Source organism: Paenibacillus sp. IHB B 3084, from assembly GCF_001447315.1.
Classification (GTDB): Bacteria; Bacillota; Bacilli; order Paenibacillales; family Paenibacillaceae; genus Paenibacillus.
Window position 1 is genome coordinate 115,343 of sequence record NZ_CP013203.1, and the last position, 57,671, is coordinate 173,013.

The 57,671-nt window shown below is 47.6% G+C and carries 53 protein-coding genes and 2 pseudogenes (1 of these 55 cut by a window edge); 9 read left to right on the plus strand and 46 right to left on the minus strand.

The genetic code is table 11. The features are described 5' to 3' along the window. Nucleotides 1-67 precede the first annotated feature (67 nt). The 5 genes and pseudogenes from ASL14_RS27605 to ASL14_RS00545 all read right to left on the minus strand — a co-directional run bounded on the left by ASL14_RS27605 (nt 68) and on the right by ASL14_RS00545 (nt 6,099). Entirely contained in the window at nt 68-244 is a 177-nt protein-coding gene (locus tag ASL14_RS27605) for a hypothetical protein (protein ID WP_223264153.1), read from the minus strand. A gap of 340 nt (nt 245-584) precedes the next feature. Then, nucleotides 585-1,136, minus strand: a complete 552-nt coding sequence (locus ASL14_RS00530; protein ID WP_189338209.1) for a DUF2062 domain-containing protein — start codon at nt 1,134-1,136, stop codon at nt 585-587. A 191-nt stretch (nt 1,137-1,327) separates the two neighbouring features. After that, a complete protein-coding gene (locus ASL14_RS00535) occupies nt 1,328-3,781 on the minus strand; it encodes a glycogen/starch/alpha-glucan phosphorylase (protein ID WP_134909903.1) in 2,454 nt (817 codons plus the stop codon). Nucleotides 3,782-3,827: 46 nt separating this feature from the next. Next, nucleotides 3,828-4,930, minus strand: a pseudogene (glgD, locus tag ASL14_RS00540) (glucose-1-phosphate adenylyltransferase subunit GlgD). A gap of 23 nt (nt 4,931-4,953) precedes the next feature. After that, nucleotides 4,954-6,099, minus strand: coding sequence for a glucose-1-phosphate adenylyltransferase (locus ASL14_RS00545; RefSeq protein WP_134909905.1), 1,146 nt, complete (start codon nt 6,097-6,099; stop codon nt 4,954-4,956). Between the two features lie 256 nt (nt 6,100-6,355). On the opposite strand from ASL14_RS00545, the gene ASL14_RS27185 reads away from it, so the two are divergent. Continuing rightward, complete coding sequence (locus ASL14_RS27185; protein WP_187644830.1) at nt 6,356-6,493, plus strand: hypothetical protein; 138 nt, start codon at nt 6,356-6,358, stop codon at nt 6,491-6,493. A gap of 116 nt (nt 6,494-6,609) precedes the next feature. Here the strand turns inward: ASL14_RS27185 and ASL14_RS00550 are convergent, their stop codons facing one another. The 6 genes from ASL14_RS00550 to ASL14_RS00575 all read right to left on the minus strand — a co-directional run bounded on the left by ASL14_RS00550 (nt 6,610) and on the right by ASL14_RS00575 (nt 13,927). Next, complete coding sequence (locus tag ASL14_RS00550; RefSeq protein ID WP_134909907.1) at nt 6,610-7,422, minus strand: DUF3891 family protein; 813 nt, start codon at nt 7,420-7,422, stop codon at nt 6,610-6,612. A 131-nt stretch (nt 7,423-7,553) separates the two neighbouring features. Beyond that, nucleotides 7,554-8,381 carry a response regulator transcription factor gene (locus tag ASL14_RS00555; RefSeq protein WP_134909909.1) on the minus strand — a complete coding sequence of 276 codons (828 nt, stop codon included), beginning with the start codon at nt 8,379-8,381 and terminating at the stop codon, nt 7,554-7,556. Further along, a complete protein-coding gene (locus ASL14_RS00560) occupies nt 8,353-10,359 on the minus strand; it encodes a sensor histidine kinase (protein ID WP_134909911.1) in 2,007 nt (668 codons plus the stop codon). The genes ASL14_RS00555 and ASL14_RS00560 overlap by 29 nt, the downstream gene beginning before the upstream one ends. A gap of 33 nt (nt 10,360-10,392) precedes the next feature. Continuing rightward, entirely contained in the window at nt 10,393-12,039 is a 1,647-nt protein-coding gene (locus tag ASL14_RS00565; protein WP_134914320.1) for a type 2 periplasmic-binding domain-containing protein, read from the minus strand. Between the two features lie 26 nt (nt 12,040-12,065). Next, on the minus strand, nt 12,066-12,953 hold the full coding sequence (locus ASL14_RS00570) for a carbohydrate ABC transporter permease (RefSeq protein ID WP_134909913.1): 888 nt from the start codon (nt 12,951-12,953) through the stop codon (nt 12,066-12,068). Nucleotides 12,954-12,967: 14 nt separating this feature from the next. Then, entirely contained in the window at nt 12,968-13,927 is a 960-nt protein-coding gene (locus ASL14_RS00575) for an ABC transporter permease (RefSeq protein WP_134909915.1), read from the minus strand. A 259-nt stretch (nt 13,928-14,186) separates the two neighbouring features. Here ASL14_RS00575 and ASL14_RS00580 point away from each other — a divergent pair, with 259 nt between their 5' ends. Further along, nucleotides 14,187-15,077 carry a hypothetical protein gene (locus ASL14_RS00580; RefSeq protein ID WP_134909917.1) on the plus strand — a complete coding sequence of 297 codons (891 nt, stop codon included), beginning with the start codon at nt 14,187-14,189 and terminating at the stop codon, nt 15,075-15,077. Between the two features lie 195 nt (nt 15,078-15,272). Here the strand turns inward: ASL14_RS00580 and ASL14_RS00585 are convergent, their stop codons facing one another. The 3 genes from ASL14_RS00585 to ASL14_RS00595 form a co-directional block, all read right to left on the minus strand. Continuing rightward, nucleotides 15,273-16,130: a DNA-binding protein gene (locus ASL14_RS00585; RefSeq protein WP_134909919.1), complete on the minus strand. Its 858-nt coding sequence runs from the start codon at nt 16,128-16,130 to the stop codon at nt 15,273-15,275. A 265-nt stretch (nt 16,131-16,395) separates the two neighbouring features. After that, on the minus strand, nt 16,396-17,895 hold the full coding sequence (locus tag ASL14_RS00590; RefSeq protein WP_134909921.1) for a UxaA family hydrolase: 1,500 nt from the start codon (nt 17,893-17,895) through the stop codon (nt 16,396-16,398). A gap of 17 nt (nt 17,896-17,912) precedes the next feature. Then, nucleotides 17,913-19,406: a tagaturonate reductase gene (locus tag ASL14_RS00595; protein WP_134909923.1), complete on the minus strand. Its 1,494-nt coding sequence runs from the start codon at nt 19,404-19,406 to the stop codon at nt 17,913-17,915. Nucleotides 19,407-19,678: 272 nt separating this feature from the next. Between ASL14_RS00595 and poxB the strand changes: the two genes are divergently transcribed. After that, nucleotides 19,679-21,403 (plus strand): ubiquinone-dependent pyruvate dehydrogenase, encoded by a 1,725-nt coding sequence (gene poxB, locus ASL14_RS00600; RefSeq protein WP_134909925.1) that lies wholly within the window; start codon nt 19,679-19,681, stop codon nt 21,401-21,403. 103 nt (nt 21,404-21,506) lie between these two features. Here poxB and ASL14_RS00605 read toward each other — a convergent pair whose 3' ends face one another. The 3 genes from ASL14_RS00605 to uxaC form a co-directional block, all read right to left on the minus strand. Beyond that, on the minus strand, nt 21,507-22,511 hold the full coding sequence (locus ASL14_RS00605) for a LacI family DNA-binding transcriptional regulator (protein ID WP_134909927.1): 1,005 nt from the start codon (nt 22,509-22,511) through the stop codon (nt 21,507-21,509). An 86-nt stretch (nt 22,512-22,597) separates the two neighbouring features. Further along, the gene (locus tag ASL14_RS00610) at nt 22,598-23,998 is read right to left on the minus strand and encodes a glycoside-pentoside-hexuronide (GPH):cation symporter (protein WP_134909929.1); all 1,401 of its coding nucleotides are present in this window, start codon (nt 23,996-23,998) and stop codon (nt 22,598-22,600) included. Between the two features lie 148 nt (nt 23,999-24,146). Continuing rightward, nucleotides 24,147-25,571, minus strand: coding sequence for a glucuronate isomerase (gene uxaC / locus ASL14_RS00615; RefSeq protein ID WP_134909931.1), 1,425 nt, complete (start codon nt 25,569-25,571; stop codon nt 24,147-24,149). Between the two features lie 616 nt (nt 25,572-26,187). Here uxaC and alsS point away from each other — a divergent pair. Both alsS and budA read left to right on the plus strand, forming a co-directional pair. Next, nucleotides 26,188-27,885 carry an acetolactate synthase AlsS gene (alsS, locus tag ASL14_RS00620; RefSeq protein ID WP_189338210.1) on the plus strand — a complete coding sequence of 566 codons (1,698 nt, stop codon included), beginning with the start codon at nt 26,188-26,190 and terminating at the stop codon, nt 27,883-27,885. Between the two features lie 162 nt (nt 27,886-28,047). Continuing rightward, nucleotides 28,048-28,794, plus strand: a complete 747-nt coding sequence (gene budA / locus ASL14_RS00625) for an acetolactate decarboxylase (protein ID WP_134909934.1) — start codon at nt 28,048-28,050, stop codon at nt 28,792-28,794. Between the two features lie 206 nt (nt 28,795-29,000). Here the strand turns inward: budA and ASL14_RS00630 are convergent, their stop codons facing one another. The 6 genes from ASL14_RS00630 to murI form a co-directional block, all read right to left on the minus strand. Further along, nucleotides 29,001-29,486 carry a tetratricopeptide repeat protein gene (locus ASL14_RS00630; protein ID WP_134909936.1) on the minus strand — a complete coding sequence of 162 codons (486 nt, stop codon included), beginning with the start codon at nt 29,484-29,486 and terminating at the stop codon, nt 29,001-29,003. Between the two features lie 150 nt (nt 29,487-29,636). Then, nucleotides 29,637-30,617 (minus strand): S8 family peptidase, encoded by a 981-nt coding sequence (locus ASL14_RS00635; RefSeq protein ID WP_134909938.1) that lies wholly within the window; start codon nt 30,615-30,617, stop codon nt 29,637-29,639. Nucleotides 30,618-30,864: 247 nt separating this feature from the next. Next, entirely contained in the window at nt 30,865-32,265 is a 1,401-nt protein-coding gene (locus tag ASL14_RS00640) for an MATE family efflux transporter (protein WP_134909939.1), read from the minus strand. A gap of 65 nt (nt 32,266-32,330) precedes the next feature. Continuing rightward, nucleotides 32,331-32,753 (minus strand): metallothiol transferase FosB, encoded by a 423-nt coding sequence (gene fosB, locus ASL14_RS00645; RefSeq protein ID WP_044645583.1) that lies wholly within the window; start codon nt 32,751-32,753, stop codon nt 32,331-32,333. Nucleotides 32,754-32,767: 14 nt separating this feature from the next. Beyond that, nucleotides 32,768-33,616, minus strand: a complete 849-nt coding sequence (locus ASL14_RS00650; RefSeq protein WP_134909941.1) for a phosphotransferase — start codon at nt 33,614-33,616, stop codon at nt 32,768-32,770. Between the two features lie 89 nt (nt 33,617-33,705). Beyond that, nucleotides 33,706-34,509, minus strand: a complete 804-nt coding sequence (gene murI, locus ASL14_RS00655; RefSeq protein ID WP_134909943.1) for a glutamate racemase — start codon at nt 34,507-34,509, stop codon at nt 33,706-33,708. 275 nt (nt 34,510-34,784) lie between these two features. Between murI and ASL14_RS00660 the strand changes: the two genes are divergently transcribed. Beyond that, complete coding sequence (locus ASL14_RS00660; protein WP_134909945.1) at nt 34,785-35,411, plus strand: FMN-dependent NADH-azoreductase; 627 nt, start codon at nt 34,785-34,787, stop codon at nt 35,409-35,411. 195 nt (nt 35,412-35,606) lie between these two features. On the opposite strand, the gene ASL14_RS00665 is transcribed toward ASL14_RS00660, so the two are convergent. The 9 genes and pseudogenes from ASL14_RS00665 to zwf all read right to left on the minus strand — a co-directional run bounded on the left by ASL14_RS00665 (nt 35,607) and on the right by zwf (nt 44,645). Continuing rightward, a complete protein-coding gene (locus tag ASL14_RS00665; RefSeq protein WP_223264154.1) occupies nt 35,607-36,065 on the minus strand; it encodes a hypothetical protein in 459 nt (152 codons plus the stop codon). Nucleotides 36,066-36,238: 173 nt separating this feature from the next. Continuing rightward, nucleotides 36,239-36,394, minus strand: coding sequence for a hypothetical protein (locus tag ASL14_RS27190; RefSeq protein WP_170970838.1), 156 nt, complete (start codon nt 36,392-36,394; stop codon nt 36,239-36,241). Between the two features lie 843 nt (nt 36,395-37,237). Beyond that, nucleotides 37,238-37,552, minus strand: a complete 315-nt coding sequence (locus ASL14_RS00670; protein ID WP_134909947.1) for a hypothetical protein — start codon at nt 37,550-37,552, stop codon at nt 37,238-37,240. A gap of 534 nt (nt 37,553-38,086) precedes the next feature. Continuing rightward, on the minus strand, nt 38,087-39,172 hold the full coding sequence (locus ASL14_RS00675) for a lactonase family protein (protein ID WP_134909948.1): 1,086 nt from the start codon (nt 39,170-39,172) through the stop codon (nt 38,087-38,089). A 67-nt stretch (nt 39,173-39,239) separates the two neighbouring features. After that, a pseudogene (locus tag ASL14_RS00680) lies at nt 39,240-39,685 on the minus strand (OsmC family protein). A 55-nt stretch (nt 39,686-39,740) separates the two neighbouring features. After that, nucleotides 39,741-40,949, minus strand: coding sequence for an MFS transporter (locus ASL14_RS00685; RefSeq protein WP_134909950.1), 1,209 nt, complete (start codon nt 40,947-40,949; stop codon nt 39,741-39,743). Nucleotides 40,950-41,368: 419 nt separating this feature from the next. Next, nucleotides 41,369-42,043: an SOS response-associated peptidase gene (locus tag ASL14_RS00690; RefSeq protein WP_134909952.1), complete on the minus strand. Its 675-nt coding sequence runs from the start codon at nt 42,041-42,043 to the stop codon at nt 41,369-41,371. 149 nt (nt 42,044-42,192) lie between these two features. Continuing rightward, nucleotides 42,193-43,086: a phosphogluconate dehydrogenase (NAD(+)-dependent, decarboxylating) gene (gene gnd / locus ASL14_RS00695; protein ID WP_134909954.1), complete on the minus strand. Its 894-nt coding sequence runs from the start codon at nt 43,084-43,086 to the stop codon at nt 42,193-42,195. Nucleotides 43,087-43,142: 56 nt separating this feature from the next. Then, nucleotides 43,143-44,645, minus strand: a complete 1,503-nt coding sequence (gene zwf, locus ASL14_RS00700) for a glucose-6-phosphate dehydrogenase (protein ID WP_134909956.1) — start codon at nt 44,643-44,645, stop codon at nt 43,143-43,145. Between the two features lie 292 nt (nt 44,646-44,937). Here zwf and ASL14_RS00705 point away from each other — a divergent pair, with 292 nt between their 5' ends. Continuing rightward, on the plus strand, nt 44,938-45,258 hold the full coding sequence (locus tag ASL14_RS00705; RefSeq protein WP_044645595.1) for a winged helix-turn-helix transcriptional regulator: 321 nt from the start codon (nt 44,938-44,940) through the stop codon (nt 45,256-45,258). A 141-nt stretch (nt 45,259-45,399) separates the two neighbouring features. Beyond that, a complete protein-coding gene (locus tag ASL14_RS00710; protein WP_134909958.1) occupies nt 45,400-45,729 on the plus strand; it encodes a hypothetical protein in 330 nt (109 codons plus the stop codon). A 10-nt stretch (nt 45,730-45,739) separates the two neighbouring features. Here the strand turns inward: ASL14_RS00710 and ASL14_RS00715 are convergent, their stop codons facing one another. The 7 genes from ASL14_RS00715 to ASL14_RS00745 form a co-directional block, all read right to left on the minus strand. Then, nucleotides 45,740-46,663: an NAD(P)/FAD-dependent oxidoreductase gene (locus ASL14_RS00715; RefSeq protein WP_134909960.1), complete on the minus strand. Its 924-nt coding sequence runs from the start codon at nt 46,661-46,663 to the stop codon at nt 45,740-45,742. 259 nt (nt 46,664-46,922) lie between these two features. Further along, the gene (locus ASL14_RS00720) at nt 46,923-47,525 is read right to left on the minus strand and encodes a nitroreductase family protein (protein ID WP_134909962.1); all 603 of its coding nucleotides are present in this window, start codon (nt 47,523-47,525) and stop codon (nt 46,923-46,925) included. Between the two features lie 105 nt (nt 47,526-47,630). After that, nucleotides 47,631-47,912 (minus strand): hypothetical protein, encoded by a 282-nt coding sequence (locus ASL14_RS00725; protein WP_134909963.1) that lies wholly within the window; start codon nt 47,910-47,912, stop codon nt 47,631-47,633. A 135-nt stretch (nt 47,913-48,047) separates the two neighbouring features. Then, nucleotides 48,048-48,371 (minus strand): (2Fe-2S) ferredoxin domain-containing protein, encoded by a 324-nt coding sequence (locus ASL14_RS00730; RefSeq protein ID WP_134909965.1) that lies wholly within the window; start codon nt 48,369-48,371, stop codon nt 48,048-48,050. 29 nt (nt 48,372-48,400) lie between these two features. Beyond that, nucleotides 48,401-48,904, minus strand: a complete 504-nt coding sequence (locus ASL14_RS00735; RefSeq protein WP_134909967.1) for a metallophosphoesterase family protein — start codon at nt 48,902-48,904, stop codon at nt 48,401-48,403. A gap of 23 nt (nt 48,905-48,927) precedes the next feature. Further along, a complete protein-coding gene (locus tag ASL14_RS00740; RefSeq protein ID WP_134909969.1) occupies nt 48,928-49,362 on the minus strand; it encodes an Rrf2 family transcriptional regulator in 435 nt (144 codons plus the stop codon). Between the two features lie 100 nt (nt 49,363-49,462). Continuing rightward, entirely contained in the window at nt 49,463-49,840 is a 378-nt protein-coding gene (locus ASL14_RS00745; RefSeq protein WP_014281231.1) for a DivIVA domain-containing protein, read from the minus strand. Nucleotides 49,841-49,994: 154 nt separating this feature from the next. Between ASL14_RS00745 and ASL14_RS00750 the strand changes: the two genes are divergently transcribed. Further along, nucleotides 49,995-50,564, plus strand: a complete 570-nt coding sequence (locus ASL14_RS00750) for a TraR/DksA C4-type zinc finger protein (protein WP_134909971.1) — start codon at nt 49,995-49,997, stop codon at nt 50,562-50,564. A 114-nt stretch (nt 50,565-50,678) separates the two neighbouring features. Here the strand turns inward: ASL14_RS00750 and ASL14_RS00755 are convergent, their stop codons facing one another. The 7 genes from ASL14_RS00755 to hrpB all read right to left on the minus strand — a co-directional run. Next, nucleotides 50,679-51,683 carry a Gfo/Idh/MocA family protein gene (locus ASL14_RS00755; protein WP_134914322.1) on the minus strand — a complete coding sequence of 335 codons (1,005 nt, stop codon included), beginning with the start codon at nt 51,681-51,683 and terminating at the stop codon, nt 50,679-50,681. 19 nt (nt 51,684-51,702) lie between these two features. Further along, the gene (locus ASL14_RS00760) at nt 51,703-52,065 is read right to left on the minus strand and encodes a replication termination protein (RefSeq protein WP_014281229.1); all 363 of its coding nucleotides are present in this window, start codon (nt 52,063-52,065) and stop codon (nt 51,703-51,705) included. A gap of 248 nt (nt 52,066-52,313) precedes the next feature. Beyond that, nucleotides 52,314-52,952 carry a CatB-related O-acetyltransferase gene (locus ASL14_RS00765; RefSeq protein WP_134909973.1) on the minus strand — a complete coding sequence of 213 codons (639 nt, stop codon included), beginning with the start codon at nt 52,950-52,952 and terminating at the stop codon, nt 52,314-52,316. A 167-nt stretch (nt 52,953-53,119) separates the two neighbouring features. After that, complete coding sequence (locus tag ASL14_RS27610) at nt 53,120-53,632, minus strand: acyltransferase family protein (RefSeq protein ID WP_223264155.1); 513 nt, start codon at nt 53,630-53,632, stop codon at nt 53,120-53,122. 14 nt (nt 53,633-53,646) lie between these two features. Beyond that, complete coding sequence (locus ASL14_RS27615; protein ID WP_223264156.1) at nt 53,647-54,291, minus strand: acyltransferase; 645 nt, start codon at nt 54,289-54,291, stop codon at nt 53,647-53,649. Nucleotides 54,292-54,482: 191 nt separating this feature from the next. Then, a complete protein-coding gene (locus ASL14_RS00775) occupies nt 54,483-55,067 on the minus strand; it encodes a general stress protein (RefSeq protein ID WP_134909975.1) in 585 nt (194 codons plus the stop codon). Nucleotides 55,068-55,219: 152 nt separating this feature from the next. Beyond that, nucleotides 55,220-57,671 carry the 3' portion of an ATP-dependent helicase HrpB gene (gene hrpB, locus ASL14_RS00780; RefSeq protein WP_134909977.1) on the minus strand. Its footprint extends 83 nt past the window's final position, so the window shows 2,452 of its 2,535 coding nt (coding positions 84-2,535); the start codon falls outside the window, past its right edge — the gene reads right to left on this strand; it ends in the stop codon at nt 55,220-55,222.

Below are 57,671 nucleotides of genomic sequence, written 5' to 3' on the forward strand. Positions count from 1 at the left end.
TTATTAATTTTCCCTACAACAGTAGCAGCGTCTTTTTGGAAGAACGTATACTCGTTAGCCTTGATTTTCACCGTGTACCCTTTAAGGTTAATTCCAAAGAGAGATTGCACTTTCGACTTAGCGGCTGAAAGCGCCTGAGTTTTGGCTTGGCGAACGCCTTGGCAAAATCCTTGTCCCCGTTCCAATCCATGCCAAGCTCATTTTTAACGGCCCATACTTTACCGGTTTTTACGCCGATCAGCACATTGTTTAACTCATTATCGTCCCGAAAGTTCCAGACGGTATCATTGCCTTACTGCTGACGAAGTACATATTCAAACGGATTGATTGTAGTAATGCCAAGTTCAAGATCAATATAGAGACTTTGGTCACTCCCCCACAGTACCCGATAGTTTTGGAGTTCTCCTTCGGAGCCCATCCCAAAAGCAGCGATATGACGGTGGCTGTTTCCAAGACAGAATTCCATTTTTTCATTGATTCACTGTTGATCACCTCTAAGCCTCCAGCCAGAAAAATCCCAATCCTAACTAAAAGAAGCCCCTCAGACCTAATTCATAGGCTCAAGGAGCTTCTTTATCGCTACGTTATCCGTTTTTTAATAATCTGGCCCCTGAAAAGGCTGCGCCGTGACGCAGTTTCCGCTTTTCCAGCCGTTTGTGCAGCGAACGGTTATACAGAAATTGAATGACAAAATACGAAATAATCCCTAGGACCACGCCAAAAATCGACATGCCGATCAGAATGTGCAGTCCTCCATGCAGCAAGTCTCTGAATACAGACCAATTGCCATGAAACAGCTCCATAAAGGAATGCTCGTGGAGCCTGCCTCCCCGTACATGTACCGGGTAATGGGACGGATAAATCCAAGCTCCCAGTTGCTTGGCGAACGGCATCAGCACAATTGGCAAAAAGGTCAGCTTACCTACAACGTTGCCCACAATTGCCGCAGGCAGCGAACCGCCGGACAACCGAACAACCGGGTAAAACACGAGATACACCAGTGAAGCCGTGGAGATGACAATCATCTCCAGAGCGAAGCCGATGGCAAAGCCCAGAGAGATTTTCTTCACTCCACCCGGCGCACGCAACAGCTTGATGAAATTCAGGCGAATTGCCCGCCATATATTTTGAAACATATTATATTTCTTCTTTGATTGGTTAGGTTTGAGCCTGTTCGGATTGAGCTTTATCAATAGGAGGACTCCTTCAACAGTACAATTCAAGTTCAGGAATGAGGTTATACAGCCTCCCATCCTTACTTATGTCTATACTGTCATTATAACCCTCAGCGTTCGAAAAGCAATGCCATTCCGCCTGTTTCGCTGTTTTAGGACAAGATTCGCTTGTTGACTTCGTTTTGGAGAGGTATAATGTCCCAAATATCGGCCGCGTACTGCTGAATTGTGCAATCACTGGAAAATTTACCGGCATGCGCCATGTTTACAATGGCACGCTGCGTCCACTCGGACGGATTCCGGTACACCTGCTCGATCTGCACCTGAGTATCTACATATGCGGCAAAGTCCTTGAGCACAAAGTATTCATCATTATGATCAATCAGGGATTGATAAATAGCCTCAAACTCCCGTTCATGCCGCGTAAAAGGAGCGTCGTTCACCAGTTGATCCAGCACTTCACGCAGTCTTTCGTCACTGTTGGCTGTTTTGCGTGCTGAATATTGTCCGTCCCGGTAATACGCCTCGATTTGATCCACCTTCAGTCCGAAAATGAACATATTGGCGTCGCCCACCATTTCATGCATTTCTACATTGGCTCCATCCAGTGTGCCTAGGGTGAGTGCACCATTCATCATAAATTTCATGTTCCCGGTGCCTGAGGCTTCCTTACCTGCTGTGGAAATCTGCTCGCTGACATCCGCCGCAGGAATAATCATCTCGGCCAATGAAACCGAATAATTTTCCAGAAAAACGACTTTCAGCTTGTCCCTAACATCCACATCCCGATTGATCGTGTCCGCCACGTTGTTAATGAGCTTAATCGTCTGCTTGGCAAGATAATAGCCGGGAGCAGCTTTAGCCCCAAAAATAAACGTACGCGGTACCACATCCAGAGAAGGATTATGCTTGAGCTGGTTGTAAACATGCATCACATGTAAAATATTAAGCAGTTGTCGCTTGTATCCATGCAATCGTTTGACCTGTACATCAAAAATTGAGGACGTATCCAGTCGCACGCCCTGTTTAGCAAAAACATGCTCGGCGAGCCTGACTTTATTACTTCGCTTAATCGCCTGTATCCGCTCCTTGAACGACTCGTCCCCGCTGTAACGAAGCAGATCGATCAGCTCGCGTGGACGGGTTCTCCAGCGTGTGCCTATCGTTTCATCATACAAGCTTGCCAGCTCGGGATTCGCGTGCATGAGCCAGCGGCGATGGGCAATTCCGTTCGTTTTATTGTTAAAACGGCCGGGGTACAGCTCGTGAAACGGCTTCATTTCCCGCTCCTTTAAAATTTGCGTGTGCAGCGCAGCCACTCCGTTAACGCTGTAGCTGCCGACAATCGCCAGATGGGCCATGCGAATTTGCTCACCATGAATAATCGCCATTTCACCAATTTTGATGTCCTGTCCCGGATAACGCTCCAGCAGCATTGCACAATAACGCTTGTTAATCTCTTCAATGATAAGAGAAACTCGCGGAAGCAGCTCCCGCACCATATTGACAGGCCATTGCTCCAGCGCCTCGCTCAATATCGTATGATTCGTATACGAAACCGTCCGCGTCGTAATATCCCACGCTTCATCCCAGCCCAAGCCCTTCACGTCCATCAAAATACGCATAAGCTCCGGTATTACGAGCGTCGGATGTGTATCGTTAATATGGAGCGCTATTTTGTCAGGCAACTGGCTGTAGGGCAACCGAAGCTTCTCAAACGTCCGCAAAATACTTTGCAAGCCGGCCGAGCAGAGGAAATACTGCTGCTTCAAGCGAAGCAGCTTGCCCTCATAATTCGAATCGTCCGGGTACAGAAACGCCGAAATGGATTCTACCGAACGATTGTAGTCAAGAAAGCGGTAGTAACCGCCTTCGCCTCGAATCGGCCCTCGGACAGGATCAAGCGCCGATTCCGCACTCCAGATCCGCAGCGTATTCACCTGCGCATGTCCATAGCCCACAAGCGGAATATCGTACGGAACTGCCCAGACCGTTTCGGCATCCTGCGTCTCGAATACAAGACGACCGTTCTCCTCCCGAGTTTCCACACGTCCCCAGAACTGAACCTCGACCTTCTTGTCGGGGCGGCGCTCCTCCCAGACGTTCCCTTTTTGCAGCCAGTAATCAGGCAGCTCCACCTGGTTTCCGTCCACAATACGCTGCTCGAACAGGCCATACTTGTAACGGATGCCGCAGCCATGTCCTGCATAGCCAAGGGATGCCAGCGAATCCATGAAGCAAGCCGCCAGACGGCCGAGACCGCCATTGCCCAGCCCCGCGTCTGCCTCCTGTTCTTCAATCTCTTCCAGATCCCAGCCCAGCTCTCCCAGTGCCTGCCGGACCATATCCAGCACGCCCAAATTCAGCAAATTGCTGCCCAGCAGACGGCCTATCAAAAATTCCAGTGAAAAGTAATAGACCTGCTTCTCTTGTCCTTCTTTATAGGCTTGGTTCGTTTCCGCCCAATTTCTGCCGACTTGTTCGCGGATCATACCGCCCAAAACCTTGTATATGTCTTCCGCCTGAGCTTCCTGCATCGTCTTGCCCAACCTTCCGACCAGTTGCTCTCGAAAAGCCTGCTTAAATGCTTCTTTATTGCTGAACAAAGGTGTGACCTCCTGTTATTTCCGTTTTAAATGCTCAATTATATTTTTAAATCACGCTATTCTTGGCAATGACATAGGGTACTCTGGTGTCTCCAATCAGAGTACGATCCGGTGAAAGCTGCACATCCTTATCCAAAATCACATTCTCCACCACTGCGCCTTTACGGATCACACATTTCTGCATAATGATCGAGTTGCTTACCCGTGCGCCCTCCTCCACCCGTACCCCGCGAAAAAGGATGCTGTTCTCCACCTTGCCCCCAATCGTGCAGCCGTTGGCGATAAGCGAATGATCCACCTCAGCAGTGTCCGTATAACGGGTTGGAGCTTCATATTTGATTTTCGTATGCACCGGCTGATTCTGGAACAGCGCTTGATACTGCTGCTGATCCAGCAGCTTCATGCTGTTTTTATAGTAACTCTCAATAGAATTAATCACGGCATGATAGCCTTCATAGGGATATGCATAAATGCGCAGACCACTAGGGTTTTCTGAATGGCATCCCGGAAAAAATGGTTATCCTGATGAGCAATGCAATGCTTCACCTGATCAAGATACAGGCTTTTGTCCATGACGAAAATTTCCAGATAAATATTATGATGATCCTGCTCCTGATGAATGCCCGTCACCCGTCCGTCCTCATCAATCTCCAGTCGAACACAAGGAGCGTGCTCAGATTCGAGCTGATCTATTGCTTTGTACACAAGGGTGACGTCCGCGTTCTTCTCCCGATGGTAACGGTATACATCCTCAATATCAACCTTGTTGACATGCTGCGTTCCGGCGTGAACAATGGTCTGACCCGATGAACGATGAAAAAAGTCCAGATTGTTGTGTACATGCTGCAAATCTCCAAGTGATGCATCCGTCGGATCATTCCAGTCCGGTGGTAAAATGAACAATCCGCCCCGTCTGCGGTCCAGATCCCAAGGCCGTCCTTCACCCAGATGATCCAAAAGCGAACGGTATTTGCGACGGATGAACAGTGCAATATCATGCACCCCTGCATGCATCATGTTAGATAAGGTAAAATCAATGAGCCGATATCGACTGGCAAAGGGTACTGCGGCCCCGCACCGGAAATAGGTCAACTCCTTCAACTGATCCAGTTCGTGATCCAGGTTGATGACTCCAATGAGTCGGCTCATAGCGGACACCGTCCTTATCCGGGTTATATTCGTGCATGAAGCTGGCTTTCCTGATCGAACAAAACAATTTCATCCGAACTGCCCTCAGATCCGATGATCGCATTGTCTTCAATAATTATGTTTTCGCTCACGATGGCCCGGTGAATGCGAACATTGCGACCAATTTTGACGTTTGGCATTATGACAGAATCGGTAATAACACTCCCTTCTCCTACCTCAACTCCGTAAAATAGCACGGAATGCCTGACCTCTCCGTCCACCACGCAGCCTTCATTCACGATGCTGTTTTTCAGAATCGCCCGTTGGGTTATATACTGGGCCGGTTGATTGGGGCTACGGGTATAGATGCGCCAGAAAGGGTCGTTCAGATCCAGAGGCGGGTCTTGAGCCAGCAGATCCATGTTGGACTCCCACAAGCTCTGAATCGTGCCTACATCTTTCCAGTACCCGGCAAACGGATACGCATACAGCGACCGCCCATGCTGGAGCAGCAACGGAATGATATCCTTGCCAAAATCATGCGAGGATTCAGAATCACTCGCGCTCTCAAGCAGATATCGGCGCAGCACCTCCCATTTGAACAAATAAATGCCCATGGAGGCCAGCGTGCTTTTTGGCTGCTCCGGCTTTTCCTCAAAGTCGTATATTTTCAGATCATCATCGGCGTTCAGAATCCCGAAACGTTTGGCTTCCTGAATTGTGACGTCGATGACGGAAATGGTGCAGTCTGCTCCCTTTTCCTTGTGATAGTCGAGCATGCGACTGTAATCCATTTTATAAATGTGATCTCCTGACAAAATGAGTACATGCTCCGGGTCATACTGATCCAAAAAATGCAGATTCCGATAAATAGCATCCGCCGTACCTCGATACCAGTTGTTTCCATTCTCCTTCTCGTGGGGAGGCAAAACGAAAACTCCTCCGTCCAGACGGTCCAAATCCCAGTCGCTGCCGACACCGATATAGGAATGAAGCACCAGCGGTTCATATTGGGTCAGCACGCCCACGGTATCAATACCGGAATGAGTGCAATTGCTGAGGGGAAAATCAATGATGCGGTAGGTTCCTCCAAAAAATACAGCCGGTTTGGCAAGTGTACGGGTCAGTCCTTTGAGTCTTTTGCCTTGTCCGCCGGCGAGCAGCATGGCAACTACTTCCTTCTTTCTCATAACAAAGACCTCCCTGTCATGTGCATCTGAAGCAATTGCGGCAGGATACTTGATAATATCCATTAAACGTGAATGGGCAGTCGTAATCGTTTCATAGCCGAAGGAACGGGTAAGATTTGATGGAAAGGGTAAAATCATAGTTATGCGGAACGAGTGCAAGGAATCACTAAATCGTAAAATCCCGTTCATCTTTTCACATTTTGGATGCTTTTAAAGCATTTGTGTATGACAACATGATCATAAGGAGGCGTTATTCATGAAGAATAAAAAATGGGTGGTAGCAGTATTAGGAATGGGTGTTACGTATCTGATGAAAAATAAAGGGGCACGCGATAAGGTACTGAATAAGGTACAGACTATTGTCAACCGTGCAAAAACATCTGCAAAATCGTAAAATGTTAAAGCAAGAAAAAAGCGAGCCTCTCTGAATCATTGTTCAGGGAGGCTCTGCTCTGACTTTTCTCTGCATCCACGAACAATATATCTGTTCGAGGCTGTATCAGTAGACGGTCAGGCATTCTCCTTGTGTTCTTCTATTTCCATGATATGTTCAATGGTAAAGGTTCGATGCTTCCATTCGGAGGAACGGTAGGCTTCTAGGAGACCAAAGGTACGAATTTTCTCTTTGTCCACCTTCTTAAAGGTATGAGTAATCTCTACCTTGCCCTTGAAAGGAAAAAAGGAAAGACCTACAGTCTGATCCGATAACCACTCTGCCCGAACTCGCCCGCTTTCATGGCGAACCGCCGGAAAGCTCAATCCGTCAGCAAACCATTCATAATCTGCAGCAGGTGTACCCGGCTCACGGCTGCACAGAAACAGACTCAATTCGTCGCAAAACAACATTCTCCGTACATCCGTCCGCACTTGATGTTCGAAAGTTACGCCACATGCCAGCTCCTGTTTGAGCCTCTGCCGACGCTGTTCCTCTGCCTCCTGATAAACATGCGTAATCTGCTTGTCCTGAGCGTTTTGATGCTCGGTCCGTCCGACTAGCTCCTTGTACATCAAGCTGCACAGCAACGCCGCATACGTATTTCCTTGTTCGACTTCATCAATCCCAAGATGATAGAAAACAAAACGTGGACTGAGCGGAAAATCAATAAACGTATAAGGTGCAGACACATGATCATTCCAGAAAGGAGCAGCGTCTAACTGTATCCAACCCCGATCATGCTCCCTTGCTGCATATACAAAATCCTGCTTATGACGTCTATTCTTAAAGGCGCTCTCTTCCCATTGTGAAGCCAACTCACCTGAAATATGGGCATGGTCATGCTGCGTCGTCATGATATAAGCTTGGTCCGTTTCATAAATAACCATATGCTCTCCCCTTCCGTTCGGCGATTCGTGTGATTGTGTACAAACTCTCTGATCGAAGGCCATGGTTATGCTTACGTTTATTATATCAGGATAAGGGTAAAAAGGCAGTGAAGTTTTCTGCCTCCTTATGTCTAATTACCCCTTTGATTCTTCACTCGAAACTGCTGCGGGGTCATCCCCTCCAGCTCACGAAACACCTTGTTAAAATGCTTTGCATTGTCAAAGCCCACGTTAGCAGCAATTTCATAAATCTTGCCCCCTTGACACCCCAGCAGCTTTTTGGCTTCTGCAATGCGCAACCTTTTTACATATTGAACAAAGCTCATGCCTGTATAGGCTTTGAACGCCTGACTAAAATACGTGTAATTCAACGATACCGAATTGGATACTACCGCCATATTCAAATCCTCGCTGTAATGAGCATGGATGTATTGGATAGCTCGCGACATACTACCGCTTGTATCGGCGATGACACTAACACTATCCATGCTTCCGGTCCGTCTATCCTTCTCCACTCCGACAATATTATCGTTTATGATAGGGTTCCTCTGTTCCAGTCTGTCCTGACCTGCGTGCTGCTCCAATTCCTCGTTCAAGGTTGCCAGCGCACCGAACAGCTCCTCCCTGACAATCGGCTTGAGCAAATACTCCCGTGCTCCGCAGCGAATCGCTTCTCTTGCATACTGGAACTCGTCATATCCACTGAGAATGATCACCATAGGCCTGCGTCCCGGCTCCAGCTCGCGGATATGCTGCATCAGCATAATGCCATCCATGACAGGCATACGGATATCCGTAATGACCAGCTCAGGTGAATAGTGCTGTACATGCTGCCAAGCCTCTCTTCCGTCCTTGACTAGTGCACATTCATATAAGCCGGAAAATTCCCGTTCAATCATGGACTGAAGGCCCATTCGAATGTTCTTTTCGTCATCCGCAATCAATAGTCTGGTCGCCATTGTCCACCCCTCTCATCATGTGACGTCTGGGCAAAATCAGGGTCACTGTCGTCGATTGTCCAAGGATGCTGTCCAGTCGGATGCCGTACCCGACGCCATAATGCATACTCAGGCGACGATGCACATTGCGCAAACCGATCCCTCTATTCACTCCCGGCTCACGAGAATCCATATCTTTTTGTGCCAGACCTGACATAATGTCTTGTCTTCTCTCTTCAAGTATCCCTGCTCCATTATCCCGAATGCGCAGCTCAAATCGTTCCTGCATCATGCAGGCTTCTATGGTAATGCTGAATGTCCGTTCAGGCTGTTCCCATCCATCCATTTCATTGTGTAATGCACTCCAGCCGTGCTTGATGGCATTTTCCACCACAGGCTGTAGCGACATTTTCAGCACTTCCTGCTCCATATACGCTGGCGGCAGATGAACCTCCAGACCAATTTGGTTGTCATGGCGAATGTTCATAATAGCCACATAATGCTGAATATGGCGGATTTCGTCCCGCAGCGCAACATATGGCCCGGACCATTGAAGGTTGTAACGCATCATCGAGCCAAGAGAGGTCAAGGCATCCGACAACGGATACTGACGCTCCAGCTCTGCCATCATTTTTAAATTTTCTAGCGTATTATAAAGAAAATGGGAATCAATTTGATGCTTGAGTGCTTGCAATTCAGCCTCCTGAGCAGCAGCCTGCTTGTGTACTGCCTCGGCAATAAGCCCGTTAATCTGACTCAGCAGACTGCGGAAATACAGGGCCAGCTCCGCCACCTCTCCCTGTCCATACACGGGAATCCGAAGCTGAAAGTCTCCGTCCTGCTGTACCTTCTTCATGGATTCCCGCAGTGTATGAAGCTGTTTGAGGATAAAAGCGTGCAAGGTGTAGGAAATAAGTGACATCAACAAAATCAGTACACAAATAATAAGCAGCATAGCATTGCGCTTCTGACGGAGATCACCCAGCGAACCGTCCAGCGCTACCACGTTTAGCAGATAAGCGTCCAGCCCTTCTATAGAACGGTACAGACCGAGATAAGGCTTATTTTCATAAGTAAAATCAAAAGCACCACCCGGTCCCTGAACGCGGGACTGAAACAGATGGCGCAAATCGGACTCAGGTATGGGAATCGCATCGAATGGAGAGGAGGCTGTTGCTATATCGTTAAAAGACATGGGCTTGCCGCTGTTCCATGGGCTGGAATCGCTGCCGCCCCATATGAGCATTTGTGACGATGCACGGTCATCTTGCGGAGTATCAAATACTCTGGGCGAAAATAACTCCAGCCTCATGTTCGTTTCCACCAAGCCCGTGTGTCTTTCTCCAGCACTTTTTGCAGCCTGAATTTCACGCAGCAAAGCCATATACTGCACCGTTTCGCCTTCCTGTCGTGCTTGCCCTCGAAGCAAGCTTTTTGGTCCCTGATACATTTCCCACCAGATTTTCCCTTGCTGATGTTGAGCCATTTTCAGCCAGGAAGCCACAGGCAATCGTGACTCGTTGAAAATCATCGGCCATATTTCGCGTACGTGTGGATTGCTCGTATACAGCCGAATATTCGCCACATTGGGATTGCTGTACAGCAAATGCTGCAAATTCGGAAACACGTTCATGTTGAACTGCACCAGCTCATCGCTGCTCATTTCACGTTCCTCAGTCAAATAACGGAGTACGTTGCGATCTGAAATCGCAAGCTGTGCGGTTCGCTCCATAATTTCCATATTGCTGTGAATATGGGCCAGCTCTGTATCCAGCACATACTGATTTTGGGCGGTAATCTCTTGCATGGTGTTCTCGTATAGCTGGTGAAAGGTATATAGCGAGAATAATACAACCGGGATTAATATAACGGCGATATATGCGACAATGAGCTTGACTTGAAGGGAGCAGCCACCAAGCCGATCCGCCGTATCCGTCAGCCACCGCCATACTTCGCGGAGCAGCGGTCTTTTTATTCGTGAACGTCTACGGCTTGGCATCAAATCACATCCTTATCGGTTCAATAAATCAGATCATTTGTCGAACTTTTCGATTTTCTTGAGGTTTTCTTCATAGGCCTTTTGCTGATAGGCCATAACCTTGTCATATCCGGCTTTTCTGCGATCTTCCAAAAAGCGGGCAAACAATTGGTCGAATTCCTCATCCGAGGAAGCCAGCAGCAGCTTTGGCAATGCCTTGCCCCAGATTTGGTCTATCCGCCCTGACGCAATACCTTCTGCCGATGTTCCGGTCGGTTTGATGTTGTCGTATTGGGAGAAGCCTTTCGTCTTGCCCTTCGTCCAATCCTCCGGCTGCTTGTATGGCTCCACACTGGGCGGTGCCCACAGCAAATTCATATTCGTGTCCATCAGCATCCAGAAGGTGAAGGCAGCACCATACTTTTTATCAAAAGCAGCACGGTCCTTGTTCAGCAGCTCCAGCACCTCCGGCTTGAAGGCTGGCTTACCGTTAATCGTATCCCACAGCTTCCCCTGCTCCCCGAGGTACAGGTCACGGTTCCCTTCCTCGCTAATCAGGTAGGTCAGGAATTCAATAGCCCGCTCCTTGTCTTTGACATCCTTGGAAATGAGCGTCACCGTCCAGCCAGAAATACCCGGTCCAGCCAGCGTCGGCGGGTCCAGCTTGCTATTCGAGGGCCCATCGACCGCGATATAGACGGAGTTCGGGTCCTTCGCATACAATGTAGCCTGTTGTCCAGCAAAGTCGGAGCGCTGATACAGCATGGCAAAATACCGTCCCTGTGCTACCTTTTCCTCCATTTGCGGACGCTTGTCGATAAATACATCCTTGGCGATCAGCCCCTGCTCATTCGCTTGACGGAAGGTTTTGAGCCACCGAATATATTCTTCGTCTGAACGGCGGTCGTACAGCTTTCCGTCCTTTTCATGAGGAATGGCTAGAAAATTGAGTAAATAGTCTTCAAAAGAGTAATTCCCGTTGTCCGTAAATTCGTGAAACCCTATCGGGATCAGCGGCTGACCGTTCACATCAGGAAATTTCTCTTTCGCTTTTTGAAGCGCTTTCAAAAATCCTTCCGGTGTTCTCATATCCGGCTTACCAATCGCCTCATACATGTCCTTCCGCACCATAAACGTCTGGTTAGAAACAAAATTTTGCCCGTATTTTTGATAATCCTGCGGTGAAGAGGAAGCGTTGGGATAGCCGTATACATTTCCGTCCGGTTGCTGATACCAGGACATTTTCGCCGGGTCAGCCATTTTAATCAAATACGGATCGTATTTCTCAGCCAGCTTGTTGAGTGGAAGCACCATTTTGCCCTCGATCATTTTTTTGACTGCATCCTCTCCCCAACCGAGCGTCACAAAATCAGGCAGCTTGCCCGAGGCCAGCATGGTATTAAGCTTCTCATTTTCATTCCCTGCAGGTACGATAAAATTGACGCTGACCCCGGTTTTCTGCGTAACATACTTCGAGGTCTCATCCGTGCCCCACTTGTTCGGGAACCAGGAAAAGTTCAAATACCAGTCAAACGTAATCGGCTCGGTATCCGCCCTCCATCCCGGCGCATCTGCCGTAGCCTTTGTCTTCTCGTCCTTCAATTCCGTGACAGCTCCGCCTCCTCCGGACGTACATGCCGCAAGCGAACCCGCCAGCAGAACGGCAGCCAGCAGCCCCTTCTGCCATTTGCGAATGTTCATCATAAATCTCCCCCTTGGATGATGTGCTATCCTTTGATCGAGCCGATCATCAGACCCTTGACGAAATATCTTTGCAGAAAAGGATATACCAGTACAATCGGTAGTGTCGTCACGACCATCGTCGCCAGCTTGATCGACTGCGAAGTGACGGACTGGGCAACAATCCCCGGTGCAGCAGACATCATCTGATTAGAGCTGGATTGAGCAACAACCCGGTACAAATACGTCTGAATCGGCTGAAGGTCCGTATTATTGATATAGATCATTCCGGTAAAATAATCGTTCCACTGGTACACCCCATGAAAAAGCGCAATCGTCGCTACCACGGGCATGGATACGGGAAGCACAATCCGGCAAAAGATACTGAAATCGTTCGCCCCGTCTATTTTCGCCGCTTCCTCCAATGCATCCGGCAGCTCCCGGAAAAAAGCCATAAAAATTATAAGATCAAAAAAGCTGAACATCGCCGGAATAATATACACCCAAAAGCTGTCCAACAGCCCGAGATCACGTATCAGCAAATACGTCGGAATCAATCCCCCGCCAAAAAACAGGGTTATCGTACCGATCAGCATATACAGCTTGCGCCCAATCAGCTCCCTACGGGAATATGCATATGCAATCATGGCGGTAAAAAACACATGTACAATCGTGCCGATTACCGTCTTGGCGATGGTCACCCCCATTGCAGTCATAATACCGTTGTTCGCAAACACGGCCTGATAGCTGCCCAGACTAAATGCTCTCGGCCACCAGTAAATACCGCCCCGCATGGCGTCTGCTCCTTCGTTAAAGGAGTTCACCAGCACGTACCACACCGGATACAACGTTACAAAACAAATGATCAGCATGAAGACGCTGTTCACGACATCGAATATCGCTTCGCCTGTCGTTTTGCGTTGCAATAGCTGCATGCAGCCGTCCTCCTTCAGAATAGGGATGTATTATTAATCCGCTTGGTGACCGAATTGGCGATCAGCAGCAACACAAGAGCAAGAACCGATTTCAGCAACCCCACTGCGGTCGAGTATGAGAAGCGCCCCTGCTGTATGCCCACCTGATATACATAAATATCCACAACATTACTTGCGCTTTCATTCAGTGAGTTACGTAATACGAGAATCTGGTCAAAGTTAGAGTTCAATATCCCGCTGACCGCCAAAATAAACAAAATGGATATCGTGCCTTTGATCGCAGGAAGTGTGACGTACCACATTTTCTGAAACCGTCCAGCTCCGTCAATGGTCGCCGCTTCATACATATCCGTCGATACACCCGCCATGGCTGCCAAATAAATAATGGCTGACCATCCAAGCTCCTTCCAGATATCCGAGCTGACGACAATGGCCCAAAAGTAACTCGGCTCCGCCAAATAACTGATCGGCTGGTCGATCCAGCCCCAAGCCAGCAACAGATGATTGATCATCCCGGTATCTGCCAGCCACGTCGTTAAGATCCCGCCAAGAATAACCCATGATAAAAAATGAGGAAGATACGAAATGGTCTGAATGGACTTTTTAAACCGCGTAGACCGGATTTCATTCAGGAACAGAGCAAATAAAATGGGCAACGGGAACCCGATTGCCAGCTTGAGCAGACTGATGCCCAGCGTATTTTTGACAACATACCAAAAGTTATCATCCTCCAGAAAGGCCCGAAAATGCTCCAATCCCGCCCAAGGTGCGCTTGATATGGTGCCAATGATGTCAAAATGCTTGAAGGCAATCAGAATGCCGTACATCGGAATGTAATGAAAAATAATCATCCATACCACACCTAACAGCGCCATGGTCTGCAAATGTCTTTGTTGCACCCATTTACGAGCCAGTGCTCTCCCTTTTCCGGGTTGGCTCGGCGGCTGTTGTCGAGGCCTCCATTCTGTACTCATACGACAAACCTCCTTTCTCTGTAATGTAAGCACTTACATTTCTTATTTTAGAGGCTTCTGCTGTTCATGAGAAGTACCGATTTTTTTGATTTTGGTGTCTAAAGTTCAGGTAGCAGCATTCCGAGTCGCAGAATATTTTTGGCCTGTTGCGAATTTTTTACAATCTATTGATTTACGAAGAAGACTATCCAATGGTACGATATGCCTATATATTATTCCAATCATTACCTATACATCTAGATCAGGAGGATTAAGAAGAATGGAAGAATTGGTTCGTTCGATTCAAAAACAGATACGGATTAAAAAGGTAGCCTGCTGGGCGGGAATCATTTTGTTTGGCCTGTGTACTTTAGTCGGCGTTGCGGCTCAAGAATGGCTTTTGACGATTCTTTCCCTGGGAATAACGGTTTTATCCGCTTATGCTTTAAGGCTGTTGCGCGGTATGACCCGGTTTACTTCGGAATATCAGCCAGGAAAGGGCCACTGGTACTATCGCCTTACGGTTCAACAAAAGCTGCGTTATCTCACCTGGGCACAATGGGTAGTAGGCATTTCTATCGCCCTGATGTTTTTCGTGTTTCATGCCCGACTGACTTCTTTTGTCATAACTATTTTGTGTATCCTCACTATTCAATTTAGTATCAAGAAACGGATTAAAAATCATCAGGAGCCTGATGCTGCCGAGTTAGTAGAGTTTGTGCGTTTGGGGATCATCTCTCCCGATGAGCAGGCAATTGGAGTGTATAAAGATTTTGTGCATCTTACCCATACGTTTCGGGGGACCCAAATTATTATCGTGACGGATAAACGCCTGATTTCCGTGTTTATAGAGGAACAGGGTCGTGCGTTGAAAACGGAAATGCTGCTTTCGGGCATAAACAAGGTACGAGCGATCGGCACTGGTTTCCAGGGTCGTGGATTGCTTTTGTCAGTGAGCAACCGTGACCATAACGAGCTTCACGTTCATATGGTCGGACAAAGTATTTTCTTTTCTCCAGAGCAATTCGTCAGCTCCTTGCTACAAGCATTGGATGGGGCCTTAAAGAGCAGTCCATACCAAATGAAAGAAACATTCCCGACCTACCAGCAGTTGAAAATTTCATTGCATCCATCAGATCAGGGTGTTCTGCATAAGCCTACTACGGCTTAGTATTCATGAAACACCAAATAGCAAGCAAGCCCGGTTCCTAATGAGCTTGCTTGCTATTTGGCATGATTTAGCATACTTTACATCATTTATCTAGTTGTCGGAGAGCTTCTTTTCTACTTACTTCTGTCCAATTAATGATTTGCTCCATGATAAAACACGGAAATGAGGTCATGACTTGTAACAAACACCAGCAAGCTAAACAGACTGAGCGACAGAGGCTGTGAAATCAATTTTTTCATCCTTTAACACTCCTTTTAAAATAGTTATATATTGGTCTTGCTGTGTTGCCGTAGCTTGAGATCTGAAAATCTCAAATATCGCGGTACACTTCCTGAACTCATGCTCATGTTCCATACCCAGGGTATCTGACAGCATGAGGGATTGCAGAATATAGTTCAGCGCAACCGTAAACCGCTGCTGCTTGATGTAGTAGAGAGACAATTGATAGCAAAAGCGAAAATAATAAGACACATTCACAGGCTCTTCGAGATATTTGAAATCGTCAATTTGTTCAGCAAAGGGTTCAAGCACAGCCTCTAAAGGATAGTCGTGCCTGGATGCCCCCTCCACGATGGAAAGAAGCCCCGGTAACAGTTCTTCCGGATTGTCCTGAAGAAATTGAACGTATTCCTGCAACACTTCAAAACGGCCTGACAAAATATCAAGGGCGTACAGATTGGCTTTGGCGGCATGGCGATAATATTCGACTTCCGCTTCCCCGTGAGGATCAAGACCATTAAACCAGCCCAATTCCGCATACTTTTCAATGCAATCTCGGGCTTCATCATATTTGCCCTGTTTCTGGAAGGCCATTCCTTTCATCAGATGACTGTATCCATAGTAATATACTAGTGGACGTTTGGTATGTATGGGTTGTACGGATTTCTTGTGCGCTTTGTAGAACTGTAACTCCTGATACTTCTGGCTGGCACGGTCGTACAAATGATCACATAAAGCAATCATATTGGCTCCGTCGTTAAACGAAAATGACAGCTTAATCATGTTAACAAGTGTGTCTAAATCTGTGATGTCGGAGTGAACAAGATCATCCACCCTCCCCACCTCCTTGTCCGACTTTTCATATCCACCAAATAAAAATTTCGCCAAACAAAAGAATGACCTGAATACCGTTAATGATATGATTAATGATGTGATAACTTAATTACGTAATTATTACTTAATTAAGTTATATCATAAAATCAAATATGCCGCAAGCTTTTTATGATAATAAATTCCAATTATGCATTATGCCGAAGCAGGTCACGCCAACACAAAAAAGGAAGCGGAATCCTTCCGCCTCCCCATTCGTTGTAATCCTTTACAACGTAACACCGTTTTTAAAAATAGCCAGCTCTCTGAAATTGTTCTTCTCGTTGTTCACCCAGGTTCCACTGGCTACATCGACAATGTAATCCACAAAGCTGCGGAGCGCATCCTCCATACTAACATCCTCCACCAGTGAACCGGCGTTGTAGTCGATCCAATGGGGTTTGGCCTTATACAGCGGCGAGTTGGTCGAAACCTTCATCGTCGGAACGAAGGAACCGAAAGGCGTACCGCGTCCAGTTGTGAAAATAACGAGCTGGCAGCCCGCTGCTGCAAGCGCCGAAGAAGCAACCAGATCGTTCCCCGGTGCGCTGAGCAGGTTGAGTCCCTTGGTTTTGAGACGCTCCCCGTACTGAATGACATCGGTGACCGTAGAAGAGCCGGACTTTTGCGTACAGCCCAACGATTTATCTTCCAGTGTCGTGATGCCTCCTGCTTTGTTGCCCGGCGACGGATTTTCGTATACCGGCTGCTTGTAATCCAGAAAATATTGCTTGAAATCGTTAATCAGATGCACGATTTTGCCGAATACTTCCTCGTCTGCCGCACGTTCCATAAGAATCGTCTCCGCACCGAACATTTCCGGTACCTCAGTCAGTACCGTCGTTCCGCCCTGCGCGGCCATATAATCCGACAGCCGACCGAGCAGCGGGTTGGCGGTAATACCGGATAGGCCGTCAGAGCCGCCGCATTTCAATCCGATATTCAGCTCAGATAAAGGTACAGGCTCTCGCCGATCTTCCTGTACTGCTGCATAAATTTCATGAAGCAGTCGTACCCCTTCCTCCACTTCATCCGATACTTCCTGGGAAAGTAAAAACTTCACCCGTTCCGGGTCATGTTCCCCGATGGCTTCCTTAAACTCCTTCATTTCATTGTTCTCGCAACCTAAGCCAAGAACCAGCACGCCACCCGCATTGGAATGCTTGACTGCATCAATCAAAATCGTGCGGGTATGTGCATGATCGTCTCCCAACTGGGAACAGCCGTAGTTATGCTTGAGCACAAGTGCATTTTCAAAAGGCGAAATATCGCCCGCTTCCTGCTTGAAACGATTTAAAATAAGTTCGGCAATCCCGTTCACACAACCGACCGTTGGTACAATCCACAACTCATTGCGAATCCCAACGCGGCCGTCCTTTCGTCGATAACCCTGAAACGTACGACTCTCCTGTTCATATAAATGAGGCGCTGGTTTAGGCTTATAAGTGTACTCCTCTACGCCCGTCAGATTCGTCTTCGTATTATGCGTATGCACATGCTGCCCTGCCTGAATGGGCTGAATGGCATGACCGATCGGATATCCGTATTTCAGCACGTTCCCGCCTTCAGGAATGTCCTGCAACGCAATTTTGTGCCCACGCGCCACATCCTCAGCCAGCTCCACGCGCTGTTCTGCTTGCGCTCCCCACGCCAGCGTCTCGCCCTGCTTGTAATCACGCAAAGCGACAGCCACGTTATCTTGATCATGAATTTGAATGAATTCCAGCATTCCAGTCTCCTCCTTGCTTATGCTCTGGGCACGCTGTTCCCGGTTAGAGAGTCCAGCGTCTCCTTCATTCCCCTGCTTGTAATCTCATACACATACTGTGCCGTCTGTTCAGCCAATCCTGCAATCTGGTTCAGGTCTTGCCCCCACCAGGTCTGCTTGCCCAGTATCTGTGCCGTTAATTGCTTGGCTCCGGCAAGTGTTCCATCATATCCGCTCCACAGCTCGCCAAACGCGGTCAACACTTCCGCTTCGTCTGCCAAAGCAATCGGCTCGCCGTCTCTCTTTCCACGGTAAAATACGAATAAAGACGCCAGCGAAAATACCGTTTTGGCAGGTAATGCCTTATGCTGCTCCACATATTGAAGCAGAGAAGGCAAATTACGTGTCTTAAACTTGGATATCGAATTCAGTGCAATGCTCATGACATAATGACTTACATACGGATTATGAAACCGTTCAATGACATCATCGGCGTATACATTCAATTCCGCTGCTGGCGAATCCAGCGTTGGAATGACTTCTTCTCGAATGAGTGACTGGATAAAAGCACCCACGACATCATGCTCGACCGCCTGCCCTACCGTATCCAAACCATATAAATAAGCGACAGGCGTAAGCGCTGTATGAGCCCCGTTCAAAATGCGTACCTTGCGTGTACGGTATGGGGCCATATCGTCGACGATCAGTACGTTCAGTCCAGCCAGATGAGCAGGTAATTCTTCTTTGAGCCATTGTGGTCCTTCGATGACCCACAGGTGATACTGTTCACCGACAACGACCAGGCTGTCCTTGTAACCCAGCTCTGCTTGAATCTCTGTGATCCGGTCTTTGGGATAACCTGGCACAATCCGATCCACAAGGCTGTTGCAGAACGTATTCGCTTCCTCCAGCCAAGCTGTAAACTCAGCCCCAAGTTTCCACTGATCTGCATATTTCAACACAATTTCCTTGAGCGCATCTCCATTGCGGTCGATCAGCTCGCATGGGATGATAACCAGGCCCTTGCCTGGATCTCCATTGAAAAATTGAAAGCGCTTATACAGCAAAGCAGCCAGCTTACCTGGAAAGCTATTTTGCGGGCGATCTTCCAGCCGATCCTCCGGTCCGTAAGCGATTCCTGCCTCCGTTGTGTTCGATACGACAAAGCGCAGCTCCGGTTTTTGGGACAACGCCTCATATTCTGACCAATCTGAGCCGTACGGGTTAAGCCCGCGGGTGACGCATTCCACAACGGTGTGCTCCTTCACGGCCTGCCCATCTTTCATCCCTTCGAGAATAACCGTGTACAGGCCATCCTGCTCATTAAGCTTCTCTACGAGACCTCCTGCCTGCGGCTGTACAATGACAACACCCGTATTCCAATCGGCCAGCTTATTCATTTTGTCAAATTGCCAATCTACAAAAGCACGCAGGAAATTCCCTTCCCCGAATTGCAGCACTCTTTCAGGATACGGTTCTGTCACGATAAAGCTTTTTCTGTTTAATTGGTCCAATTCATCTACTTGTTTCATCCGGAGTAACCTCCCATTATTACCTTAATGATTTCAACAACATTTTATCACAATGCACACGTTAACAAAATAGTTTTCTCAATATTTTTGGTTTTATAAATTATTAATGACAATAATATGAACACGTTAACATATAAACTATGCAACCTTTCGCGGATCTATGATTATCTTCCCGCTGTTTCGCACCTGAACCAAGACGGTTAAGGCTAATTAGAATAGATGCAAGATAGCACGGGCAGGATAACGTTACTTACTAGGCAGGAGGAACATCTATGAAGACAATCGCAGATACTATTGTAGAAGTTTTAGTCAATGCAGGGGTCAAGCGAATTTATGGTATCGTTGGAGATTCTTTAAATAATATGGTCGATTCCATTCGAAGCAACGGTCAAATTGAATGGATTCATGTGCGGCACGAAGAAGTGGCTGCCTTTGCGGCCGGGGCAGATGCTGATCTTACCGGCAGCATTGCAGTGTGCGCTGGCAGCAGTGGTCCCGGAAATCTACATCTTATTAACGGATTATATGATTGTCATCGCAATCGGGTACCAGTACTCGCTATTGCGGCCCATATTCCAAGCGACGAAATTGGAAGCGAATATTTCCAGGCTACGCATCCCGAGCATCTTTTCGGGGAATGCAGCCACTTCTGTGAAGTCATTACGACTCCACGACAAATTCCAAGAACCGTGACGATGGCTATACAACAGGCCGTTTCACGTTCAGGTGTCTCCGTCATTGTTCTTCCTGGGGATGTGGCAGCTTTAGCAGCGGAAAAGGCGCCTATTCCCGAACATGTCTACCATCCCACTGCACCCGTGGTGCATCCGTCAGCTTCGGAAATTTCCCGGCTGGCCGAGTACCTGAATGAAGGTAAGCGAATCACTTTGTTATGCGGCTCCGGCTGTGCTAAATCCCACGAATTGCTCATGCAACTGTGCGACAAGCTGAAATCCCCTATGGTTGCTGCCCTTCGGGGCAAGGAATATCTGGAGTATAACAATTCTTATTATGCAGGCTTGACAGGTCTGATCGGATATTCTTCCGGATACCATGCGATGATGGATTGTGACGTCCTGCTTATGCTCGGAACAGACTTTCCTTACAGACAGTTTTATCCCGAAAATGCAGTTGTGCTGCAAGTGGATATAGAGCCTGCCCACCTCGGCAGACGCACTCCTTTAACGTATGGGCTGTGCGGGGATGTAAAAGCAACACTCGAAATGCTGCTTCCTCTTTTAACAACAAAACATGATACCAAGCATTTGGAAAAAACCGTCTCCCACTATACCAAGGTGCGTCAGGAACTGGATGAACTGGCGGTTGGTAAACCCGGTCATACACCGATCCATCCGCAATATCTCACCAAGGTCGTCAGTGATGCCGCACATGAAAATGCCATTTTCACCTGTGATGTGGGTACGCCTACCGTGTGGGCAGCACGTTATTTACAAATGAACGGCCAGCGCCGACTGATCGGCTCCTTCAATCACGGAACGATGGCAAGTGCATTGCCGCAAGCGATTGGGGCACAAGCCACTGAGCCTGACCGACAAGTGATTGCTCTCTCTGGCGATGGCGGATTGACGATGCTGATGGGCGATCTCCTCACCCTGAAACAGCATCAGTTACCTGTAAAAGTCATTGTTTTCAATAACGGCGCCCTCGGTTTTGTTGAGCTGGAAATGAAAGCAGCCGGTTTTCTGGAAAACGGCACCACGCTGATGAATCCTGATTTTGGTGCAGTGGCGGAAGCTATGGGTCTCAAGGGAATTCGAGTCGAAGATCCGGCGATGCTGGAGGACGCGATTCAACAGGCATTGGCTCACGATGGTCCTGTGGTGGTGGATGTGGTGGTAAACCGTCAGGAGCTATCCATGCCACCCAAGATTAATCTCAAACAGGCTGAAGGTTTTACGCTGTGGATGATGAAAGCTGTGCTGAACGGGCGCGGTGACGAAATTATTGAACTGGCGAAAACCAATCTTTTAAGATAGAAAGCCGCCGCACTCGCACAGATTTGAATACCAAAGGGCAGGAACAGCGCGTCATGCACTGAACCTGCCCTTTTTGGCCTGCCTTTTTCCAATAAAATCAAGCTTAACGTTGCCTGTCTGCCGTCGATTTCCGCTTCATGAGCGCGGTTTCCATAAATATAAGCTCGCCCTCGTTCGATGGTGACTGGATTCGTTCCATAATGCAGGCGGCTCCACGCGCGCTAATCTGCTCAATCGGTCTTTTGACCGTCGTTAACGGCGGGGTCGTATACATCGAAAAGCCGATATCGTCAAAGCCAATGACCGAGACATCTTCCGGTACCTTTAAGCCGTGCTCGAATACCGCGTTTATCGCCCCGATAGCCATGTCATCGTTAGAACAAAACACCGCCGTCGGCGGTTCCTCCAGGGAAAGCAACTGCTTCATCGCCTGGCTTCCGCTTTCGGTGTCATAATGACCATGCACGATGTATTCGTGCCGAATCGGCTTGCCGCTGTCAATCAGCGCATTCATAAAACCTTCGCGCCGTTGCTGGGTGGACTTAAAGCCTTCTACCCCTTCAATGATCGCGATGCGTTCATGTCCGCTTTCAATGAGAAAGGAAACGGCCGCGTAAGACCCTTCCTTATCGTTGGAAATGACATTCACTATACCTGCCCCGGACACCTGTCGATTCAGTACCACAAGCGGAATACCCTGACCGAGCACATGATAAATAAACGGGTTGTCTGCCTCGCTCTGACTCATCAGGATAATGCCGTCAAAACGCTTGCGGTGAATGGCCGAAAAATCGGCGTAATCGTCAATCCCTCGCACAAACAGATTGTAATCCACCCCGATGACATGATTAACCCCGCGGATAGTATCCGCAAAAAAGCTGGAGCTAGTGCCTTCCGAAATACTGGTGAAAAACAGGCCAATTGTATGCGAGCGCTGGAGAACAAGGCTTTTGGCGTTAAAATTCGGAATGTAATTGAGTTGCTCCGCCAGCTCTATAATTTTGCGTTTAGTATCTTCTTTGATCAGCGGGCTGTTGTTGAGCGCCCGGGAGACGGTCGTATGGGAAACATTCGCCAATTTGGCAATGTCTTTAATGGTAGCTGCCATATACGTATCCTTTCTTTACTAAGGCTCTAAAAAATTATATACCCACCATACCACAAGAGCCGCCCGGAAAAGAAGACTTTCACAAATTATACGCGGTTATCAGCATGCCGACGCTGTAGCTCTTGAACCATTTCTGCGTGTCTGCTGTCTGTCAGCTTGTACATTTTACCGATTACCAGCATGGCAATGAGCAGGGCAACAGCCGGATAGAGACACAGCAGCGCCTTGATTCCGAGCAGCGTTCCAGAGGTTTGAACTACATTCGGGACATATCCGATAAACGCTAGCCCGATACCGGACAGAAAGCCGGACAAGGATTGAGCCAATTTGCGTGAAAAGTTAAACAGCGAGTAGGTAATCCCTTCCTTCCGCTCCCCGGATGACCATTCGCCGTAGTCAATGATATCGGAGACAAAGGCCCAGGTAACCCCGTTAGGAATACTAATACCAATGAACGAAATACTGGCCAGAATGGTGAAAATATATACATTCGAAGGCATAAAGAAGTTCACGGAGTCGGCAATGACACTGACCACCATCCCAAGCATGGCTGTTTTTCGTTTACCGAAGCGCCGCACTAGCTTGGGCAGGAACAATACACCCAGCAACGATGAACCGATTATAATAAAATTCATATAAGCCATTAATTCTACATGTCCCAAATTATATTCGGCAAAATAGATCAGTAACGCGGACTTGATATTGTACGCGGATATGGTGAAAATCGTCATCAACACGAGTACCAGCAGAGGCTTATTGGTCGTAAAGGTATTCACGATCACGCCAAAAGAAAGTTTTTCCTTCGGTCCCGACTGACTGACAATACGCTCCTTCGTTCCCCGATAGCATACCATGAAAGCGATCACACCAATGAGTGACATGATTCCCATCACTACAGGATATCCAACATGATGGTTAGGAAACAGCAAAATAAGCGGCATGACAATGACACTGGTTACGAATAATGCGCCCAGTGATCCTGCCTGACGGAAAGATGACAATGAGGCACGCTGAATAGTATCCTGCGTAATAGCGGCACCCAGCGAGCCGTATGGAATGTTTACAATAGAATATCCAACACCCCAAATCATATAAGACGCATAGGCGTAAATGAGTTTGCCTGTGGGCGAAATATTCGGTGAAATAAAGGTAAGAATCGTAAGAATAGCAAGGATAACGCTTCCAACGATAAGAAAAGGTCTAAATTTTCCGCGTGTACCAATATGCTTGCGATAATCCACAAAGGACCCGACAATAGGATCACAAATGGCGGCAAACAGCTTGCTGACCAGAAAAATGCCTGCGGCTGCTCCCGCTGAAACGCCTGCTACATCCGTAAAGAATTTCAACAGGTACAACTGCCCCAAATCAAACATAAAGCCGTTTCCAAAGTCACCCATACCGTAAGAAATCTTTTCTTTCAGGCTGATATGCTCACCTGTCTTGTTGTCAGTTTGGATGCTCTCCTGAACGATAGGCACTCCCATAGCCTGCTCACTCCTCTATCTTTGTAATTATTTTCACATTCTTGTTTGATACGTATTCTGTTTTCAATCCCCCTTACCCGGAGCTTGAAAAGCCTCCCGGCAAGGGCATCTATTAAAATGTGAATTTACAAGTTCCTCTTGTACATCATCACTTGCTGTGAACAACCGTCGGGAAATTAAAATATTGCTTGGCATTATTGTAGCTAATGTTTTGTACCATTTCTCCGAGCAGCTCCAGATCCTCAGGTGCCTTGCCCTCCTGTACCCACGTTCCGATCAGATCACAAAGTATCCGCCGGAAATATTCGTGCCGTGTGTAGGACAGGAAGCTGCGGGAGTCCGTTAGCATACCAATGAAGCGAGACAGCACACCGTAGTTTGCGAGCAGCTTCAATTGCTCCAGCATGCCTTCGATATGGTCGTTATACCACCAAGCGGTACCAAACTGGATTTTTCCTGGTGTTCCGCCGGACTGGAAGCCGCCTGCAAGACTTGCCAGCACCGGATAATCAACTGAGTTGAGCGAATACAAAATTGTTCGCGGCAGACCTCCTGCCAGCTCCTGTGCGTCCAGCAATGCTGCCAGCGGACGAGCGATGGAGCCGTCATTCACTGCATCATAGCCTGTATCCGGTCCCAAGCTGCGGAACATGGCTGTGTTATTGTTACGCAGTGCGTGAATATGGTACTGCATAGCCCAGCCATGCTCTGCATACTGTTTCCCAAGGAATACCAGGACGTACGATTTGTATTTCGCCTCTTCTAATGGAGTCACATGGCCTTCCTCCAGCGCCTTGTTGTATATCGCTGCCGCTTCCTCACGTGTTGTTTCTTCATAAACGACCGTATCCAGTGCATGATCGGACACCCGCCCTCCAGCAGCATGGAAGTGACGAACCCGGCTCGCCAGCGCGTTCAAAAATCCTTCCAGACCGGAAACATCCAGTCCGCTCACTTCACCCAATCGAGCCACCCAAGGCTGGAATGTTTCACGGTTAATTTCCAGTGCTTTGTCCGGGCGGAAGCTTGGCAGTACAGCCACTGGAAAATCCGTCAGCTTGCTAATTTGCTTATGATATTCGAGATGGTCCGTCGGATCATCGGTAGTGCACACAACGGTTACCTTTGAATTCACAATCAGATCACGTGCCCCAAAGCCCTTTCCTTGCAGCTTTTGGTTCACCTTTTCCCAAATTACAGGCGCATTCTGTTCGTTCAGCAGCTCATGGACACCAAAAAAGCGCTGAAGCTCCAAATGCGTCCAATGATACAGCGGGTTGCCAATCAGTGTAGGTACGGTTTTGGCCCAAGCCAAAAATTTGTCATAGTCTTCCGCATCTCCGGTAATCAGGCGTTCCTCAACTCCATTGGCCCGCATGAGTCTCCACTTGTAATGATCTCCGTACAGCCATGCTTCTGTAATGTTTTTGAACGTTTTATTTTCGTAAATTTCCTGTGGACTTAAATGACAATGATAGTCGATAATCGGTAAATCCTTGGCATACTGATGATACAAAGTTTCAGCGGTTGGATTACTCAACAAAAAATTGTCGTCTAAAAATGCTTTGGTCATGGCTTATTCGTCCCTTCTATAATCATGTTTCTGAATAATTGTTAACGTGAACAAAATAAGAATTCGATCTTGCTGCTATTCAGTAATAGCATTCTATAACGTATAGCAGGTTACCTACTTATATCAAATGATACCGCTATAACACGATACCTGCATGTCGAATCACCCTTGATTACTTCTCCTTAAATTTAATGTTTACGTTAACAACAATTACATTGTAACCGCTATCCTTTGCAGAGGAAAGTGATTTTTATCATGTGGAGGAACAAAAAAAACAGACCTGCCACAACCTCTGCAGATCTGTTTTCTTCGTCCAGCTTTATTTCAGACTATATGAAACGTTTCAACTTACACTCCCTCTTCCCCTTCATCTTGTCATTTTCATTAAAATGACCCTCACTTATTTTTGGGCATGGAGCGTTGTTTGAAAATTCTTTATTCCCAAATCTCCGCACTTTTATTTTCCCTCTTAAACCGCGCTTTGAAAACGTTTTTATATATTTTTGCTCTTTTTCAGAAAATTTTGCTCTTGAAAGTACCAGTTATTGTATTATAATTGTCATATACAACCAATGTTTTACATTGAAAGTATTTCATAACCATATCCAAAGAAGAGGTGATCGCGTTGAGCACAAAAGTGCAAACTATCCATGCTAAAACCGGTACGAAAGGAGCTGACCTCGTTGTTGATTGCTTGATTAAACAAGGTGTAACGCATATTTTTGGTATTCCAGGTGCCAAGATTGACTCGGTTTTCGATGTCCTTCAAGAGCGCGGCCCGGAACTGATCCTATGCCGTCACGAGCAAAATGCCGCTTTTATGGCAGCCGCCGTCGGTCGCCTAACTGGTAAACCGGGCGTATGTCTCGTCACCTCCGGTCCCGGTGCGTCGAATTTGGCTACAGGACTTGTCACCGCTAATGCGGAAAGTGATCCTGTCGTCGCTCTCGCTGGCGCAGTTCCAAGATCCGAGCGTTTGAAACGCACTCACCAATCCATGGATAACGCCGGGTTATTCGAGCCTATCACCAAATACAGTGTGGAAGTAGAGCATCCCGATAGTATACCAGAAGCCATTACCAACGCATTTCGGATTGCGACCTCAGCACAGCCTGGAGCAACCTTCGTCAGTCTACCTCAGGACGTGTTGACTTCGTCATCCGAAGTGACCGCCATTGAGAAGCTGTCCCTTCCACAGCTTGGAACTGCACCAGCCGGACTTATAAAACAAGTAGCAGACCAAATCAGCCAAGCCAAGCTGCCTGTTCTTTTGCTTGGTATGAAAGCGAGCACTCCCGAAGCTACAGCATCTATTCGCGCACTCATTCAGAACACGGATTTGCCTGTCGTCGAAACTTTCCAGGCTGCCGGAGCCATTTCCCGCGAATTGGAGGATCATTATTTTGGCCGAGTCGGTCTGTTCCACAATCAGCCGGGTGACATGCTCCTTGGAGCCGCTGATCTGGTGCTGACTATTGGCTATGACCCCATTGAATACGATCCGAAAAACTGGAACATTCCTGCAAACCGGACCCTCATTCATCTCGATGATCATCAGGCGGATATTGACCATGATTATCAACCGGATTACGAATTGATCGGCAATATAGCCCTGATCGTGCGCAGTCTCGCAGAAGAATTGCCTACAGTAAAGCTGTCTGAAGCCTCATGCGCCCAATTGAATCGTCTTCGTCACGAGCTGAACGAGCAAGCCGCCGTTCCTGTTCGCAAGCACAACTATCTGATTCATCCATTACAATTCATTCGTACGCTGCGCAGCCTGATTGATGATAACGTCACGGTCACCTGCGATGTGGGTTCACACTACATTTGGATGGCCCGGTATTTCCGCTCCTATGAGCCGCGTCGCCTTCTGTTCAGTAACGGAATGCAGACGCTCGGTGTAGCTCTTCCCTGGGGCATTGCTGCCACACTAGTCAATCCCGGTCAAAAAGTCGTTTCCATTTCTGGCGACGGAGGATTTCTTTTCTCATCCATGGAGCTTGAAACTGCCGTACGTCTCAACTCCCCACTTGTGCATATTGTATGGAGAGACGGTACCTACGACATGGTCGCTTTTCAACAACAGATTAAATACGGCAGAACGTCCGGCGTAGAATTCGGAGATGTGGATGTCGTGAAATATGCCGAAAGCTTCGGGGCAACCGGATTGCGCGTGTATTCCCCTGAAGAACTGGAAAGCGTATTGCAACAGGCACTACATACCGATGGCCCCGTGGTCGTCGATATTCCGATTGATTATCAGGATAATATCCAGTTGGGACGTAAACTGCTGCCCAATCAGTTAAATTGACTTCACAGTTGCCCAATCGTGACGGCTTCGTGACAATGAATGGAGTTTAACGTTTTTTTTATGAGTTTTTTGGGTTATCCATGTTATTTACTGAAATTTTACGTTTATTATTGAAAAAGAAAGAAAATAAATGTATCCAATCACAAAAGGAAGTGTATTGCCATGACCGTTGCAGAACTGGAAACAAAGCAAGAAGCTGATCATGATATTTACCAAACGTCCACCATGCTCGCTTTATTGGATGGTCTTTATGACGGAGTCGTTTCCTTCAAGGAACTGCAAAAGCACGGGGATTTCGGGATCGGTACCTTTGATCAACTGAATGGAGAGATGATTGCGTTCGATGGTGAGTTTTATCACTTGCTTCCAGACGGTACGGCCCATCGTGTAAAACCGGAAGAGACAACTCCCTTTTCCACAGTCACCTTTTTCCGTGAAGATTTCACATATACTATTGATCGTCCCATGCATCGTGAAGAGCTGGAAGCCCTGCTGCTAAAGCTGTTTCCAAGCCGTAATCTGTTCTATGCCTTCCGTATGGACGGGACTTTTCGTGAAGTGAAGACACGCACCGTGCCTCACCAGGTGAAGCCTTACAAGCCTTTTATCGAAGCGACCAAATCACAGCCCACGTTCTCCTTTAACGACGCTTCCGGCGTGATTACCGGGTTTTGGACACCTGCGTATGCTCAAGGAATTGGAGTGGCCGGGTTTCATTTGCACTTTATTAACGACGAACGCACCGGAGGCGGGCATGTCTTTGATTTTGTTGTCGACAAGTGCACAATTCGTGTTTGTCAAAAATCCAATCTGCACCTCGTCCTACCCGAAACACCGGATTATTTGACCGCCAACCTGTCCAGAGAAAATCTGGAGAAGGAAATCGCCATTACCGAGGGTGCGCAATAAGCGCGGTGTATGATTCAACAAGATACAGTCTATATAAATTGAACTGGAAATGTACATGACGTGCCACTCCGCCAACCCCAAGTAAAAACCAAAGATCGCAGCCCGGAAGAGATACTTGATGCTCTCCGGCTACGATCTTTTTTAGTATGCACTTCCGAATAAATGCGCGATAATGATTATCTATTGTTTTTCTCATCATTTCATACTTACGTCTCAATCTGATCCAGCTTATCTGCATAATATTGAATCGCGTGTGAGTACGCTTGTGTTGGTGAGTCCGAGGTCGTTTCAGCCAGCTCCGTTAACAGGCCCTGCATGGCCTTCCCATGTTCTCCAAGATTGTATAACACCATCGCATAAAATACGCGAAACGGCCTGTAATCCGAAAACTCGTTCATGCCTGTTTCCAGCCACGCTTTCGCCTTGGCATACTCTCCCAATACACGGTACGTGCTGCTTAATCCCAGGATCGACCCTTTCCTCGATTCTGCCGATAACGCCATACCCAGACCTTTTTCGTAAAAGGGTACTGCTTCCCTCTCCAATCCTAATGCATCATGTGTCCAAGCCGTCTGATACCACAGCTCAGCATCATTCTGCTCCTGCTCCAATACCTTCAATAACAGCTTCCGCGCTTCCTCCGCCTGCCCTGTGCGCCTTAGCTCGCTGGCTTTTGCAATAATATCGTTCATATCAGTTCCTCCGCTTATAATCCATCCCATATTTTTGAGATATATCTTACCCGACATTTGAACACGCTGTAAATAAGGTTTATCTAATTCTGAAACACAAAAAAAGCAGCTCCCCCTTCAGGAGAACCGCTATATAACCGTAGTTACGGCTTATTTAACATGTAATGATCCTGTACTCAATATCCCTGCCACACGCTGAGTGTCGAAAATACGGGAAAGCTCCTCAACCGCCGTCAAGTACAACAGACCGTTCCCTTCCCGCTTAGCAGAATGGCCGAGTGGAATGGTGCGCTTGATCAGTTGGGCGTATAGCTCCGGCTCGGTGAGATTCCGTTCAAAGCTCGCGTTCGCCAACTGCTTAATCAGCGCCAAAGCCCCAGCTACATGCGGGGTAGCCATTGAAGTACCGCTGAAGGTCGCATATTTGCCGCCCGGAACAGTAGACAAAATATCTTCCCCCGGCGCAACCAAATCTACCTCATTATTGGAGTTGCTGAAATCGGAAGCATGTCTGTCAAAGTTCACAGCACCTACGCTGATCACCTCATTATAGCAGCCGGGATATCCCAGCTCCTCCGTTCTGTCGTCACCGTCTCCTTCATTACCTGCTGCGCAGATGACCAAAATTTGACTTGCCACTGCTTTCTGCACCGCTTCATGCAGCTCAGCCACATCCTCGGGACCACCAAGCGACATTGAAATGATGTCTGCCTTTTGCTCAATCGCATAATGAATGCCCTGAATGATCCAGTCGTATTGACCGGAGCCTTGCTTATTCAGCACCTTGATAATGAGCAAATCCGCCTCCGGGGCGACACCCACCACACCATCCTCATTTTCTGCTGCCGCGATTGTGCCTGCTACATGCGTACCGTGACCGTTGTAATCCGTGAAAATATTCGGATCACTGTCATCATCATCTGTGAAGTTCCGGCCACCAATAATGCGTTCCTTCAAATCAGGATGGTCCGCATCACAGCCCGTATCCAGCACAGCCACCTTCACTCCCTGGCCTCGGGTTCGATTCCACACCGCAGGGGCCTGAATCAGCTCCACCCCTCGCGGTATTTCATTCACCTGTTGCTCCTGCTTGATCACTTGGTAAGGAATGATATGCACTTTACGTTCCATCCTATTCCCTCCTTCATGGATTCAATCGGAAACCATCCGTCTTTGAAACTTTCAAAAACCAAAACTTTCAAAACCGAAACTTTGAAAACCTCTACTGAAACTCTCTTTCGAGGTTACTATATTCTAGCAATTTTTGAAAATTTTGAACATCCCCCTTTTGCTTATTTTTGTAAAAAAATAGACATCCCCCCATATCCATGGAGAATGCCTATGTATAGAGGTGCCTGAGAAACTACAACTTCAAGTGTCAGCCTGACAACGAATCCGCTTGAAGTTCAGCCTTGGACAACAGCGACTTGTGCTGCCACTTCCGACCTTTCCAGCGCAGGTAGTGGAAAATGCCTCGTACCCACTCATCGCAGGCATGCGCAATCCACACCCCAAGCACACCATATCCCAGATGAATACCCAGCACATATGCCAATGGAATTTTGATCCCCCACATCGAGATGATTGCCATCATCAACGGAAACTGTACATCCCCCGCTGCCCGCAAGGAGTTAATAACGACGTGATTGAACACACGGCCCGGCTCCAGCAATATACAGAACAGCAAAATCGCTGCTCCCAGTTGAATAATCGCCGGCTCATCCGTAAAGATCGCCATCACTTCATACCGGAAAAAGGATACCACCACGATCACCGCAATCGTAATGACCAGCGACCATTTCAGGCTGCGCAGTAGTTGGTGATAAGCCTTTTCCTTATCTCCTGCACCTATCAGGCGAGCAACAATAATTTCCGTCCCCTCACCCACTGCCATTCCGAACACCATAAAAAAGTACACAATCGTATTCGTATAAAAATGAGTAGCAATCGCCGTTGTCCCCATGAAGCTGACAAACCGGGTCACCATCATTTGGCTGAGCTGATAAGACAACCATTCCAGTCCCGCCGGAATGCCGATTTTCAGGATGGCCACCAACTTGCTCCATTGAAGCTGTACATAATACTTGATACGGATCGGCGCACTTACACGTTTGTATAACAGAATAAAAATCCAGACACAGGCTACAACACGACTAATCACCGTTGAAATTGCTGCTCCTGCCACGCCCATTTGCGGCAGACCCAACCAGCCGTAAATCAGCAGCGCATTCCCCACAATATGCAAAATGTTCATACCAATGCCCACGATCATCGTGTCTTTGGTAAAACCATGAGAACGAATAACCGGACCTGCGGTTAGCATTAGCGCTTCCAGAAACAGCGAACCCCCTGCCAGCATCATATAGATCTCGGCATTTTCCTTAATCGTCGGGGTAATATGGTAAAAAGACAGCAGCAAATCCCGACTCACGATAAACATCAAACTCAGCGCCAGACCAAATACCAGATTAAAGGTCAGGGCCGAGGCCGTAACACGGCTCGCATCCACATGCTTTTGTGCACCCAATAGTTGAGCGATGATGACACCGACTCCAAGACCAAGCAGATTGAACAAAATAATCGTAAATTCAATCAACTGTCTCGACACACCTACAGCCGACACAACCTCGTCCGACACATGACTCAGCATGAATGTATCCACACTGCCCATCAAAATATGAAACAGCATTTCTATAAAGATCGGCCAAGTGATTGCAAAAACTGTCATCGTTCTCACGACTTGTGCTTGCTTGGAGCCGCTTTCCTGCGAAAGTGACATACTTCTGTATTCCTCCTAGATGAGAACCCTGTATATACTCAGACATTATTATGGATACCGCTTACTCAATCATAAAAAGTCATGTGCTTTTTCTCATTTTTATAATATTCCAGGCGATCCTGCAATTGTCCTGTGTGGAATTCAAACTTATGTCCGTCCGGATCTGTAAAATAGACTGACCTTTTGTCCTGTTCATTCCGCTCTCGTCCGGGCAAAATTGTGACATTGAAAGCTCTCAGCTTGTTAAGCATATCCTCAAAATCCGCTTCCGCTACCGAAAATGCAATATGCGAATAGGAATGATGAATTTCATTTCTCGGGATATCCTCCTCCACATTGAGAGCCAGCCACATGCCCAGGCAGTCCAGATAAGCCAGCTTACGTCCTTTGACGAGCAGCTTTCCATCTAATACATTTTGATAAAAATGTACCGACTTCTCCAAATCTGACACCGAAAAGCAAATATGATTCCATCCTTGTATACTCATATTCCCTATTCCTTTCAGCGAACTCTGTTCAGCCAATAAGTCCACGCTTCTGTATATTGATCGAGATCTTCTGGATGATGCCGAATGCAGGTAGCTATTCGAAAATATAATCCCTGTAGCACCTCCGTGTTCAGCTCGTAACTCCCTGTCATTCCTGGCTCAAGCTTCTCTACCGCTGGCAAAATCGTATCGACAGTCAGCATGTCCGGTGAAGAGCAAAAGGCGTATATCAGATCATATAACGGTTCTCCTACCACCGGATCAGGATCAATAATGCCCGTTAAAGTGCCATTTTCGGCAAACACGAAATTATGTATCCCACAGTCGCCATGGAGCAAATATTTAAAATTCCGTTGAGGCATTCCTGCCACAAGTGCATGAACAATCCGATGATCCTCTGGAGATAAAACGTCCTGTATGATCTTTCCGGATTCCTTCGTCCTGTGCAGCAGAAAATCTCTCCAATCCACAAACGGATGGTCTGGATATCCATAATGACGTTTCTCTCCCAGAGGCTTGTATTGTGCGATCAGCTCCGTCGCCAGATTGAGCAGAAGGTAGCTCTTGTTCCCTCCATGATAGCGGGTCAGCCCTGGCTTGAACATGTACACCAAATAACGATGCAGCGGATCAACATAAACCAGACGCGTTAATTTTTCAATCTGTGAATAGGTATGTAAAAATTCCGCTTCCGCTTCTACAATAACCGGATCATTCTGTTTGATCACATATCGTGGCTTGGCTCCGTCCATGACGGCAATCACTTCGCTTGAAGTTCCTCCAGTCAAGGGCTTAAATTCTTGCATATGACCTTCAAGTACACCTACTTCATGAAGCTCCTTTAGGATCAGTTGAACGTCCATCAAAAGCCCCCTCCATGTCTTTAATCTGCTACGCGACTGACGCTGGAATTCATAGCTATGATTCAATCCGTTCGCCAGCCGCATCTACTTTAAAAAGAAATCTTCTCATGCTCCGCATAAATTTCAAGCGCACGCTCCATTTTATGGACATAGTCCGCATCCTGACTAGTACACAGGAACGTAATGTGTCCCTCCTGCGATTGACCTGCTTTTGCCGGAGATGCCAGCAAATTGCGATCAGACAACACCTGTTTTAACCGTCTGACTGTTCCCTGACTTCCGTCGATTAGCTGAATATGGGAAGGAAGCAGCCCCTTCAAGATCTCTTTATAAAAAGGATAGTGGGTACATCCCAAAACGACCGTACCGTATAAGTCCAGATCGAACGCAGCCAGCTTACAGTTAAAATATTCGGCCATTTCTGTCCGGTCAAAATTTAACTGCTCACAATAATGCACCAGCTCAGGCAAAGGCAACGAATCCACACTTCCATGATCATCAACTCTGGACACCAGTGCTGCATAACCGGATTGCTTTAACGTCAACGGCGTGGCTAACACTAGCACTCTTTTACCATTCGCTCGATTCATCTCTACCGCAGGCTTCACGGCCGGCTCCATGCCAATGATCGGAATCTGGTATTCGTTTCTCAGCTCCGCAACCGCGATACTCGTGGCTGTATTGCAGGCAATGACCAGCGCTTTAACGTCCTCTTTTAAAATAGTTTGTACCGAAGCCTTGACGTATCCGCATACCTCTTGCGGTGTTTTCGTCCCGTAAGGAACATGAAGCGTATCCGCCAAGTATACAAAATTTTCGTTTGGCAGCCGTCGTAAGGCCTCAGATAATACCGTAATTCCACCCAATCCTGAATCAAAAAAACCAATCTTCAAGCTACTCACCTTTTTTCGTTCATCTGTTGTACCTATTCTGCTGACTACATGGTAATTTCATTTTTCGCCTATTGAATCCATTCTTCTAATCGGCTCATATTTAAATTTTACCGCAAAACAGATATTTTGCAAAAGAAACACATAAATTTTACAGTGTAAAAAATAAAGTAGCTTTTTAAATTAAATTTAATATAGAAGTGTTGACAGATATTATCTTTATATTGTAATATTACGAAGTAACTTACTTACTGAACTTACTTAGGGGGAAATAAATCATGTCTAAAGTATTATTTGTCAAAGCTAATGATCGTACAGCCGAAGAATCCGCAACCGTTAAATTGTATAACGCCTTCGTGGAAAGCTACAAAGCTTCCCATCCATCTGATGAAATCACTGAACTGGATTTGTTCTCCGTCGAGCTTCCTTATTTGAACGCCAACATGATTAACGGCACGTTCAAATCCGCTAGAGGCTTGGAGTTGAACGCAGAAGAAGCTCGCTTAGCAAATATTGCTAACGGATATCTGGATCAATTCCTGGCAGCAGACAAAGTCGTATTCGCTTTCCCGCTTTGGAACATGACGATTCCAGCTGTACTGCATACGTACATTGACTACTTGAACCAAGCTGGTAAAACATTCAAATACACTGCTGAGGGCCCAGTTGGTCTCGTAACTGAAACTAAAGTAGCCCTGTTGAATGCAAGAGGCGGCGTATACTCCGAAGGCCCTGCTGCTGCTGCCGAAATGTCTTTGAACTTCATGAGCAACATCTTATCCTTCTTCGGTGTGAAAGACATCGTGAAGGTTGTACTGGAAGGACATAACCAAGCTCCAGATCAAGCACAAGCCATTGTTGAAGCTGCTGTACAAAGTGCAACAGAAGCTGCAAAATCCTTCTAAATCCATATATATGAGCAGAAGAGGATATCCGCCCCCCCTAATTGGGATGGATATCCTCTTTTTTTGTTATAATGTATGAAAAACACGTGCTTCCCTGATATGAATCAAGTGAAAAGCACGTGTTTGTTATGCAATACCTTGTATGTTAAGGAATGAACTGCTGCACGATTTTAACGACCTTACCGTCACGCAACGTCACATGGTATGGAAATTGGCTGAGATCCAATACATCTTTTTGGCAAAATCTTTTTCAAACTGTGCCAAAGGTATCGATTCATTCCATTTTACATCTGTATCTTCTATACGACCTGTATGATCATAAATTTGCACCTCTACCGAAGCATCTGGCGCAACCTGGTACACGTCATTTTGCACGGAATTATTCACGATATAGTAGCCATCCGGTGCTCCGTCCAACCCTGTGTTTCCTTCATGCTCCAAAAATGCCTTATCTGCTGCCGCACCTTCATACCATTCAATCGGGTCAGCCGACAAATAGATTTGTCCGTTACGAATCTCCATTTGGTTTATATAAACGGTCTCCTGATTTTCAGCAGGTGCTACTGGCGTGTAGCCTTTTGCTGTTGCCCCTGCCGTCGTAATCAGCATCATCATTAAAGCCAATACGGTCCATTTCGAAGCTAGTTTCATCATGTCTGATCTCTCCTTACCGTTAGGGTATGTACACGGTGTCTGTAAGCTTCATTACCCTTATGCACTTACTATAAACGTTGTAAGGTTAAAAAGTGTATCAGATACGTAAAAAGAAGTTACGATTTTTTAAGACTTGGTCTTAAAACTTGCTTACATATCCTATTTACGCCTCACTATTTGATCAATCCGACCTGACGTGCCTGTTCTTCGGTGAGAATAAACTCTTCATTTTGCCATACCTCGTCCTCTTTGGTTACAGCGAACATTCCCATGATCTCCGTCCAGATTCCTTTGTCGGCAGCTTCCTTTTGTGTAATAATAATTTTCATATGATTTCCTCCTCCTTGTGTAAAATGTGTGTAATTCATGGCTGTTGCTCTGTGTGGCTCACTGCGCGAACAGATGGTTTCTCCCTTCTAAAACTTATGTTGATCTTACAGTACTCATCGTAAATTCGCCCAAGGGATTCTTGTCCCGCTTATAACATATGTACCCTTTCCTGTCGAGATTATTCGTTTCTTATTTGTAACCTTAAAATTTTATACATATGATTTGTTATTTTCATGGAGAATTCCTTTGCTTGCTCTATTCTTTCGTTAGAGTCTCCCCTAGTCTAATTAAAATAAGAAAGGGACCCACATAAGTGAGTCCTAAACTATCAAGCTTCTATTTATCAATTAAGTTTACGTAATGATTAAGTATAGCAAAAGCAGGCATCCTAACAGCACTCCTTAACACTTGAGCAACTGCTTTCTTGCCCACTTCGTCATCATTTAAGCCTAAAGCTCCGATGACTTGACTAGAGAACTCCTGAAAGCTTAAAACAGTGGGATTCCCCCCTCTTTTGTTTTAAAAGAATCCTGGTGTTTTCTTTTAAAACAGAGTTTAAATTGTTGTACTGTTCACGGTTGAGCCCTTTAGAAATCACCCAATCCCATATTACATTTCTTCGGGATTTACAGCAATCTGTCTCAACAAATCCACATACAGTTCAAGGCGATCGACCTTTTCCTGAAGGGTTTCACTCATGATATCGACCACCTTCTCTGTTTATTTATAAGATACAAAAACCAGAATATTAGCCACTGTATTTGCTACAGAGCTACTTACCCAAGGTACTTGCATTAGCGCTTGTACAATTACGTCTTTAACCGTGTCCTCCACAGCGTCACCTAACGAAGATAAAATCTAAGCTCATTTACAACATGGTGACGACCTTCTAGTAGGGCATCCTTTGCTTTCTGACTAGGTATATAGTCAATTATATTATCTATGTAGCTAGAATCAAGTTTATCTGCTAATGCTTCAATAGCCTTAGCTGCTATCTTCGCTTTTGCCTGCGGCTCTACAACTTGTTCCCCTGTTTGAGTAGGTTCGACAACACTTATGGAAGCTTCTACAGGAGAAGCTAAAGCCGAGATAGGTGCAACTACGAATGAAGATAAAAGTATTGCAGATAAAGCACAAGTCAAAAGATTTTTTCTCATAGTCCAGTAGCCTCCTAGAATAATTAATGAGTATATTGAATGCTGGCCAGCAGTTCAACCTAAACAATTTATTCTGAAGTTCTAAGGGTGTATTGAGCGATCTAAGGATGTATGTAAGATTTTCATGATGATTATACTAGGTTTTTCTGCGCTTTTCAACATAATTCAACAAATTATGTTTATATATTACAATATATCCACATTAAATATTGTTATATATTCATATGAAATAGAAAATGACTTCTATAAAATAGCCAGCTATAAAAAGAAAAACGGCCGCAGGTTTAACCTACAGACCGTAATTCTCAAGAATTTTCTATGAACAGTTGCCCAGAAGCACAAAAGCAGCGGAGAGGTTGGAATCGTTCTGAAGAAGCGCAGCGTTCGCCTTTGTCTCCGGATTTCTACCCTTGAACATATAATCAGGAAATCCGGGGGCAACAGCGATCGGAAGAATGATCCGTCCTCGTAGCGGCCATTAACCGCATACCGTTACTCAGTCATCCAGCATCTTAATAGGACGTAACGCCCTTATTATACAGAAAAGTAAAAAGGTTGCACGCATACCGGCTTGGACACAGTTACTTGTTGTCCCGTGTAGGTCAGTCGTCCACTAGCCTTGTCCACTTTAAATGTAACGATGTTATTCGTATCGCGGTTTGCCACGAGCAGGTGCTCACCGTTTGGAGTCAGAGCAAAATGGCGCGGATGCTCGCCTTCAGTAGATACATGCTCTACCAGGCTCAGCTTGCCTGTTGCAGCGTCTACAGCGAACACTACGATGCTGTCATGCCCACGGTTAGAACCGTACACATAAGCACCATCCTCCGAAATAGCAATCTCTGCGGTTGTATTTTCGCCCGTAAAATCAGACGGCAAAGTCGGTACGCTCTCAAGCTCGGTAAGCTTGCCTGCTTCTGCGTCATACGCAAAAGAAGTAATAGAAGAATCCACCTCATTAATGACAAAAGCAAATTTACCGTTCGGGTGGAACGTCAAGTGACGTGGGCCTGCACCTGCATGGGTTTTCGTTTCGCCATGAAGCACCAGTTGTCCTTTGCTGTCATCAATGGTGTAGACACGGATCAGATCCAAACCGAGATCCTGTACGAACAGGAAACGACCGTCAGGGCTAAAGAAACTGGAGTGTGGATGCGGACGATCCTGACGCTCAGGATGCGCTCCCTTGCCCTCATGCTGTTTAACATCCAGCAACTCGCCGATACGACCATCCTCGGTTAGAGACACCAGTCCCACCATACCTCCGTGGTAGCTGACTACGATCAGGTAGCGATCGGATGGATCACGCTGAATGTGACAGGTTGTTGCGCCAACGTTTTCCGCCCGGTTAAGCAAAGTAAATGTCCCTTTGACCGGATCAATTTCAAAAGCAGCAGCTTCGCCCACCTTCGCTCCAGTAGCAGAAGTCGTTTCCCCAATGGAATACAGCTTCCGGTTCTTCACGTCTACGTTCAGGAAGGTTGGATTTTTCAATCCGGAGAACTCATCCTGTAATGTAAGAACCCCTGTCTCTTCATTAAAAGTGTACGCATAAACTCCGCTGCCTTCCAATTCGGCGTAAGAGCCTGCGAATACGAGCAATTTTTGTTGTGCTGTCATGGTTGTGTCCTCCTCGAATTAGAAAAATAATGGGCAATTGGAATGATTGCTCCTGGTTCAAATAGCGCTAAGAGGCGCGTTGCACGACGGGCTCTGTAGACAAAGCCACATTTCCCGCTACGGCACGCGAGATCATGCAAGAGCTCTCTGCCTGCTCTGCCAGCCGCAAGGCCTGTTCGATCTGCGATTCTGTCGCATCGGGGCCAAATGAACTTGCGGACGATGAATAATTCGACGATATGTAAAAATATTGTTCGTTACATCAACAATGCCTTCGGATTCCAGTGCCAGTGAAGCCACCGGAAGACCAGCGCGCTCCATCATCGCCGCCAATGTAATCAAATAGCAGGTCGCGGCAGCGCCTAGCAGCATTTCATCCGGATTGGTGCCCACACCGGGACCACCCATCTCCGCCGGGATCGAAATCGCTGTCCGCAGCTGTCCGGCCTCAATATGACCGTCGCTGTTGCGCCCCCCGTTCCAGTCTGCCTTGAGCAGAAAGGTATGCTCCATTTCAGGTCACTCCTCTCTCTTGTATTATGAATCTTTACACAGGTGAATGTAAAGGTTAGTCGATCTCCCGATTTTTCGTTTCGGTACCCAGCAACCATACCGCCGCCGCTCCAATCAGGATCGCTACGAAGAAAATCACAAAGATAGATTGTATCGCCATGCCCTGTCCGACCAGCATGCCGACCAGAAAAGGCCCGATTACGCCACCAATACGGCCAAACGCAGCCGCCATACCCACTCCGGTAGAACGGACGGCTGTCGGGTACAATTCCGGGGTATAGGCATACATGGCTCCCCACGCACCGAGATTGAAAAAGGACAAGCAGATACCAGCAGCCAGCAGCATTCCTGCCGTTTCCGAGGTACCGAACCAAATAGCGGACACCGCCGTTAGCAGTAAATAGACGATCAGCACGAATTTGCGGCCCAGCTTTTCAATCAGATATGCGGCAGTAAAATAACCCGGCAATTGTGCCAGCGTCATGATCAGGACATACTCAAAGCTTTTAACCAGCTCAAAACCCTTCATAAACATAATGCTTGGCAGCCACAGAAACATTCCGTAATAGGAAAATACAACCGTAAACCATAAAATCCACAGCATTAACGTGGACTTGCGGTTCGGCCCTGACCAAATGGAAGCCAGTCTTGCACGCAGTGGAAGCTTGACACTCTGCTGCTTGTATCGCGGTGAATCCTCTACCGCTTTGCGTAAATAAAGAGCGTACAGGGCTGGTACTGCGCCGAGAATAAAGGCCATCTGCCAGCCGTACTTTGGAATAACAAAATAGGCAATAAGCGCAGAAAGAATCCATCCCGCCGCCCAGAAGCTTTCCAACAGAACGACCGCTTTTCCCCGTTCCTGAACCGGCACCGATTCCGACACCAGCGTCGAAGCCACAGGCAGTTCCCCTCCCAAGCCTACGCCTGCAATAAAACGCAGCACCAGTAGTACACCAAGCCCGGTCGCCAAAGCCGACAAACCACTTGCAACGGAAAAGATCAACAGCGTCCACACTAATATCGCACGCCTGCCATAGCGATCAGCCAAAATCCCCGCTAAAGCGGCCCCAAACACCATCCCTATTGAATTCATCGCAGTCAGCAGACCAATCTGCTCTGAACCCAAATGCCACTCCTTAGCCAGCGCTGCGGCTATGAACGAAAGCAGCCCCACGTCCATGGCATCAAACAGCCAACTGAGTCCTGCGCTAAACAGCAGCTTTCGCTTTTTGGATGGTGGTAATGAAGTCAATTCACTCATGATTCGCTCTCCCTTAAAAATGCATCATATATAGCCGTATATTCAGGTGTCTTGTCACCTGTAGCTTAGCATCTATTGTACCGCAAGCTCCCTTCATCTGCGAGCATTTTAAAGTAAAAAAATCTCTTGTTGCCGCTCTTGAAAGGAAAACGAAAAAAAGCAGAAGATTGCCTAGGGCAATTCTCCCGCCTTCTGGAACCTGCCACTTACCGGTTTTGGACCAGACCGATGATCGTCACCATGAGCACTAGCAGTTGGATGAGTGTATCGTTGCTCATTCCAATCGCCTCCATCCCATATGAGATACTCCTTCGGCCGTTTCCCCTCTCCCCGGATCATGACGCTTGTTCCCCAATACATACCTATGCAGGCGGCGGGAAGCTTATGATCTTTAGTGAATGAAAAATCTCCATATTCATTTAAGGCTTGATCCAGGACCATTGCAAATCCATTTCCAGAATGCATTCGCGGTTATCGTGTTCATCATTGGCGACCAGCGGGGTCACCGGATAGATGCTCATATCGCCCTGTTCATACGTGCACAGCAGCGGTAGCAACTCATCGATGTTCTTAATGGACGGGTCCAGCCATGAATCCATATTCGAGGATTCCAAAATGGCGGGCATACGGCTGTCAAATTCACGAATATCCGAATTGGCCTGTACCGTCATCATCGTGCAGGTACGCAGCGGCTCCTTACGGCTATCCTGCCACACCTCATACAATCCCGCGACCGCAAACATTTTCTGTCCCGGCAACACCACCCGCACCGCACACATACGTTTACCAAGCTTTCGCCAATAATAAAAACCGTTGCAAGGAATGACACAGCGCCGGGTTTCGGCCATTTTGCGATAGCTCGGATTTACTCGGACCGTATTCAAATCAGCATTGACACAATCCTTGCCCCAGTAGGGGATAAATCCCCAGCGAAATTCGTCTAGCACCCGTTCCCCCTCCTGATGCAGCACGATGGGAACATGCTGGGTAGGGCTCATATTGTAACGCGTTTTATAATAATACATCACCCGTTGTATGCCAAAATGATCCCTTACCTCGTCCAAATCAGCCGATAACGAAAACCTTTTGCACATATGCTATTCATCCTTCCGCCTTCTTTTTCATCTATTGTGCGGTTATACAAGGAAAAATATGCATAAAGCAAAAAAGCGCATGGCAAGAACATATAGCAATATCCCCGCAATTTTGAAGCTGCGGGGATCGATGCTAAGTTATATCGTTACTATTTCTTTTCTACTGCATGACCGCCAAATTCATTGCGCAGCGCGGCAACGACTTTCCCGTTGAACGTATCTGCATCCAGAGAACGGTAACGCATTAGCAGGGACAACGCAATAACCGGAGTAGCCGCCTGAATGTCCAATGCCTCCTCAACCGTCCATTTACCTTCGCCGGAAGAGTGCATAACCCCGCGGATTTCATCCAGATTTGCATCCTTGGAAAATGCACGTTCGGTCAAGCCCATCAACCAAGAGCGAATAACCGAACCGTTGTTCCAAACGCGTGCCACATGCTCATAATCGAAGTCAAAGCTGCTTTTCTCCAGCACCTCAAAGCCTTCACCAATGGAGGCCATCATGCCATATTCCACACCGTTGTGAACCATTTTGAGAAAATGTCCGCTACCGGATTTACCTGCATAGAGATAACCATTTTCCACCGCTGTATCGCGGAAAATAGGCTCAACAAACGCCCATGCTTCCGGGTCGCCGCCGATCATGTAACAAGCGCCACTACGTGCACCTTCCATACCTCCGGAGGTTCCGGCATCCATGAAGCTGATGCCGTATTCCTTCAGACGAGCATGACGGGCAATGGACTCTTTGTAATGAGAGTTACCACCTTCAATAATAATGTCCCCTTTGGACAAAATCGGTTGAAGCTGATCCAGTACGGAATCAACAAATTGATGGGGAACCATAATCCACAGCACTCTCGGGGATTGGGTTGCCTGCACAAGCTCTTCCAGTGTGGAAGCACCTGTAGCACCGTAATCCTTCATTTCTTGAATCGCCGCTGCATTGACGTCGTAAGCGACAACTTCATGCTTGTGATCGATCAAGTTTTTTCCGAGATTCAAGCCCATTTTTCCCAAACCAATTAATCCAACTTGCATTGTAAAGGCCTCCTGCCGTAGCAAAATATATGTTCAATGTAGTGATGTGTACATATTTACGAACGAACAACCGCCTTTTCAGAACTTTCTGACTTTTGATCCAGCCACCATGTAAAGCCCTGTTCCTCCAACAATTGGTCAGAAGCCTCTGGACCGTAGGAGCCTGCCGCATACGTATGAAGCGGAACTTCGCCTTGAGCAAAAGCTTCCAGCACTGGCTGTACCCACATCCATGAAAGCTCAACTTCATTCCAGTGAGCGAAATAGGTGGAGTCGCCGCGCAGCGCATCAAAGATGAGGCGCTCATAAGCTTCCGGTACATCCTTGGCCTCTGATGTGTAATTCATCAGCACCGTCTCCAGTTGACCGTTATTCAGTGGGTCCTTACTGTTCAGACGCAGTGTTACTTTTTCATCCGGATTCACATGAATCGTAAGCAAGTTCGGCTCGGAAGGCTGTCCTTGAGCCGCATACGGGTCTGTGCTATCCTTTTTAAATTCCACGACGATACGTGTAGATTTTTCCTTCATGCGTTTGCCTGTGCGAATATAGAACGGCACACCTGACCATTGCTCATTGTCAATCCACAGACGAGCTGAAATGAAAGTATCATTTTGTGAGTCCGGTCCAATGTCCGGCTCTTCTTTATAGGAAGGAACTGCTTTTCCGTTAATCTCACCGTTCGTGTATTGGCCTCTCACCACGCTGGAAGCAATATCGGAAGGATCGAGCGCACGCAACGCCTCCATAACCTTGCTTTTTTCGTCACGCACCTGATCTGCCGTTACATGTCCCGGCTTATTCATAGCCGCCATCATCAGCACTTGCAGCATGTGATTCTGCACCATGTCCCGAATAGCTCCGGAGTGATCGTAATAGCCAGCGCGTTCCTCGACGCCTACAGTTTCAGAAGCGGTAATTTGCACATTGGCAATGTATTGATTGTTCCACACACCCTGAAGCAATGGATTAGCAAATTTCAAGGCTTCCAGGTTTTGCACCATCGGCTTACCAAGGTAATGGTCAATACGATAAATTTCATCCTCAGCAAATGTTCTGCTCAAGCGATCATTCAACTCGCGTGCCGATTCCAGATCATGTCCGAATGGTTTTTCGATAATAAGCCGTTTCCAGCCCTTCGTTTCAGCCAAACCATTTTCCCGGATGTTGAGGGCAATCACATCAAAAAATTCCGGTGCCACCGATAAGTAAAACATGCGGTTCCCCGGAATTCCCAAGTCATTTTCACGTTGCTCAGCAAGCTGTAACAGCTTTTTATAATCTTCCGGGTGATTGACGTTCAATGCACTGTAGCGGAAAGCGCTCAAGAACTGATCCATCTGTGCACGGTCATCATTCACGTGTCTGGAAAAATCTTTGATGGATTGCTCTACGTTACTTTGAAACTGTTCGTCAGCCACTTCACGACGCCCCATACCAATTACAGAAAAGGAAGCCGGAATTTTACCTTCTACAAACAAATTATACAAGGCAGGGTAGATTTTGCGTTTAGCCAAATCCCCTGTCGCTCCAAATAAGACAAATGTCATCGAATCCATGAATTATTCCTTCTTCCCATTATAAAAGATGAGGTTATTAAAAGTTACCTGAGGAATTAACGTAACCCATAATACACCCAAAATAAGGGGCAAGTCAATCAAATTTTAGCGAAATCGTGAACATTCGATATTTCCTGTAATGATAACGTTTTCTGTGGTATGATTGACGCAAGGAATGAGAAAAAACTGTTAAAAATGTCACTGTTGGCACAAACCAAGATAGTTACTATTGGTATACAGAGTTACTTTTAGTATACTGTTTAAAACAACCAATGAAATTGAGGGGATTCAGATGAGCGACGACAGGCAGCCTAAGCTTTTGTGCGGCAAGGTGGAACAGTCCTTTCAGATCATCAGCAAAAAATGGACCGCTCTCATCATTCATACTTTGATGGAACATCCCAAACGATTCAGTGAAATTCATGTTTCCATACCTGATCTTAGCAAACGTATGCTGAACGAACGCATTAAGGAGCTGGAGCATAGCGGCCTGATCCTTCGCAATGTCATTACAGAGCGGCCTGTGCGTACCGAGTATTCGCTGACACGCAAGGGTAAAGAGCTCGGTGATGCATTGAATGGCGTAGAGAGCTGGGCCGAAAGATGGCTCTAACCGCTAACAGGAGATCGTCATACACGGTCTCCTGTTATTGTGTTACCCTTTAGGAATCGTAATACAAGCTATAATGTGAAAATAATGGTACGCCTACCGGCAGATCATGATTTCGGAGCGAACCAAGAAAGGATGAGACCGATGGCATTTGGCATTACCCGGCAGGAGCTTTCAGCCTGGAAAAGAGAGGTCAGTCGCGGTGAAATTGCTTTTCTGACGCATTACTGGCTGGATGATCGCTTTCCAGGTATTACAACCGTAACCAAGGTGGGGTGTTCCAATTTGGAAAAGCTGCGTTTATGGTGCAGCAATAATGGATTGAACCCCCAATATATTCATCAGCGTCAGCCCTACCCCCATTTTGACCTGATCGGCAACAAACAAACGGAAATATTGCGCAAGTACGGCATGAGCGAGCAATTGAAACGCTTCGGCCTTCATCTTCACACGGGCACACGTCCACCATTTTAAACCGCAGCTCCTAGAGCTGCGGTACTTTTGTTTTCATACCGGATAATACTTTGTGTATCCAGATCGCTGACATCGCTCCTTCTCCCATCGCGACAGTCGCTTGCTCGGCATGGGCCCCCAAATCTCCGGCTACCCATACATTTTCTACATTTGTCATTTTGCTGCGGGGGTGAGTTTCAATATGCTTGTTATCCAGCAAATGCACGCCCAACTGCTCCGCCAGCTCTGAATGGACATCGTTGCCTCCAAAGGCCACAAAGCCCCGCTCCGCCACAACAACCTCTCCATTGGCCAGTCGGACTCCTTCAAAATGTCCCGGTTCCGCGGTCATGATTCTGGAAATGGATTCTTCCCTGTATCCAATTCCTTTCTCGCACAGCTTCACCATCAGCTCGTCCGGCACCTCTGAACGCTCATGGTTCACATAAACCAGGTGGTCAGTACGCGCTGATAATATCAGAGCCATAGAAGCTCCGGCTTTTCCCGCCCCCATCACGACCGTACTGCGATCCTGAACCTCGTATCCGTCACAGTCCGGGCAGATATACACGCTATTGCCCAAGCAGGCCAGAAGCCCGTCCAGCTTTGGTAAGCGATCGGTCAGCCCCGTTGCCAGCAGCAGCGTCTTTGAGGAATACCCCTTCCCCTCTTCCACTTGGATGTCAAAAAGCTCATCTTTTTTTGTCGCTTTTACCGCCTTACCTTGAACAAATTCAGTGCCTAGCTTCGTGGCCTCACTACGTCCAAGCCGTCGCAGCTCTTCACCTGAAATCCCGTCAGGAAAGCCCAAAATATTATGATACTGATGGCACAACGTGGACCGACCATAGCCCGAATCTATCACCAGAACCCGATGGCTGCTGTATCTTCCCAATTGAATAGCTGCTTGCAGCCCGGCAATCCCTCCGCCAACAATAATGCAATCGAATGTCATATGTTTTATCCTCCCTCATCCATACTTACCCATCCCAAACAAGCGCGTAAAGCAGTAATAACACCTATGTAACCCACTCATGCAAATTCAAACGTAGCATCACCCACTTACGCCTGAATTAACCCCTGAACCATCCCGTTCACAAAAAAGAAAAAAGCATATCCAGAAGCTCACACCTTAAAAATGGAATGAAAAAACACTGTGGATATCCACAGTGCTCTGTTCAGGCCAAACCTGAATCGTCGTTGCATTGTCTGGCTTATTTAAAAGTTTTTACGCGTTCTTCAACAGGTTGGAATTCTTTTTCACCTGGTTGGAATGTCGGTTTACCGAATGGCAATTCAGCAATCAGTTTCCAATGCTCAGGAATGTTCCATTCATTTTTCACCTTTTCGTCGATCAAAGGATTGTAATGCTGAAGGGATGCGCCCAGTCCTTCTTGCTCCAAAGCTGTCCATACAACCAATTGCAGCATTCCGTTGGATTGGTTAGACCAGATTGGGAAGTTGTCCGCATAAGCTTCAAATTGTTGTTGCAATCCAGCCACTACATTGTTGTCTTCAAAGAACAATACAGTACCGTAGCCGCTACGGAAGCCGTTCATTTTCTCAGCAGTAGATTTAAATTGCTCTTCATTGCCTACAACTTCGCGCAAAATATCTTCTGTAATATTCCACAGTTTGTCGTGATGCTCTCCGAGCAGTACAACTGCACGTGAAGTTTGAGAGTTGAAAGAGGTAGGTGTATATTTAACAGCTTCCTCTACAATCTCTTGAATCCGTTGGTCGGAAATTACTTGTTCTTTGCTAATACCGTAATAGGAGCGTCTTTCTTTCAGAGCTGTGAAGAAATCTTTAGCCATTTTTGTTACCTCCTGAGAAAAATTAATTACTTTTCGTAACTAAATATATATTGTATTTGTCTTAAAGTCAAGAGATTTATTTTTAAATATTACCAGTTCCTTGATTCACGATGGGCCGCCATTGTATTTTTTCTCACTGGAAGAGGTATGCTTAGTGACATCCTTATCTTTTTCCTCCTGACGTTCCATCTTCAAATCCTCTACGGGAATGGCGTCTACCGTCTGTTCACTTTCAAATCGGTCGAACAAGCTCTCCTGCTCCGTCGGATACTGCTCAGCGTGATCCCGATTTACGGGTTGTTCCTGATCGTCATGCGCCGTTTGTCCTTTTCCCGCTTGTCCCTTCTTCTCATCCTGATGGTGCAGGTCATCGTCAAATGAGGTCATTTCGCTTCCCTCCCTGTCGGATTGGTGTCCACAGTATACTTTTACCTTTCAGGTCAGGGATTAAACGCAAAAAAAAGAAAATCTCCGCAAAGATTTTCTCTACTCACGTCTTGTTTATAGTTTGTTGTTGAATTATTATGAACTGGATTCCCCTGTACACTCATGAAAAAGATGTGGTTTCAGCTTCTCTCCTGCAACAAGCTTCTGCACCAGTTCTGTGCCCGCAGCAGGCGTCATCTGACCATACCAGTCCCCTTGAGGGTATACGATAACAACCGCAGCATCGTGACAACGGCCATTACAACGAGTTCTGGTCGTATGAATATAAGCTTCTGCGTTTTGTTCACGGATTTCATCCCGAATTGCTTGTGTAACTTCTTCACCTTCATGCCGCATACACGTGCCTCCATTACAGATCAACACATGATGCTTCATCGGTTCCAATTCAAAAATAGCCATAGCTTCCCCTTTAATCAACGGTTGTTGGTTTATTCATGCTTATCTGGATAAAGAACAAGCTGTGCTTCCATCTGCCCGGCTTCAATCGTCAGCACGATAAATGAATATTCGTCCTCGCCGCGCTTGTCTGTCGGAGATCCGGGATTGAGGACAAGCAGGCCGTCCAACTTTTTGACAACCGGAATATGCGAATGTCCGTAAATCAGGCAATCCAGTGTTTCTCCCTTAAACGTATTCAGCGCGATATTCTCTGTCGAGCCGCGCCAGCCGTGACCGTGAACCATACCGATCCGTTTGCCCTCGACTTCAATGATTCTTTGATAGCCCAGACGCTCTACGATGTCTACTCCATCATTGTTTCCGGCAATCCCTTGCACAGGTGCAAATTCGGACAGCCTTTCATACACGAACCAGTCCGTCCAGTCTCCGGCATGGAGAATGAGGTCACTGCCTTTGAGCTCCTGTACAAGCCGACCAGGAAGCGCTTTGCCTCGGTGCGGCATATGAGTATCTGAAAGTACGATGATTTTCATTGCAATTCTCCTTACCGGCGTCTTTACACGGATGAACTCTGATGCCCAACCCGCTGCTGAAGCGCCTGCTCCAGATCCCGCAGCGTTACTGTCTCGAAAAACGCCTGTATTTTCTGCTCTGCCAAGGTATATAATCCGTCCAGCAAAGCGTCGATGTTCTTGCCTACCTCGCAATTATGATTGCTGTCACTATGGATAGCGAACAGCGGGCCGTCGTCTTTGGTCGCTTCATATATCATTTTAAGATTAATATTGGAACTGGACATGCTCAGACGAAAGCCGCGTGCTCCTGGTGAGGAATCAACCAGACCGGCTTGCTTGAGTCGGCTCATGATTCTTCTCACAACCACCGGATTCGTATTGATACTGGAAGCGACAAGTGTCGAAGTCATCCGCTCCGGCGCTCCTTCAGCCAGAAAAAGCAGACAATGGATACTAACGGAAAAATGGGTACTCATGTTAACCACCTTTATATGTGTGCCTCATTAAATGTTTGTGTACACATGCATAGTCCCATCATACCACAATGAGAGGCACCGACACAGCGCTTACTGCACCTTACTCCGGAAAATAGTCATTTTCAGGGCGTACTCGCACCTTTAGCTGGCGGACGCTATACTCCAGTTGCTTAACGATGTCCTCCAGTTGGCGTCGATCAAGTGCGTTATAATCGGCGGCAGGCTTGGGTGCGTTTTTCAAATCACGTATGGTTGCCTGCTGCTCCTGCCACTTGTCCATCAGGTCGGCTATATTCGCATAGAATCGTTCATAATCCTTTATCACTTCATCCAGAAAGGCGTCCACCTCGTCCGGATCATAGCCACGCATTTTATTTTTAAACTGTTTTTCATGAATGGAGAGCGCGTCCAGTTGAATCCCCAGTTGCTTAAACAACTGCTTTTGCTTATCCAGACGACGCTTCATATGTTCATCCATCGGTTATTCCCTCCTTAACACACTATTCTTTTTATATCACATTCTAGGCTGGGAATAAAAGTCTCTGCTGATTGCCTCCCCCGATGAACGGGTATAAAAGAGCATACGCACAGTATGTACAGATTCATTCAGACCACGAAGGGGAGATATGATCATGAGCCAATTGAGCGATTCACAGCTTGCTGAGCTGAAGCATATGTTGCTGGAGCAGAAAAAGGATTTGGAAAGACATTTTAAACAAAACGATCAGGAAAACTCCTTGTTGGGAGAAACGCTGACGGATTCCATCGGGGAGCTATCTTCGTATGATAACCATCCGGCAGATGTAGGGACAGAAACCTTTGAACGGTCCCGTGATCTGGCCATTAACGATTCGCTGGAAAGCGAGCTGGATCAGGTCAATGCCGCCCTTCAACGGATGAAGGACGGGACATACGGCATATGTGTGAAAAGCGGCGAAGAAATTCCTTTTGAACGCCTTCAGGCGATTCCGCACACGGCCTATACGGTCGAGCATACTCCCAATCGCGAGTTATCTAATGACCGCCCTGTTGAGGAGCAGGTCATGACTTCCCCGCCCAAGGGTGCTGGTGAGGTTCGCCAGCGGAATGCAGGACGGTTTGACGATGCGGGCGCGTGGGACGCGGTGGAAGAATACGGTACGTCCAACTCGCCTGCCACAGCCGCCAAACGCGATGTTGCTGACTACGATGAAAATATGTAATCGTTGAAGACTTCACGCTTCTCTGTATGTCTATGTATTCATTTCATCTAAAAAAGCAGCTTGTCCCTGTGACAGGCTGCTTTTTTATGCTTTCCGAGAACACGCTTATCCGGTTTATCCGATTTCTACCCGTTTCCGGCTGCGTGCTGACTCGATACAAGCGTCGATCACCTTCATATTGCTTACCGCATCTTCGGGTTCATACGGCAACGGAGCACCATCAAGCACCGCTTTGGCAAAAGCATCCGCTTGCAGCTCAAAGGAATTGAAGCCTTTAAGTCGTTCCTCCCGTGTAACCGAACCGACATGAACGAAAATTTGTGGTACGACAGACGATCTTTCCCAGCCAAACATTTTGGGCATCGCAATCGTGCCTTTACTACCCAGTACCTCCATATTGGAACGGTTCGCTGCCCACATGCCGCAATCGAAGGTAAGGTTCACCCCGCCAGGAAACTCCAGCAAGCCGGATGCCATCATATCAACGTTGTCGTGCTCGGGCGAATACAAGGCATGCACCGTCACGGCCTCAGGCTCCCGATCCAAATACATGCGGGCTGCCGAAATCGGGTATACGCCCACATCGTACAAGGAGCCGCCGCCCATGCTTTTATTGAAACGCACATTATCTGCCTGATCGGTATTGTTGAATGTAAATGTGCAATGCATGCCGCGAATGTCACCGATTTCTCCGCTATTGATAATTTCCTTAATACGCCGATGTTTTGGATGATAGCGATACATGATGGCTTCTGCGAAGATGACTCCTGCGCTTTTACATGCTTCAATCATGCGACTTGTCCCGGCTGAGCTAAGAGAGGATGGTTTTTCGCACAAAACGTGCTTCCCCGCTTCCGCGGCCCGGATCGTCCACTCTTCATGCAGGTGGTTCGGCAACGGGATGTACACCGCCCCGATTTCGGGATCAGCCAACAATTCCTCGTAGCTTCCATAGCTTTTCGGAATATCGAACTCCTGGGCGGCCTCAGCGGCTTTATCCGCATTGCGACTAGCAATTCCAAGTACTTCTCCGCGCTCGGATTGCTGAATCGCCGGAATTACAGCAATTTTGGCAATCTCGGCAGTGCCTAAAATTCCCCATTTCAGCTTTCTACCCATCATTCGCATCCTTTCGTGGTCAGGAATAGTTGTCTTGCTCCGCTTTGTGCAGCATACCTAAGCAACGGTCCAAATCGGTTTTGACCTGCTTCTTGTATAGTCGCGCTTTCTCCTCCCCATCATCTGTAAAATGATAGAGTACAATTTCCTGAAAATCTACGCGGGGATCTGTTCCTTTTAACCGTTTGGTACGGTAAAAAACGCCCTCCTGCACCAGCTCGTGCAGCGCCCGATAGACCTCACTCTGAGGCGGAACATATCCAAAGCCACTAAACTCATCCTTCATCGATTCGAGCATCTGATATCCATAACCGCGATGCTTCTCCACCATTGTGATCAGATAAATTTTGATAAAAGCCCGCTGGGATATCATAAACGCCATTTCACGGCCTCCTCTCCACACCATAGTCTTATATCTTACCTTCCATTATAAACCACTCAGCGCCCATACACTAATGATAGGTGGGATTTTCAATCTCTCCCTTGTGACCTGTTTGAAGTTAGGTGGAGATATAAAATGAAGCGTTGTGAGATAGTCGGCGAAGTGGTGGTCTGTAGTTTTTCTTTTACTATTATGAATTTTTCATATACTGAAATAATATAATAAAGACTAAAAAATAGAGTTACAGATTACGAAGACTTACTTAATTTCTTTAAGGCCGCCGTATCGTTACTTGTCAAAACGGGAATACATTCTGTTATTTTTTGGATATCCCAATTCCACCATTCTAGTGTTTTGAGTAGTTCAATAGTTTCCTCGTCAAACCGATAACGAATTAATTGGGCTGGATTTCCCCCTACAATAGAATAAGGCAAGACATCTTTAGTCACCACGGCATTTGACGCAATGATCGCTCCATCTCCTATATGAACTCCAGGCATAATGGTAGCATTGTAACCTATCCAAACATCGTTCCCAACCACGGTATCCCCTTTGAAACCTCCACTTAAATTGGGCAAACCAACTGCCCACTCTCCACCAAACGCCCCAAAAGGAAAAGTAGTAAACGCATTTGTATTGTGATTTGCGCCATTCATAATAAATTTGGTCTGGGTTGCAATTGCGCAAAACTTACCGATCTTTAGTTTGTCCCCTATAAAATCAAAATGGTAAAGGACGTTTTTTTCAAAATCCAGAGGATGATGTTGGTCATCATAATAGGTATAATCCCCAATTTCGATATGTGGATTAACCACTACATTTTTCAAAAAACACAGACTTCTAATATTTTTCATCGGGAAAACGCTTCCTGGATCTGGACCACTCATGTAGCAACACCCCTATAATGTTATAGATTCACCTTAAATGAAAAGGCACGTCCAAGTCTAACAGTATGCATACCATTAAACAAATGGAGAAAATAAAAGTATCCCTCGGCCTTTTTATATGGGCTTCGGGATACTTTTTGTGAAAATATGTGATTGGGATTACCAAATCAGGCTTGCTTTTGCAAGGCTGGCGGGCCTTCGGCCGGGCGGGGACGAACTCGAAGCCCGACTATCCATTTTCCCAGAGGCAAACGAGCCAGCAGCCATGTGCCGGCAACGGAAAAGGCTATACAGAGAACGAACGAAGCCAGCGTACGAAGAACGTGGCTCCAGTCTGCAAACAATGTCTCGTCAAAATAGTACGTCACACGCAGCATAAAGGCGTGCATCAGATACGCCCCATAGGACAAGGTTCCGATGGCAGTCAGCACCCCCGCCGCACGTCCGCCCTTATGAGCAATCCACGTCGCTACACGATAAGCCACAAAAATAGACGTGACACAATATACAGCCATGACTGGACGCAGCAGAGACAAATAGTTAAAGGAAAAAACCGTGCCTCTCGGCGTCTGAAACAGACCAATCATCTCATACAGCAAGTAGCCTGTAATCACAATAAATAGCGGCCAATATACGATCTGCGCCTTGGTTACCCAAGCATTCCAGCGCTTGACGTTCATCCCGGCTGCTGCCCCTAACACAAATAAAAGAAAAAATAAATCACATTCCGATCAGCGTAAATGGTGAACCAGGAAGTAACCACCGGAAGCTGAAGCCCATCCATCAATCGGTACATCGGCCCCACCGCGAACATGAGCATGATGTACAGCACGCCGACTCCAGCCAATGCAGCGGGTCGCCATGTTGACGGCAATAACGCTGACAAACGGCGGACAGCATAACGAAACACTGGAAATAGCACATAACACTGGATAATCATAACGATATACCACAGATGATAGCTGCTTTTCCCGTTCAATAGCTTCTGGAAAAAATCTAGCGGGTGAAGATGCCCTCCGCTTTGAACAAGCTGATTTCCCAATTCGTATAAAAGAGACCATATGATATAAGGAACAATGATATCCATGAACCTTTTACGTAAAAACGTTCCGTACTTTAAAGCTCCATCATAATTGTAAAATAACACCATCCCGGTGATAAACACAAACACGGGAACCGCAAATTTAGAACACAGCAGTAAAAGTGTCATTAAAACTCCGTCCTGGATGCGCGCCCCCTGCGCAACCGCATAATGTGCGACGGAATGCTGAAGAACAACGGCGGCAAACGCCAGCCCTCTCAGCAAAGCGACTTCGGAAATTCTCTCTTTTTGACTCATGTCACTCTCCTGTTATGTCTAGAAATATATAAGTCTATTATAACGACAATTCTGTAAAAATATATAGAAGGATAAACGTGCCAATGCAAGCAAAGCTTCAATGTTCTCTAGTTTATTTAACGAGTGTACATATTGAAAAGCAGCAGCCTTCCCTTTCGGGGAGACTGCTGCTGTAAGCGTAAGCTATAAAGTTACAGGTTCCTTCTGGTATCTGTGTACGCATCTGTCCGGGTATCCGCTACCGTATCATCATACGTTCTGTAACGATCCGCATTCAGAGAACGGTTGGTGCGGAAAATATCATATACATCCCTGTGATGATCAGCGGAATCCACCAGCACTAAAATCTTGCCCTGATCGACGTAGGTCTCGTATTGACGCGCATCATCTTCCGGAATGCCCAGCCCGACCAGTCCACCGACCAAGCCACCTGCTCCCGCTCCGACAGCCGCTCCGGTAAGGGTAGCCGCGATAGGTCCAGCAGCGAGAATAGGTCCGATGCCCGGAATAGCCAAGGCCCCGATGCCTGCCAGCAAACCAGCGACCCCGCCTACAACACCGCCTGTAGCCGCGCCTGTAGCCACACCCTCCGGTGCTTTGGTGCCTGTCTCTTCACTAATCGTCCTCAGTTCGTCACGGTCACGTGTGATGACAGAAATTTCACTGCTTGGAATGCCTCTGCTCTGCAATTGTCCAATCGCACGAGATGCTTCCTGTTCTGTATCAAAAACACCGACAATTTTCTTTTCGTTATAATCGTTTACGTTATTAGCCATAGTAGTTACCTCCCAATGTTTTGGTGTTGAGTGGTTCGTCCTTCATTACCCCGCTGTTCTGACGTTTAAACGATTTTACGAAAATTCAAAAAGCCGATGAACGAAAACAGAGCTTCATTTCAAACCAAAAATTCGCATAAAAAAGCTGCTGTTCAACGCTTGGGCTTCGTTCTGCTGGTCGCCACAGCTTCCAGTGGATCATCCGGCCAATAATGCTTGGGATATCTGCCCTTTAGATCCTTTTTGACTTCAAAATAAGCCTCGCTCCAGAAGCTGGACAAGTCGGAGGTCACTTGTACAGGTCGCTGCGCAGGTGACAGCAAATGCAGTACGATCGGCACACGTCCGCGTCCAATACGCGGCGTATCCCGCATGCCGAACAACTCTTGTAACCGCACCGCCAGCGCAGGCGCCTCGGGATTCGTATAATCGACAGGTATACGGGAACCGCTGGGCACACGGATATGCGTCGGTGCTTCCTGCTCAAGCTGCTGCCGCTGTTCCCAATCCAGCCTGCCCAGCAGCAATGCAGCACCGTCCAGCCGTTGCAGATCGGATACATTTTTGGCTCCAAGGGCAAAAGGCAGCAGCCACGAGTCCAGTGAATCCAGTAACGCTGGCTCGGTGCTGTCTGGCCAATCCTCGGGTGCCGAAAAGTGCATAAAAATTAAACGCGCCTGCAACTGGAGGGTTTGCCGATTCCAGGACAGCAGCTTTAGACCACGTTCACGGACACCCTGCATCAAGGCGGAGGCTATTTCCTCTGTCGGAGGACGCTCATAGGACGTTTCCTTTAAGACGAGCGAGCCCAATTGTAATACCTTACGGGCTCTTACTGCTGACGCTGAGCTGTCCCAGTATACGTTCGCTTTCTCCAGCAGCAATTCGCTGCAATGCTCGATCAGCTCTTGCAGTTCAATCGGTGCCGCCAACTGAATGGCACCGTCTGCTCCCTCGTCGTCCACTTCGGCGGCGACGAGGTAGGACGAACGCGACATCCACTCCACCTGTCGGAGTCGCGCTCCCCGGCCGCCGCTAAGCAGAAAGCGGCCATCCCCCCGGCCCTGCGCGATCCGGTCCGGATACGCAAAGGCCAGCAGCAGCCCGCAGGCCCCGGAGCCGTCAGGCTCGTCCCGCCCTGCGGCTGCTTTCGGCAGCGTGGCTAATAGCTGCCGACTCTCCTGCACGATACGGCGAATCACCGTATCATCTGCCGCCCGCAGCAGGCTGTGCGTGCTGCGGGCGTGAGCCGCCTCGCGCAGGGCGTCCAGCCGCGGGCGTAAATCCGTTCCGCCATGGGCGCGGAACGGGTCCCGCTCTTGCAGCAGCGCAGCGAGGCGGCTGGCGGTCGGCGCCAGGCCGAGGGCGGCCGCGCGCAGCAGCATATGCCCGAGGCGCGGATGCGCGCCCAGGGCTGACACCTCGCGCCCGTGCACGGTAATGCCGCCTGCCGTGCCATCGGCTGTGGCATCCAGGCAGCCGAGCTGCCGCAGCAGGCCCGTGGCCTGGCGGTACGCCGCCTCAGGCGGAGCATCCAGCCAGGCCAGCTCGGCGGGCTCGCGGACGCCCCAGGCGGCCAGCTCCAGCGCGAGCGGGGCCAGATCCGCCGCCGCGATTTCCGGGCGGCTGGCATCGGGGAGCGCGGCATGTTCCTGCGCGCTCCACAGCCGGTAGCACACGCCCGGCTGAAGGCGGCCCGCCCGACCGCGCCGCTGATCGGCGGAAGCCTTGGACACCTTAACGGTGGTCAAACGGCTCATGCCGGTTCGCGCGGAAAACACGGATTCCCGCGACAAGCCGCTATCTATCACTACCGTAATCCCGGCTATCGTCAAGCTGGACTCGGCAATAGAGGTTGCCAATACGACCTTACGGCTACCCAAAGCCGACGGTCGTATCGCCTCATCCTGCTGCTCCAGCTTCATACTGCCGTACAGCGGAATCACTTTGACGTGTGCAGGCAAATTCCTTGACGCCAGCTCACGTTCCATTCTATGAATTTCTCTGGCCCCCGGGAGAAATACCAGCAGATCGCCTTCATGAGCATGAAGGGCCTTGTCTACCGTTTCTGCCGTAAAGGATTCTAGTGGGGTCGATGAAGGCTTGGACAAATGAAACGTCTCTACCGGAAATACCGTGCCCGGACATTCCAGCAATGGAGCGTCCCCCAATAGACGGCATACAGGCTCAGCCTCCAGTGTCGCGGACATGATCAATATTTTTAAATCAGGCCGCAACAGTGCCTGACTTTGCAGGGCAAGCGCCAAGCCTAAATCTGCGTGCAGGCTACGTTCATGAAACTCATCAAAAATGATCAGGCCGATCCCCTCCAAAGCCTGATCATTTTGCAGCATCCGGGTCAGCACGCCCTCCGTAACCACTTCAATCTGCGTATTCGGCCCTACTTTTGTATCCATGCGAACCCGGTAGCCCACCGTCTGCCCGGTTTGTTCTCCTAGCGCCTTCGCCATTTGTGCCGCTGCTGCACGTGCCGCCAAGCGCCTTGGCTCCAGCATCAATATTTTTTGCCCCGCCAGCCACGGCTCGTGCAGCAGTTCCAGCGGCGTAACCGTCGTCTTGCCCGCGCCCGGCTGTGCAATCAAT

Coding starts and splice junctions, on each gene's coding strand:
- ASL14_RS00530 (WP_189338209.1), bottom strand. CDS start 1,136: ATGTTTCAAAATATATGGCGGGCAATTCGCCTGAATTTCATCAAGCTG.
- ASL14_RS00545 (WP_134909905.1), bottom strand. CDS start 6,099: ATGAGAAAGAAGGAAGTAGTTGCCATGCTGCTCGCCGGCGGACAAGGC.
- ASL14_RS27185 (WP_187644830.1), top strand. CDS start 6,356: ATGAAGAATAAAAAATGGGTGGTAGCAGTATTAGGAATGGGTGTTACG.
- ASL14_RS00550 (WP_134909907.1), bottom strand. CDS start 7,422: ATGGTTATTTATGAAACGGACCAAGCTTATATCATGACGACGCAGCAT.
- ASL14_RS00555 (WP_134909909.1), bottom strand. CDS start 8,381: ATGGCGACCAGACTATTGATTGCGGATGACGAAAAGAACATTCGAATG.
- ASL14_RS00560 (WP_134909911.1), bottom strand. CDS start 10,359: ATGCCAAGCCGTAGACGTTCACGAATAAAAAGACCGCTGCTCCGCGAA.
- ASL14_RS00565 (WP_134914320.1), bottom strand. CDS start 12,039: ATGAACATTCGCAAATGGCAGAAGGGGCTGCTGGCTGCCGTTCTGCTG.
- ASL14_RS00570 (WP_134909913.1), bottom strand. CDS start 12,953: ATGCAGCTATTGCAACGCAAAACGACAGGCGAAGCGATATTCGATGTC.
- ASL14_RS00575 (WP_134909915.1), bottom strand. CDS start 13,927: ATGAGTACAGAATGGAGGCCTCGACAACAGCCGCCGAGCCAACCCGGA.
- ASL14_RS00580 (WP_134909917.1), top strand. CDS start 14,187: ATGGAAGAATTGGTTCGTTCGATTCAAAAACAGATACGGATTAAAAAG.
- ASL14_RS00590 (WP_134909921.1), bottom strand. CDS start 17,895: ATGCTGGAATTCATTCAAATTCATGATCAAGATAACGTGGCTGTCGCT.
- ASL14_RS00595 (WP_134909923.1), bottom strand. CDS start 19,406: ATGAAACAAGTAGATGAATTGGACCAATTAAACAGAAAAAGCTTTATC.
- poxB (WP_134909925.1), top strand. CDS start 19,679: ATGAAGACAATCGCAGATACTATTGTAGAAGTTTTAGTCAATGCAGGG.
- ASL14_RS00605 (WP_134909927.1), bottom strand. CDS start 22,511: ATGGCAGCTACCATTAAAGACATTGCCAAATTGGCGAATGTTTCCCAT.
- ASL14_RS00610 (WP_134909929.1), bottom strand. CDS start 23,998: ATGGGAGTGCCTATCGTTCAGGAGAGCATCCAAACTGACAACAAGACA.
- uxaC (WP_134909931.1), bottom strand. CDS start 25,571: ATGACCAAAGCATTTTTAGACGACAATTTTTTGTTGAGTAATCCAACC.
- budA (WP_134909934.1), top strand. CDS start 28,048: ATGACCGTTGCAGAACTGGAAACAAAGCAAGAAGCTGATCATGATATT.
- ASL14_RS00630 (WP_134909936.1), bottom strand. CDS start 29,486: ATGAACGATATTATTGCAAAAGCCAGCGAGCTAAGGCGCACAGGGCAG.
- ASL14_RS00635 (WP_134909938.1), bottom strand. CDS start 30,617: ATGGAACGTAAAGTGCATATCATTCCTTACCAAGTGATCAAGCAGGAG.
- ASL14_RS00640 (WP_134909939.1), bottom strand. CDS start 32,265: ATGTCACTTTCGCAGGAAAGCGGCTCCAAGCAAGCACAAGTCGTGAGA.
- fosB (WP_044645583.1), bottom strand. CDS start 32,753: ATGAGTATACAAGGATGGAATCATATTTGCTTTTCGGTGTCAGATTTG.
- ASL14_RS00650 (WP_134909941.1), bottom strand. CDS start 33,616: ATGGACGTTCAACTGATCCTAAAGGAGCTTCATGAAGTAGGTGTACTT.
- ASL14_RS00660 (WP_134909945.1), top strand. CDS start 34,785: ATGTCTAAAGTATTATTTGTCAAAGCTAATGATCGTACAGCCGAAGAA.
- ASL14_RS00665 (WP_223264154.1), bottom strand. CDS start 36,065: ATGATGAAACTAGCTTCGAAATGGACCGTATTGGCTTTAATGATGATG.
- ASL14_RS27190 (WP_170970838.1), bottom strand. CDS start 36,394: ATGAAAATTATTATTACACAAAAGGAAGCTGCCGACAAAGGAATCTGG.
- ASL14_RS00670 (WP_134909947.1), bottom strand. CDS start 37,552: ATGAGAAAAAATCTTTTGACTTGTGCTTTATCTGCAATACTTTTATCT.
- ASL14_RS00675 (WP_134909948.1), bottom strand. CDS start 39,172: ATGACAGCACAACAAAAATTGCTCGTATTCGCAGGCTCTTACGCCGAA.
- ASL14_RS00685 (WP_134909950.1), bottom strand. CDS start 40,949: ATGAGTGAATTGACTTCATTACCACCATCCAAAAAGCGAAAGCTGCTG.
- ASL14_RS00690 (WP_134909952.1), bottom strand. CDS start 42,043: ATGTGCAAAAGGTTTTCGTTATCGGCTGATTTGGACGAGGTAAGGGAT.
- gnd (WP_134909954.1), bottom strand. CDS start 43,086: ATGCAAGTTGGATTAATTGGTTTGGGAAAAATGGGCTTGAATCTCGGA.
- zwf (WP_134909956.1), bottom strand. CDS start 44,645: ATGGATTCGATGACATTTGTCTTATTTGGAGCGACAGGGGATTTGGCT.
- ASL14_RS00705 (WP_044645595.1), top strand. CDS start 44,938: ATGAGCGACGACAGGCAGCCTAAGCTTTTGTGCGGCAAGGTGGAACAG.
- ASL14_RS00710 (WP_134909958.1), top strand. CDS start 45,400: ATGGCATTTGGCATTACCCGGCAGGAGCTTTCAGCCTGGAAAAGAGAG.
- ASL14_RS00715 (WP_134909960.1), bottom strand. CDS start 46,663: ATGACATTCGATTGCATTATTGTTGGCGGAGGGATTGCCGGGCTGCAA.
- ASL14_RS00720 (WP_134909962.1), bottom strand. CDS start 47,525: ATGGCTAAAGATTTCTTCACAGCTCTGAAAGAAAGACGCTCCTATTAC.
- ASL14_RS00725 (WP_134909963.1), bottom strand. CDS start 47,912: ATGACCTCATTTGACGATGACCTGCACCATCAGGATGAGAAGAAGGGA.
- ASL14_RS00730 (WP_134909965.1), bottom strand. CDS start 48,371: ATGGCTATTTTTGAATTGGAACCGATGAAGCATCATGTGTTGATCTGT.
- ASL14_RS00735 (WP_134909967.1), bottom strand. CDS start 48,904: ATGAAAATCATCGTACTTTCAGATACTCATATGCCGCACCGAGGCAAA.
- ASL14_RS00740 (WP_134909969.1), bottom strand. CDS start 49,362: ATGAGTACCCATTTTTCCGTTAGTATCCATTGTCTGCTTTTTCTGGCT.
- ASL14_RS00745 (WP_014281231.1), bottom strand. CDS start 49,840: ATGGATGAACATATGAAGCGTCGTCTGGATAAGCAAAAGCAGTTGTTT.
- ASL14_RS00750 (WP_134909971.1), top strand. CDS start 49,995: ATGAGCCAATTGAGCGATTCACAGCTTGCTGAGCTGAAGCATATGTTG.
- ASL14_RS00755 (WP_134914322.1), bottom strand. CDS start 51,683: ATGGGTAGAAAGCTGAAATGGGGAATTTTAGGCACTGCCGAGATTGCC.
- ASL14_RS00760 (WP_014281229.1), bottom strand. CDS start 52,065: ATGGCGTTTATGATATCCCAGCGGGCTTTTATCAAAATTTATCTGATC.
- ASL14_RS00765 (WP_134909973.1), bottom strand. CDS start 52,952: ATGAGTGGTCCAGATCCAGGAAGCGTTTTCCCGATGAAAAATATTAGA.
- ASL14_RS27610 (WP_223264155.1), bottom strand. CDS start 53,632: ATGAACGTCAAGCGCTGGAATGCTTGGGTAACCAAGGCGCAGATCGTA.
- ASL14_RS27615 (WP_223264156.1), bottom strand. CDS start 54,291: ATGAGTCAAAAAGAGAGAATTTCCGAAGTCGCTTTGCTGAGAGGGCTG.
- ASL14_RS00775 (WP_134909975.1), bottom strand. CDS start 55,067: ATGGCTAATAACGTAAACGATTATAACGAAAAGAAAATTGTCGGTGTT.